Here is a 57,671-nt window from a genome sequence, read left to right on the forward strand (position 1 = left end):
TAATTAGCACGTCTTTCGTCTTCTTGGCAGTTATTTTATTGTTTGCCGAAAATTTAGAAGCTATTGCTACCCTCAAAGAAGTAGTTCCTTACTTAATTGTCAAGGAGCACGATACCGCCAGTTCGATTTTATCTACTATTTTTAGTGGCATTCTCTCTTTGACGGTATTTAGTTTTACGATGGTAATGGTAGTTCTGAATCAAGCTTCTTCCAATTTTTCGCCAAGATTACTACCAGGGCTCGTCTCCGACAAAAAACACCAAATCATTTTAGGGTTTTATATTGGCACCTTGTTGTATAGTATTATTGTGTTAATGTCTTTGGGCACCTACGGTTCTTCGACCAATGCCATTGGATTTTCGGTGATGATGTCGGCTGTTTTTGGGGTAACTTGTGTCGTTTTATTCGTCTATTTCATCCATAGTATTTCTCAGTCCATACAGATTCACAACATTATCAATCAGATTTACTATGCTAGCAATCGTCTCCTAGAACAAGAAATTGAAGAACAACAAGAAGCTCCTAACGCAATTCAAAATGTTTCTGGTGATTATACGATTATCAAATGTGACCGCACAGGATATTACCATTCTTTTGATGGTACTTTGCTGCCCGATTCCTTTAAGAAACGCTCGACTACTATTGAAATCTTGCCTTATGCCGATCAACATATTTGGATGGGTACTCCAATTATTCGAATCAAAGGAACAATTTCAGAAGAAGATGAAAAAGCAATTTGTTTGTGTCTTTATATACTAGGCAATCAGCACGAGGACGATAGCAGCACTGGGGGCATGATAAAGCTTTCCGAGGTTGCGGTCAAAGCGCTTTCTCCTGGTATTAATGATCCTGGAACAGCGATTAATGCGATTTCTAAACTAGGTCAATTGCTGCACCGTGCTCTACAAATTAAGCCTACGACTCAACTTGAAATTCCAGAGAGCAATATCAAGACCATTCACAATAAAATTGCTCCTGACGAAATGATGCGCATTATTGTACAACCTATTCGTCAATATGGAAAAGGAGATGCGAGTGTAGCACATACTCTAATGCGTACTTTAATCTATATCTGCCAAAGCGAGGCTATTCTACCCGATTACAAATGGGCGATCCAAGCGGAAATTGATGCCTTGGCTTATGATGTAAAACAGACCATTAGTAATAAAAACGATGCTAAGAAGATATTAAGTTTGTTAGAGTCCGTTTAAGTTAAAGTATTCTTCTTTTTTTGTCTTAATTCGCCTACTAATACGACGAATACCAACGCGTATTCTAGCCCAATTACCCAAGAGTTTTCAGCGAATATTTCATGTTGATAACTGATATATGTCAAGCCGATCAAGGCTGTCCATATCAATACATACATTCTATAAGAACTTAATACAGCCAACATTACCAAAGGCGTAATGTACCACGGATGAACGGTTGTTGCCAAAAAGAAATGCACAGAATAGATAATCAAAAAGGCTGTCCAAAATGTTTGAATTGACGCTCGGATATTTTTTCTCAAAGAAATATATAGAATCAAGATCAAATCTATAATTGGTAATAGTTTACGCAGGAGAACATACAAATCCATCTTCAAAAAATCCTCCAAAGGAGAAAATCCCATGAAATATTCATGATAATCCCACAGCCACCAATATTCGTTAATTAACCAATATCTTGTTAGATAATAAATGCTTGCATTAAACTCAAAATGACCAAAATACAACCCCATACTCTCTTTTATCTTCTGTATCATTTCTAAATCAAAAAAGAGCACTAATAAGGCTAGATTTACGATCCCAACAAGCATACAATAATACACCCCTCTTTTGAACCACAATCGATGCAAAATAAGGGGCATAAACATCAATGGTAGCAATTTAGCTCCTACCGCCATTGAAAATGCCAAGGCAGATTTTGCATACCCCTTTTTTGCAAAAAGATACAGCGCTAGAGTCATAAAGAAAATCAAAATACTTTCGGTGTGTAAATTGCCAGATAATTCAAGAATTATCAATGGATTAAAAGCATAAAAGAAAGCCAAGTAGAGTGGCTTATTCAAGCATTTTAGCAACCGAACCAGCAATATTATCGTGCCTATTTCTAAACATAAAACCAAGGCATGAAAGACAACAATACTAGCGAGTACATTATCTGTAAAAAAATAGGTTGCTGCTGTAAAGAAAAATTGTGTTATAGGCGGATAGACAGAATAAAACTTAGGAGAATTAAGTTGTGCATACAATTGCTCTAAATGTGCCTCTGCATACAGCTCTGTTCCTAATAATTCTACTGGTGTAAACTCATAAGGATTAACGCCAAAACTCAACAATCTACCATCCCACAAATAACGCCAAAAGTCGTCTGAAAGCTCGGGAATCGCACCTAAGAATACTGCTCTTAAAAGAATTGCTCCCAATAAAAACATCTTCCATTTGGATGAGTCGAACTTCTTTTCTGCATAGTAACACCAATAGAAATACAACGCAAATAAAAAGGCATATAAAATCGCAAACAGCTCAAAGGAAGTTCTTGGAACTGCATAACCTAATAACACGTAGGCAATGATAGAGCCTATTAATAATAGATAATTTGTCTTCATAAAAAATGGTTTACACAAGGGTTCAAGTCTACCATTTTTTTAATACAACAATTAGTGAAAATATTTGTCTGCTAAAAGCAACTAGCTAGGCACTCTTGGGGCAAAGTACATTTCAAAAAAAGCATGCACACAAGCAGAAGACAGGTCATTTTTAGACGCATTCGTCAAAAATACAATTCCAATATCTTCTGTTGGGCAAAATCCCATTTCGGGACGATAACCTCGCACAAAACCACCATGATAAACAATTTTATGCTTCTTATAATTAAAAATACGCCACCCCATTCCATAGTATGCATCTGTCAAACCAGGTGACCATGTTTCATAATATTTAGAATCTTCGTTGATTGGAATATGAGGTTTAAAAATTTCCCCTAATACAGATTCAGGAATAATATCTGGATGGTGTCCAAGCATTGCTTGAAGCCAAATTGCCATGTCCGAAATACTTGCATTGACGCCCGCTGCTGGTCCCACATTGTACCACTTCTTGCGGATGTTCACACTACTCCAGCCCTTTCTATTACTAAAAACATGAGGAATTGCCTTGTTTTCATTGCTCATCATTGCCTTATAACTAGAAGAAGCGTCTGTCATCTCTAAAGGATTAAAAATCATAGAATCTAACAAACGACCATAACTTAAGTCTGTAGTTGCTTTTCCAATTTCGCTAATCGCACTAAAAATAGCATTTTGATACGCAAATACTTTGGCAGGTTTTTCTTCTATTTTGGCATTCCTTAATCCTCGCAAGATACTACCACAAGACCAATCCTTATAAATCAAACTAGCTCCAGAATATTCTTTTAGACCAGTAGTATGGCTGAGTGTATGTCGAATCGTTAGCGCCTCTGTTTGAGCTGTGCTACGCAATTTAAACGTAGGCAAATGAGTCGTCAATTTATCGTTCCAATCAATATATCCTTGATCGACCAACAAGCCTGCCAACACAGCTGCAAAGCCTTTGGAAATAGATGCTAAACGAAAAGTAGTATGTTCATCAATTAACTCCTCTTCGCCTTTTTCTCGGACACCATGCGTACGCATCAACACTACTTCTCCATCTTTTACAATCGCATACGCCAATCCTGGTAAATCCAATTGTTCAAACTTATTGGTAATAAATGTATCGTATTGCTCTAGAAAGTCTCTCATGCGAACTTCCTCTGGGTCGGGTTTATTGATCAATCGAGCTGTCTGTCCTTCCTTTTTCAATCGTAATTCTTCTTCCGCTGTCGCTTGATTATTATTACAATTGCTAAATATGAGAAATAAGCTGATCAAAAAAATCCACTTCAAAACTAGCTTCACCACTATATCTTTTTTTTTATTTAAGTAATAGTTCGTTGCTTTTTTACTTTTTTAGCTCGCTGCGCTCGTGAGCTCGCAAGCTTAGTTACCCAAAAGATAAAAAAGCACATTTATATTTATATTAGTTTACTTCGTGAGCGCTGCGCTTTTAGTTAGCTTCGCTGCTACTGCGTGGTTTCAACGAACTATTGATTTAAGAACACTAACCTGTTTATTGCTTTTTTTACAAATAGCATTCTGACTGTCTTTTAATTAATAACGCTACTTACGTATGTATATGATTTTCATCATCGTTTAATTTTTCACCACAATAAGGACAATATACAAAAGCCTTTCCAAAGTGCTGACTACAATCTTTATGACGATTGGTTTCTATGGTTTCATTGGTCGCCCAACTACTATCGTCACTTTTTTTGGTATTGACTTTCTGAAATTGCGCTTGTGGCAAATTCCCTTTGGGAACATAATTGTCTATTTCTTCCTCTTTGATGGTGCCATCTTCTAGCTTTTCGATAAAAGCGGAACTCAAAATACCTGCTGGCAACGCAACCAAACCAATTCCTAACAAGGCAATCAATCCCGATAGAAACTTTCCTAAAGGTGTAATCGGAAATACATCTCCGTAACCGACGGTCGTTAAGGTAGCAATTGCCCACCAAAAAGAAGCGACAATATTAGGAAACAATTCTGGTTGTTCTTGCCCTTCTACATACCACATTAAGGTAGAAGATACTAATAATAATACGAATGTTACAAACAAAGTAATCCCTAAATCGTGTCGTTTTTCTGTAAAGACTTCTGCAACGACTGTAATCGAATTGGTAAAAGAGTTCATTTTGAAAATTCTCAACAATCGAGTAATCTTCAAAATCCGAATGAATCGAAAATCATTTTGAGCAAACTCTCTCAAACCAAAGAAAGAAGCAAAATGGAAGAAGATTGGAGCGATTGCTATTAAATCTACAATTCCTGAACCAGAGGTGATAAATCGCCAGGCAGCCGTAGGCCAAGATACCGCATCTTTATATTTGTAATCTGCTGTAGAAACACGCAAAATGTATTCTATGGTAAAAATACCTAAAGTAATATTTTCAAACAAATTAAAATAGTAACCATATTGCTCTCTTAAATTATCAAACGACTCCAATACAATGGCCACAATGCTTAATAGAATGAGCCCAGTAATAAACAATTCAAATGATTGGCTTCCAAAACTTTGCTCTTCTTCATTATCTATAAAGTGGTAAATATGTTCTCTTAGTCCTCGTTTTGTTGGCATAGGATCGGCGCTTTGTTGGTTATGACGAACGAACAAGTTACAAAGCTTCACACAAAAAACAAAAGGCTACTCACTTATTTTAGGATTAAAGATGCGATGGGCAAACCTCACTTTTGTTGGGCAAGATTTTTGAACTAATCGGAAAACATTTGTTAAGCAATTGATTAGTGCATACTTTGATAGTGCCATTACTTGCTCAAATCTTGTTCTTAAGTAATCGTTCAAAAAAATAATCCCATTTTTTGTTCTTATTTTTTCTGACCTCTTACTTAGAATCTTCATAAGATTTCTTTATATGCTTTTGGGTTGCCTGAAAACGATATTTTTTTTAGATTTATCAAATGCTTTTCTCATTATTACAATTATGAACCACACAATGACTCCCCCTTCTTGCCCTTTTAGAACAAGTGTTCCTTAAGTTTAGTACCTACCTCTAACAGTATATACCGACAGTTAATGCTCTTACTAAGCTAAAGTGTCATACAATAAACCATTCTACACCATACTCGAATCGATTCACAAACAATGCATTCATTTTTTACATTTATTTTTCTATTTTTTTGTCTTTCTACCCATGCCCAATTCATTGTGGAAGGTAGCATTATAGATGCCGAAACCAAAGAAGCTTTACCCTTTGTTAATATTACATTTAACCACAATATTCAACTAGGCACAACTTCTGATATTGACGGTCAATTTAAGTTAGAACATCACGAAATCATTACTAGTGCACAACTCAGCTATGTTGGTTATCAAAATAAAAATATTGCCCTAAAAATATCTGAGACACCGTTCTTGCTTGAAATGGAAAGAACAGATGTTGCTTTAGAAGAAATTGTTGTCATAGCAGGAGAAAATCCAGCGTACCGCATTATAAGAAAAGCGGCTAAAAATAGAAACGTACATGACCCTAAAAAAGTGCCCACCTATACCTATGATAGTTATAATAAAATGCGCGTTTTTGACCAACACAATCACCCTAGAAAGGTAGCTCCCAAAGACTCTGTTGATCATAATTCGATTGATTTCTATTATACTATGATGGAAATTATTTCGAAGGTTCAATACATTGCTCCTGACAAAATCCAAGAAACAATTATTGCCAGCAAACTTTCAGGCTTTAAAGACCCTACCTTTGTTACAGCGATTGCTGAAATACAGCCTACTAGTTTTCACAAAGATAATTTCTTGATTTTAGACAAAGAATACCTTAATCCGATTAGCAGTGGCTGTATCAAAAAGTACGAATACCGTTTAGAAGATACGCTTTATCAAGAGCAAGATACGGTGTATATGATTCGCTTTTTTCCTAGAAAAAATAAAACCTTTGATGCTTTAAAAGGCGTTTTGTACATCAACACCAATGGGTATGCCATACAAAATGTATTGGCGGAACCTGCTCAGAAGCAAAAAATACATCTCAAAATTGAACAGCAATATACTTTAATTGATCATCAGAAGTGGTTTCCTTCTCAATTAAACTTTGAAGTTGAGCTTGCCCCTAGAAAAGTAGATACCTTTACTATTCAAGGAAAAAGGTATATTACCAATGTCAACTTACATCCTCATCTTCATCCCAAAGATTTTGGATTAAACAAAGTTACGATCAATGATGATGCGCACAACAAAGACAGTACCTTTTGGATTGAAAATAGAACGCATCAACTCACTGTCAAAGAAGCAAAAACGTACCAAGTCTTAGACAAAATTGGACGACAACTTCCCTTAGATTTGCTAATGGCATCCATCAATGAATTAGAAGATGAGCGCATTCAGTTGGATTGGCTATCGGTCAATTACACGCAAATTTTAGAATTTAATTTGCACGAACAGTTTCGCTTAGGGCTCGGATTGTACAGCAGTTACAAATGGAATCCTTATTTTTCTGTAGGCGGTTATTTTGCCTACGGTTTTAAAGATAAAGAGTGGAAATACGGTGGAAGTATTACGTTTCGACCTGCTCCCAAAAAAGACTTTGGCTTTCAAATTAGCTATGTAAACGACATTTTGGAACCTGCTGCAATCATTCAAAATACCCATTCTCTATCCAAAAAAGTATTGCCTAGTCAAAGCTTTACTCGCAGAAACGTTTTAGACCAAATGGACCGTACCTATGAATTTGAAATATCTGGCTATTTCCGTTCTTTTCGTTATTTACGAACACGCATATTGGGCAATTGGAGTTATAAAATACCTTTGTATGACTACCGTTTTGTTGCTGATAATGAAATCCTACAAAAATTCAAATTTGCGCGGATAGGTATTCAATTTCGCTTTGCTTACAAGGAAGATTTTGTAAAAATGGGCAGCAGTAATATGAGTTTACGCAATCGTTATCCCGTCGTTTATTTGAGCTACACCAAAGGTTTAAAAGGCATTATGGATGGAGGTTTTGATTACCACAAAATTGTTGGAGGTTTAGAAAGCAGCTTTTTTGTGAAAGGATTGGGAAGAACCTCTTGGTTTGCGCAAGCAGGTTGGGTTGGTGGCGAAACACCCTATTCTATTTTATTTAATGGTCGAGGGAGTTACGACCGTTGGCGTATGTTTCTAATCAAAAACACCTTTCAAACCATGCGCCCCAATGAATTTTTGGTCAATTCATTTGCCTACCTATTTATAGAACATAATTTTGGAAGTTTGCTCTTCAACACCCCTACGTTTAAACCTGAAGTAAAGCTATATCAAGCCATTGGTTTTGGCTGGCTTGATCACCCAGAACATCACGAGGGAATTGCTGTCCAAGATTTGAGAAAAGGCTATTTTGAAAGTGGCATTATGTTAGCTAATTTAATACGGTTGCCGATGTTTAACTTTGGCTATTTCGGGCTTGGCGTAGGCGCTTTTGTTCGTTATGGTTCTTATCATTTGCCCCAAAACTTATTGGATAACTTTGCCTTTAAAATTGACATGACAGCTACTTTTTAAGGAGCTTTGCTTTGTTAAGCACTAAAATCGACTTATGCTCTTACAACAACTAAAATAACCAGATTATGAGATTCTTCTTTTTACTATCAATACTTTCTATTTTTTTGGGTGCTTGTGGTACGAATATTATGACCTTAAGTGTAACAGAACCCGCCCCCGTTACCATTCCAGCAGATGTACGAAAAGCAGCTATCATTGCTCGGACGAAAGTAACCAAGGACAATGATGTGTTAAACAAAATCGATCAAGTACTCTCCATTGAAGGCAAGGTCTTAGATAGTTTGGGCGCACAAGCCTGTTTAGTGGGACTTTACGACGATTTGATACAAAACCAACGCTTCGATTCTGTTGTACTCCTAGATAGTTTCGAATTAGAAAATCCAAATTTGAGGCAAGCAGCAGCCCCCTTGAATTGGAATAAAGTAGCAGCAATTTGTCAAGCTCAACAAGTTGATTTACTTTTTTGTTTTAGAACATTACGACACAGACACAAAGATTGCCTATAGTACGGCTCCTGTTACCATTACGACTCCCATTGGGCTAGAAGTCCCTGGCTTAGAGCATCAAGCTCAAGTTACTACCTTTATCAATACTACTTGGCGAATTTACGATCCACTTACTAAAACCATTTATGACGAGTTTCCAGGAACGAGACGTTTTGTTTCAGTTGGTAAAGGCATTAATCCTACCGTTGCCATTCAAGCCATCAAAAACCGAAAAAACTTGGTAGAACAAAACAGCCGTGAAATTGGCAGTCTGTATGCTAGACGATTACTTCCTTATCGAATTCGAGTCTCTAGAGATTACTTTGTAGGTGGAAGTCCCAATTTTAAAATTGCCAAACGTAGAGCACAAACGGGCAATTGGGATGGCGCCGCAGAACTTTGGCTACAAGAGTCTAAAAGCGATAAACGAATTCCTGCTGGCAGAGGTGCTTATAATATGGCTATTAGTAATGAAATCAATGGCAATCTAGAAGAAGCTATTCGCTGGGCACAGAAAGCCTATGAAGACTACAATATTCGTGAAGCTTTGGATTATGTTAAGATTCTACACAATCGCCAAGCAAAACGCCGCTTGTTGGAAGTGCAAGACAGGCAATAATAATTAACTTTTTTACTAAAAAACAGGAGCGATGCCCATTGAGGTATCGCTCCTGTTCATTAAATAATTTATTATTAGCCAATAGACGTATGTGCTCTAAACGACCGTAGACATAATGCCTCCACCTATGGCAGCAGCAGCAGACATTAATATAGTGGCAACAAGCCACCATGATGCGGATACCGCTGCTTGACGCAAATGCTCTGCATGAATCACTAATTTGCGCTCTGTGTTATTTACGGTGCTTGTTATTTTATCATTTACCTTGTTCAATTTCAATGTCAAATCGTTTTTAGCACTTTCTACCATATCAGCTAAATTATTGATATCCTTTTTATCAATCCATGGTGTGTTCGTTAATAAAGCCACCAATGTATTTCTATCAAAAGTATTTAAACGATGTTTTAAGATATCCAAACTATCATTAGGATTATTCAATACATTTTTGACATCTGCTTTCAGTAAATGATATTGCAATTCAGGCGCATCCGTTGTATCTATAAATGCTCGAACCTTATTTTCAAAAGATGCCAATAGATTCTCAATTTCTGGATCTTCATTCGTAATTCCCAAACGCTCTCTAGTGGTAACGATACTTGATTCAATCCGAGTAGCATATTCTTCAATCTTGCTGCGCTCCAAAGATGTATTTTCATCCAGTAGATTGATAATATCTTTTCGTTTCCATGTCCCCATTTTATCAAACAAGCGATTTATTTTTCCTTGTGGATTATTCATAAAATCGCTCCACAATTCTTGTATTCTCTCTGGACTCATGTCCCTATCCGTATTCGTTCGGATTTTATGTTTGATTTCATCAATTTTTTGATCAACATTCTCTTCGTCTACAGGTGATAATTCAAGCACATTGAGCAAACTCTCTTGCCAATCATTTCCATCATTATAGGCATCTTTAATTTCTGCCAATAAGCGTTTTAATTCGTCTACTTTCTTCTGCCCTTCTTCTGTATCGGTATTTCCAGCAGTTTGTATAGCTCCATTAATAATTGTCTGAACCGCCATCCATTTTGCAGCACTAGATTTTGAATTGGCATCTTTTCCCACACTAGCAGCGATTTTTTTCAAATCTTTCTTTAGTGTTTTATAACTCGGCATATTTTTATTTTGCTGATCAACAAAGTTTTTAATGCTATTCATCACCCCCTTCATATCAAACTCACTAGAAAATTCCTTTCTCGCTTTCTCGATTGTTCTATCTACCAATTTTTGAGCTTTTTTTTCTGGTGATGTACTAAACATAGAAGCTATTTTGCTCCCAGATGCTTTTATTCCAGCTATAGCCGTGCCGATCAAGCCACCTAATGCAGTCCCAACCATTTTGCTTTCCAAGTAAAATAGGAGCATAAAAAAAGTAGCCCAAATTACCAACGATAAACTAATGCTTGTTACACTACTTGCCATAGGCACCAATTTTAAAGCAAAAAACGTTGCTCCAAGTAAGGATAAAGCAACCGTCAACATATTCCAAACACCAATTCCAGATGTCACTTTCACGCCCATAGGAATAGATTTCTCTAATCGGTCGTCGTCATCATCCTCTTCAGTATCTCCAAGATGATCGTACTTATATTCTGCATAACTTTTTTTTAGATTTCCAACAGTAGTCACCCCTGCTGCAACAGAAAGAACCGTTAAAAAAAATTGAAAACCAAGTGCCAATAATACTCCTGACAAGATGACCATTAAATACCTTGGATAGCCTGTTTGTACAGGTACAGTCACGTCAACATCTTGTGCCCATACCGTTTGTGTCAATAAGATGATAATAAATAACAGATTAAATAGTTTTTTCATTTTTTATATTGATTTTTGATTAGCTAATATTTTTAATATCAACAAATTAAACACAAAATAATGTGCTTTAAATTTAAATGTGTGTTATAATAACTAAAACACATATTCATCAAAAATGTTTAAAAAATGTTAAAATATTTTGTTTTCTAAAATTTTATACTTATCACAACCAATGTGCTTTAAATTGTTTCCATTTTGATTTATCAACCCCCTTTAAATTTCCTATTTTTCCTTCCTTAGCAGTAGCTTTTAAGATACCATTCTGCCATTCAAAAATAATCCAATCTGCATTTTTCAAAAGCCACCCATAGGTTAGTATTAATCCTTTTTCATGCACTTCGACTACCACTTTTCCTTTTGCCCGATACCCCTTTTCCCCTTTACTTTTTATCTTTAAATAACTACCTTGACTAGTCCAAGCATTCTCATCATTATTCCAAATCAATGTCATTGAGTCTAAGCTGTAATTAAAAGTATCATGTATAACAAAGGTTCCCGTCAGATCTTCGATATAAGCATCGGATTCTATCGTCAGTACGGAGTCGTGCAAGTGCAAAAAAGCATTTCCTATTCTAATAGGCGTTATGTGAATCAAATGTAGTAAGCCGTGATTCAAATCGTATCTTCCTTTAGAAGCATAAAAAGGAAAGCTGAGCTTGCTCCCTTCCCTTTTAATAACAACTTTCCCTCCTTCTTGTTCTGGCTCTAAGTAAAGTAAATTGCTTTGCCAATCCCAATCAAGTTCCTTGCAATTTGCGACATAGCCATTATAAGGAAAAGCAACAATCGTATTTTTATCTTGGCAAACAAACCTTGCCTTTTCTCTTTCAAAATCCAATTCCATCCGAATACGCTCGCATTCAATACCAAATTGATCCACCCCTTTTATTTTTAGTAACAAATCGACCGAATTAGACGTCAATCTGCTTGCTCCTATCTTATAATCTCCATCAGGATTCGATACAATGACCGCTTGTTCCCAATCCAAGGTTCCTTTGCCTACAGTCTCTTTGGCTCCTATTTGCAACTGCCCATCTAACTTATAAATTTGATTGTTATAATAAAAATGAAATGGAAAGCCCTCTGTAAAAAGAGAGTTTAAATACATACAATTCTCATAAGGCTTCCACAACATTCGAAGATGTGTTGCCTTTATTTTAGGACAAATCATGGTCTTCCTTACGATCAAACTATCTACCTGTTTTGCAATAACTTGTTCAGGCTGAAAATTAAAAACATCACAACCCAATGTAGCGTTTAGATAAGTCAACCGACCATTCCCCTCTAAGCCTTTGTTAGAAAGTTTAATTTGTCCTGAAAACATTCCTTTTCCGCCAATATTTCCCTTCCAATAAATTGGAATTCTCTTACCTATAATCGTTGTATCAAAGCCTAAAGATAAATCGGATAATTGTATTGTTAAATGATTATTTAAAACAGGTAAAATTTTGGATGAGTAAAATTTTCCTTTAAAAATAAAATCTTTTAAATTAAGGTCATTCAGTTGTTTTAAATAAAAAGGCTCCAACTCAAAATAAAAATTCTTGCGAGGATAAATTACGTTTTGATTGTTTGTAGTAGGTTCATAATATGCTTTCGTTTTAGAAGTTAGCACCAAAACAGGGGCATCAACAGTTGTTGTCTGCTCTTTAGGTTGATGGTAAAAAGAATCCATCAACAAATAACCACTCCCTTCTTCTATTGCAGTTGGAATGTACTCTAATTTATGGGTAGGTTTTCCTTTTTCATCCAAAGCCCTTTTTAGGGTAATAACAGGCGGCTCTATCCTCCATTCATTTTGAATTCTAGCTCGCTTGTAAATCGCCAACTGTAAACGATTTATTTTCGGCAAATTGACTTGATAACCTTGATAATTAAACTGGATATTACGACCACTAAAACAGGTCTTACCAACATAAAGCTGCCCGTCAAACTTAAGATTTCGATAAGGTAATAAAGACAGATTACCCCTTGGCACTGCTACTACTTGCTGAGGCATACTCAAAATGACATTTTTCACATTAGGAACAAGCAACTCTTGCGTTTCCATATTTAAAACGACACGCCCTTCTTCGGTACAAAATTTCAAATGATCATAATCTGATATTGACTCTTGATTTATTGCTGCCACATAATGAAATAATTTTTGTTGCAACTGTACCTGTTTCGTTGATTCCTCATAAATTAAAAACCCATCCTTGACCATTCTCCAATAAAGTGGCAGTACTACATTTTCTTCCAATACAGTATTGGAAAACAATTGCTTCAGGTCTTGCACATTGATGCCTGCAAATTTAAAAACTAAGGGATAACCTTTTTGGAAAACTCTAAAATCTTCTTGTTCTCTTATTATTTTAAATGTTGGATTTTTCTCGGCTTTTTTTACCTCATCTTCATCCATCAAAACAACTCCTTCTAAGCGTTTGTCTAATAGTAAAGCAAGTTCTTGTACATCAAACCAAACCTTTTCTTTTTTCATTTTTTGAGCATACAAAGCCATTTTCACTAAAGGATTGGTCGTTCCCAACCCTTGATAAGCTTCCATTAAAGCTGCATTAAAATAATTAAAAGATGTAATGCATATAGCACTTTTTTCATTCACCAAATACAGTTTCTTTCGTTTTATTTGCCACTCTATAATTGGAACTTCTAGCTCTACTTGGTGTAGTGTACTGATGTAATAAGGTGGGTAATTTCCTGTTGCAGGAATTTCTGTTCTAAGAGTATAGTTTTCCCTACTGTATTGAAAAAACACATTTGAATGAACAATAGAGTCTATCTGTCCTTCGGAGTGATGCAAATAGAGTGTAATTTTTCCTTCTTCCGCTCGAATGTATTGATCTTGAACATCAAATTTCTGACTTCTACAAACTGCTAGCACATTTCCCCTCCCATCTTTCAGCACAACTTCCCATAAAAGATTAGAAGGCTGTTCGTTTCTTATCAGCTCATAATGAACCATTGTATCCAACTGCTGTGCAGTTGCCATTCCCCCGACAGCAAGCCAATACACAAAACACCATAAAAACGGAAACTTCTTCATAGACTTGTATTTAATCCCTCTCGCTCAAAATTAAAGCCATAAGGTATTATCAATATACAAATTTACGTTTAAAGTTATCAGGTTATACGCCTCTACTATTTATGAAAAGAACAACCACACATCCCCTATTAATTCCCAACACTAGACACTGATGGAGAACTAATTAATTCGCTGTAAAAATCCAACAAACGTTTTCCTATCGACAAATTATCATAATACTCATGAATAAAATCAGAAGCAGCGGTTCCAATTGCTTGAATCATGTTAGGTTGTTGGCTACAAATTATAATTTCATTGACAAAATCTGCAACCGTGTTAGCAATCAAAACTTGCTCCCCGTGTTTGGCATGAATTCCTTCAAGTCCTAAATCGGTACTTAACACCACCTTTCCCAAAGCCATTCCTTCCAAAATTTTCACACGCATTCCACTTCCTGAAAAAAGTGGCACCAACATCACATCATGAGAGTTGATAAAATCGGCAGCATCAGGAACTTCGCCATGGATAACCACATTTTTCCATTCTTTTGCTAACAAATTTTCTGGTGTATTTCTACCAGCAATATGAAAAACAGCTTGTGGAGCTTTTTCCAATACCTTAGGCCAGACTTTCTCCAAAATCCATTCAATTCCTTCCGTATTGGGCATCCAATCCAATGAGCCTATAAAACAAAATGTAGGTACTTTGTGTTCGGTTGCTTCTATTGTATAATCTTTTAATTCCAAGCCAATTGGCGCGACATGAGCAGGAATAGTGCAACCTAATTGTTTAAAAAAGTTTAAATCCCTCTCGGTGATGGCAACCATCATATCATACTTATTTAGATACTCTAACTCAAAGTTTTCTAAACGCCGAGTCAATAAGCTTAGATACATTTTCTTTGCTCCCAACGAAGTGTTTTCTGTAATCCGCTTCCAAATTTCATGCTCTACATTGTGTGAACGCATGACAATTTTCGCTTTAGAATAACTGCGAATCAAGTCTACATATGGCGCCAAGTAAAGTGTTTCTAGTTGAATTATATCATACTCTTTGGCTTTTAGCAATTCAATTAATTTTAACTGAAATTTGGGAGAAACAAATCTAGAGATATGGTAAGATTGACTACTAAACAAATTTAGAAAAGCATCCTTTGCCTTTACTCGATTATCGACATCTACCAAATGAATGGATTCGTAGTGATTAAAATCTTTCGGCAAGGTACTTTTGTCAAAAAAATGCTTGGTTGTGTTCATACTCAATAAGGTTATTTCACAATCCAATTGATGCAGTGCTTGTGCCAAATAAGTGACCGCAATAGCTTCTCCATCCTTCAAGGGAAAAGGAAATTTTTTACACAACTGAAGTATTCTCATCTTTTTCTGTTTTCTCAATAACGATTAAAAGCCCAGCAAATTGGTTTCACTCTATCGAGTAAATACATAATGACGTTCACTTGACAATGCTTCATTAAACTGGTAGTCTTCCATGTCAAATCCTTTCATTTCTTCGGGCTTTTCTAGGCGATTTTTAACGACATAATTACACATCATGCCTCTTGCTTTTTTAGCATAAAAAGCAACCACCTTATATTTTCCATTTTTGTTTTCTTTAAAATCTACTGTCCACAAATTTCCTTCCAAAGCTTCTTTTTTCACAGACTTAAAATATTCGTTGGAAGCTAGGTTAATAATGTCTTTGGCACCAGACGCATTTATTTGCTGGGTAATTCTATCTCCCCAAAATTCATACAAGTTATTTTTGCGTCTGATTTTCAATTTTGTTCCCATCTCTAAGCGGTAAGCTTGCATCAAATCCAATGGACGCAAAAAACCATATAAACCCGACAAAATACCAATGTGCTCCTGAGCAAAATCTAAATCGGCTTCGTTAAACTCTTCTACCGACAATCCTTGATAGACATCGCCTTTAAAAGCCAAAATTGCCTGTTTGGCATTGGAACGATCAAATGGCAATGAAAAATCTTGATAACGCGTAACATTCAAGTCTGCTATCTTTTCACTTACTCCCATCAAGTCCTGTACTTTTTTAGAGTTGAGCTTTTTCAATTTGTCCACTAGCGTTTGACTTTGCTCCAAGAGTTGTGGTTGAGTATGTTTTTCAATATTAGTTGCATCGAAATCCAATGTTTTGGCTGGAGATATTAATAGTAACATAAGTTTATTCTATGAATATTTGTTTTAATAGGCAACGAATTGCCTTTGATTCAAAAGCTGTGTCACAGAATAGTAGCAGCGCAGCTAACTATTGAGAACACAACAGTACAAAATTAATACTAAAAAGAGAAATGAAGTAATAAATAACCCATGTTGTCTAAAAACAATTTTAAAATCATTTATTTTAGGGTAGATTGCATTTATTTTTTAATTTTGGGTTCTTCTTCATATCATAAATAGAAATCAGTACCTACAAAAAATCTAAATTTTAACTAATTTAATACACTGTCGATTTTTTGGGGTTACTTACTACCATTTTAATCTTTATGTACAAAAATAAAAAAGTTGTTGTTGTTTTGCCTGCTTATAATGCTGCTGAAACACTTGAAATGACCTACAATGAAATTCCTTTTGATTTAGTTGACGAGGTTATTCTATGTGATGATGCTAGTAAAGATCATACCGCAGAGGTAGGAAAACAATTAGGTATCCAACATATTATTATCCACAAAAATAACAAAGGGTATGGTGGCAATCAAAAATCACTGTACAATAAAGCGTTAGAAATTGGGGCAGACATTGTTATCATGTTGCACCCTGATTATCAATATACTCCTAAACTAATTCCGTCAATGGTCAATATTATTGGCGAAGACTTATATCCTGTTGTTTTAGGTTCTAGAATTTTAGGGAAAGGTGCTTTAAAAGGAGGTATGCCTCTTTATAAATATATTGCCAATCGCTTTTTGACCTTCTCTCAAAATCTTTTAATTCGCTACAAATTATCAGAATACCATACTGGATACCGTTCTTTCAGCAAAGAAGTGTTAGAGACAATTAACTTCAATGCCAACGACGACGATTTTGTATTTGATAATGAAATGCTTTCTCAGATTATTTATGCAGGTTTTGATATTGGTGAAGTGACTTGTCCAACCAAGTATTTTGACGAAGCATCATCAATCAATTTGCAACGTTCTATCAAATATGGTTTGGGGGTATTAGGGGTCTCCTTCAAACACTTTTTTAATAAATTAGGAATTCTCAAATCACCGATTTACAAGCGCTTAAAGTAACAACATTTTCTATTTCAGAAGTGCATAGTATTGGTCGTTAGAAATCAAATCTATCTTTCGGCTAATGACAAACCTATGTCTATATTTTATGCATAAAAGGCATCTCAATAGGGATTTTATCCTACGTTCACCTATAACATTACTCCGTTAAAAAATCGTATTACTATAACTAGTAGTTCGTTGATTTTTTACTTTTTTACCAAAAAGATAAAAAAGCACATTTATATTAGTTTGATAATCAAAATTTTAACACAAAATACGATAAAATCATAACTTATTAATTATCAAACTAATAAAGTTTTTCAACGAACTATTGTATAACATAACAACGACTATTAGTTTAACAAAAATAGGAGCCACTGAAAACAAACAGTGACTCCTATTTTTTTGTTTTTATATCCGTTGGGATTTACTTGGACTAAGCCAGATCAATTGCATCGCAAAGATAAACATCTTGTACAGCGTTGATAATTTCAACTCCTTCTTGAACTGGTTTTTGGAATGCTTTTCTTCCTAATATCAATCCCATTCCTCCAGCACGTTTGTTGATAACTGCTGTTTCAACAGCATCTTGCAAATCGTTTCCTCCTGAAGCACCTCCTGAGTTGATCAACCCAATACGCCCCATATATCCATTCGCTACTTGGTAGCGACACAGATCAATTGGATGATCAGTAGATAATTCGCTATACATTTTATCGTGTGTCTTTCCAAAACCAATATTGGTAAATCCACCATTATTAACAGGCAATTTTTGCTTCACAATATCCGCTTGAATAGTTGCTCCAATGTGATTTGCTTGTCCTGTCAAGTCTGTTGCCGCATGATAATCTACACCATCTTTTTTAAAGGCATTATTACGAGTATAACACCATAAAATAGTTGCCATTCCCAATTCGTGTGCGTAATCAAAAGCTTCTGCTACTTCTATAATTTGACGGTTAGATGTTTCTGCGCCAAAATAAATTGTTGCACCAACAGCCACAGCTCCCATATCCCAAGCATTTTTGATACTACCAAACATAATTTGATCGTATTTGTTAGGATAAGTCATCAATTCATTGTGATTAATCTTAACGACAAAAGGAATTTTGTGTGCGTACTTACGAGCGACAGAAGCTAATACGCCATAACTACTAGCCACAGCATTACACCCCGCTTCCATTGCCAATTTAACAATATTCTCTGAGTCAAAATATCTAGGATTGGGCGCAAAAGAAGCTCCTGCGGTATGTTCTAATCCTTGATCTACTGGCAAAATAGACACATAACCTGTTCCGCTCAATCGACCATTGTTATACAAAGCATCTAAGCTTCTAAGTGTTTGAATATTACGGTTAGATCCGCTCCATACGTCATCAATAAAATTGGGACTTGGTGTGTACAATGTACTCTTATCAAATGTTTTACATTCGTGCTCCAAGTGAAGCTTGGATTTCTCTTCTCCCAATATGCCAGTAATCTTATCCAAGGACATAATTTGCTATTTTTTTTGTTCTTATGATCTAAAAACAAGTACCTACGCAACGGTTATTTATCAATAATAAAATTTAGGTTTGTTGTTATTTTAGCTATTTTAAGATAACCACACTCCTATCTTATAATGAAAAATCGTCTTGTAAAAGAAAAAATAAGTTATTGATTTAGACCAGTATATTTATAATTATAGATTTCGCCGTAAAAATAGTATTTTTTGAGACACTAGGCATAAAATTTTACAATTATATTAGCAGACCTTTAATTACTTTACAAACTCACTCGTCTGATCCTCCAATTCATAAAAAATATTGTCCGCACGATTTCATGTTTTTTAATCAACCCACCAGACAACTTGACCTTTTGAATTTAAATATCCCTGTTTACCTTCTTGTTCTATTTTGGCTAAGCCATGCAAAAAGGGTTCTGCTTTGGTGTATTGAAAATCAGCAACAACAGTCCCTTTTTTATCTATATATCCCCAAGCTCCTTGTTTGCAAACGGCAACAAAACCCTCCGAAAAATTAGGGGCACCACATACATCATAAACAAGTGGAATCACCAAAACACCTTGCCGATTAATAAACCCAATTTTACCATCTTTGTGTACTTGAGCCAAGCCATCTGAAAACACTCCTAATAAATCATAGTCATCTTGTAATAATGATTGTCCATTTTTATCAATCAAATCCCATTCATTATCAACGAACACACGAGCTACTCCCTCTACAAAAGGCTCTACTTTGTCATACTGATAATCGATCACTTCTTTACCTTCTTTATTAATATAACCCCACTTTTTGTTCATTTGCACCCCAGCTAGCCCCTCAGAAAAAGGACTTGTACTATGGTAAATCATTTGAATTTTTAACTTTCCATCCACATTCATATATCCCCCTTGTTCGTTTCTTGCTACAGCAATTAGACCTTCAGAAAAGACTCCTACTCGATCGCAAAAAGCAGGCATCACCATTTTGCCTTCTTGATTCACTAGCCCAATTTTGCTATGCTTACCTACTCCTGCCAAAGGACCAGTATATCCTTGTACAAAGTCGTATTCCAGAGGTACAACAACAACTCCTTTTTTATTAATGAACCCCCATTTTCCATTTTTTTGCACATAGGCCATACCATTAGACAAAAAATGCCACCCGTATTCATAGATTAGAGGAATAACAACCTTTCCTTTCATATTAATATACCCATACTTCCCTCCTTTTTTCACCAATGCCAGCCCATCGTAAAAAGGAAACGCCTTGTCGTATTCAATAGGAATAACAACCGTTCCATCTTCGCTTATATACCCCCATTTATCATCCAATTGTACCACAGCCAAGGTGTTCTGAAAGTCAAATACCTTGTCATAAATTGCAGGCACTTTCCAAGTCCCCTCTGTATCTAAAAAACCCCATTTATTAGCTACTTTTATTTTTCGTAAATTAAAGTTTATATCAACCTCCGCTATTTGTGCCGATAAGGTGTTTGCAATTAAGCAAAATAGGAATAAAAAACGCATTGGAATATAATTTTCGGTAAGGGTTACCTTGGTAAAAAATGATTTTAACAAGGTGCAAAAAAACAAAAACAACGCCACAAAATGAACATTTTAGCCTTTTCCTTGTTGTATTTATAGTTTTAAGCATTCTAAAACAGAATAAATTATTCAATCTTCTTAGTAATAGTAGTTCGTTGATTTTTTACTTTTTTACCAAAAAAATAAAAAAGCACATTTATATTAGTTTGATAATCAAAATTTTAACAGAAAACACAGTAAATCTACAACTTGCTGATTATCAAACTAATAAAGTTTTTCAACGAACTATTGTAGTAAGTTATTTGTAACTTATACCCAGAAGACTCAATCAAGGTTTTGCGTTGATTAATATTAAAATTATTAAGAGAAATAAAGTAATGTTCTAAATAGAATTTCAACCAACAAGAGCTCGTTTTGTTGATATATTAATTTGATTAATAAACCATTGTTACAAGATATTATAAAAGTCTACAACTTTCAAAAATTCAAAATTAGGCATGCCCAGTTGTAGGTAATTAATTATAAAATTTGCTTCCAGTAGTAACACCTATTTCAAAATAGGTTTGGCGAAGCATACCACAATTTAATCATTCCAACTTTTGGTAGCCTCGCTTCTAGATGTTGGTAACCATAAAACAAAAAATCATGCATTTACATAAATATTTCACAGGAGTAGTCATTGGGCTATTATTATTTTTAGGAATAGAACAAAGTCAAGCACAAATATTTAGACCGGGTTTAAAAGTAGGTTTGACAACATCTAACTTAGTAACAGAAGGGATTCCAACAACAGGCTTGACAACCGGTTTTATCGCAGAACACAAATTGACAAACTGGTTTTTGATCCGACACGAATACAATTTGTTATGGCATGGAACCGACAAGCACGCTTGGGAACGTGATGACATTGATTACTTCGCATTTGGCTTACCAGTAATGGTCGAATTTATGCCAATTCAAAATCTTTATTTGGGCACAGGTATGGAACTAGATTTCTTAACCCATACAAGAGGTGCTGCTATGCCCAACAACCGATTTAATTTAGGACTATTGGCTCATATAGAATATCGCATTGCGAATCAACTAGGCTTAGGACTACGTTATGTCCACAACTTAGGAAACTTTAGCGATATTAGACAGATTGGTGAGGTTGCTTACGACCCTAATGAGCCAAGCCTTGCTTTTCCAGGGTCTTCTTTTCAAGCAACCCTTTCATACCATTTTTGTCGATAATTAAATCACATCTAAAAAAGTCATTCTAATTCCTTAGGATGGCTTTTTTTTTATCAACTTCTATTTTAGCCCTTTGGAATATTGCAACTTGTTTTGGGCAATAAAACACCATCCACGCTATAAATATGGTCTAAGCGAACAATAGTTTCACTTTTCAACAGCATAAATTCCTCCCCATTTTTGGTGTAAACATCTTTTATGATGTCCTTGCAAGTTTCTTTTTCTCCATCTTTTGTATAATAAACAATTTCTACTTGCTTTCTAAACGTCGCTTTTTCTAGTAAAACATCGTGAAAAGAACAGTTAATTGGTTCGTATTTTTTTTTATAATCTGACATATTGATACTTTATTAATTTATTGCATGAGTGCTGCGCAGTTGATAATCAACAAATTGAAAACTCATTGCGTTTTGCGTTAAAATTTTGATTATCAACTGCGCAGCACTCACAGCTGATTTGTTGTGTCTACTTTCTAATAACAACTCTTTCTGCTCTTTGTTGTAAATAAAATTATGGACTCCTTTGGTATACACTTTAGCACCTTTGTTAGCAATTCGGAGATGATTGGGACTAACTACTTTTTCTAAATAAAATTCTTCCGACCAAACATCTCCTCGTTCAGTATAGTTTGCACATACACACAAGTTATTTGATTTCAAATCAATATCTAGCCTTACTACTCGATCAAATAATTTCATAAAAATTTATAGGCAAAATAGAATTCTTTTTACACTATTCTTCATCAAAAAATCTCGTTTTAACCCACTACCACGAAGTAACACCACAGGTAAAACTTCAATTCTTTTCTTTGAACAGCACTAAAAACAATTGCATTTTTAGTGATACTTTTTTTCTGTCCACTTACTTAAGTTTTATTTTTTACCATTAAATACAAGCACTTTGGCATAAAAAATGTTTTATTAGAATTAAAGCGACTCAATAAAAAACGATTTTGTTCGTTTGATTAAAAAGAAAGATTCCAAACAACTAAATATTAATAGGGCAACTAAGCATTTTTTGAAGATACTAATGATTTCATGAAAATAGTTGCGCTTCATATCTACATCCCAACTTTATGGCATAGTTTTTACATTTTTTATACAACCACACTTCTAGACAACAGGATTCCACCTAACGAGGGATACTGTCTTAAGTCAGTTATTTATAAGCCTAGAATATTTTTACAATTAGACTCTTTCTAAAAGTAGGTAATATTCTCCAAAACGAAGTATTATGGGTATTCAAAAATTGTTTGTAAGCGTTGCTGTATGTGCTTTATTATTGATAGGAACAAACCAAAGTCAAGCACAGTTTTTTAAAATGGGGATTAAAGGTGGACTGACCACTTCCAATTTATTCACACAAGGTACTCCTACCATGGGTATGACAGGAGGTTTGATGGGCGAATTTAAATTCGTCAACTGGCTGCGTTTACGAACAGAAGCCAATGTTTTGTGGCACGGAACCGACAAGCATTTTTGGGAGCAAGATGACGTTGATTATTTTGCAGTTGGATTGCCCGCTATGTTAGAATTTATGCCTGTTAAAAACTTTTTTATTGGTGCGGGTGCTGAACTAGATTACCTAGTCCATGCACAAGGTGCGGATATGCCCAACAATCGATTCAACTTTGGCTTGGTAGGTCATATTGAGTATCGTTTTTTCAGCAAATTGGGCTTAGGAATTCGCTATGTACACAATCTTGGCAACTTTAATAAAATTGGACAAATTGGCGATTCTGTTAGCAATCCAAACCAACCTACAGCTGCTTTTCCTAGCTCTTCTGTACAAGTATCTTTATCTTATCTTTTTTAATAGAAATTAGCATTCCTTCAAACCAAATAGGAGCCATTTTCATCTCAAGAACAGGAATTAAATAGACGACTAAAAGAATCTTTTCTTAAAACAACGTTGTGGGTAAGGCTTTTTTTAGGAACCATTATTTAAACAGTAAGTAAGTAGACTAATTCTGTTCTTAGTTGTTTATACATAGTAAGTAAGTTTTGTAAATGCTTAGCACTTGTTGCTAAGCATTTTTTATTTAAATTTAGAAATGAAACGCTGCTATAGCCTTACTTTTACACGTTTAAATTAGACTATAATGCCATTAGGGTTAATTAGGCACTCAAAGCTATCTTATTGATTGCTTGAATAGTACATTTAGTGCTTAATTGTAAACTGTTTGACCAAATTAATAACATGTCCATTTTGTTCCAAACTAAGACGATAAGCATACACTCCACTTGCCCAATCTGTGCAGACAATATTTTTTTGAAAAAGACCAGCGTCTTGCTCCCCCAACGACAGCGTTTTTAAACACTGCCCTGTCGAATTATAAATACTAATTTGAACCATCGTAGGACGACTTAACTCGTATTGAATGGTCGTGCTTGTAGTTGCAGGATTAGGAAAATTGGCATATAATTCTGCCCCAAAATCAGCCAAAGTATTATAACTAGTAAAACAGCTGTTGGCAGGCAAATATGGGCAATAGGTTCTGTATGGCAAGCTACAATCTAAGACAAAAGGATTTGCCTTTCCTTCTTGATAATGTGCTATAATCTGTGTGCGTTCCCACTCTAAACTGTCAACAGGATCATCCAAGTGCCATTGGCAAATAGTAGGCAACTGCTTTGCAAAAAAAGTAGGATCAGCGGCATCTGCTTCCGCTTTGTACATCGTATAAAAGTAAAAAATTGCACGGGCAGCATTGCCCTTATGCGCTTCCTTGGGTTCGAAAACTTCGGCATTAAAATCTAATTCACTATACCATGTTGCTTCTTTGGTTGGATAACTTTCTGTCACTGCGTTGTAGAACCAAGCAGTTGTTTTTTCATCTGCTATTTCTGCATAGGGAAAATTATTTCGAGCAGAATTAACAGCTGCACGAACAGGAAATAAATGATGCAAATCGCTACGAGCATTTCCTTGACCCGCTCCTTTACTTTGAGGATACGTATGTTCTGTATTAATTCCGTTAGCACTACCTCCATTATACAAATTGGTAGAAGGATCTACTTGAGTATTCAAATGCAAGGCATGCCCTGTGTATACACAACGTACACTATCCTCCAATGCATATACCTTAGCAAAAAGTGTATCTCTCGCATCATCATAATCTAAAACAAAACTAGGTTTATACAAATCCACTAATTCATCTAGTAATTCTTGACCATTTTGGTTTAATAATAGTTGTTGCTGATCGTATTGGGCTTGTACAATTGGAGCGATAAAAATTAATAAAAAACATAATTTTTGTCGCATAAAATCTAATTTTACAATAAAGCCATTATTAAAACTGTTTTGGCTATATGATTGGACAAGATTGTTACTGAATTAGTGGCAGTTATATTAAAACTTCAACAATATTAATTTAGCATCTATACATACAATATCCAAGCGTCCTATCAATGTTAGCACAGTCGATTAAAGGCGTTCTTAGGTGGAATAAAATAATTAATTAAGGCATTTTAAAAATACTCTTTTTTATTGCTTTTTTCAAATTTATGGTAGGTTTGGTCTAAAAGTTTTTATTTTTTCTGTTAAATAATGAACCTTATCATGTTTTTTACTTAAAGTTTTATTATATTAATAAGCAGACACTTACATATTATTTTAAAATATCATTTTATTATAAGCGTTTCCCAAACACCTTTTAAATGACTACACATTTACATGCTACAATTTACATTTGCATATATTTATTTATCATAACACTAAGTAGTTGTGAGACTTCTTCTGCCCCATCCCAGAATGAGCACTCGCTGGTGCCTACTACTCCTAAGCCCCCTCTTGCAACACCCAATTTGATCGTCATTGATAGTCTTGGGCACTTAGACAGTATTACCAATAAACACAGCAATGCTTACAAACGTATTCAATTTAGGTCTTTAGACAGCTTACTGATTGATGCCAATTATTACTATAGCAGCGACAGTGCTCCCAACATCTTACTTTGTCATCAAGCAAGGTGGAACAAATATGAATACGACTCTATAGCTGTTGTCTTACAACATAATGGTTACAATTGTTTGGCTATTGACCAACGTTCTGGTGGCACGATGGACGTAGATGGGATTCATCCCATTAATGCAACTCATCAAAGAGCAATGGCAGCAGGTTTGCCTACCGAGTATCTTGATGCTGAACAAGATATCGTTGCAGCTATTGATTATTTTTATAAACAAGCCAAACATCCAATTATTATTTGGGGTTCTTCTTATTCTTCTACACTAGCACTCTATAATGGATTGAACAATAATAAAGTTTTTGCTGTTGTGTCATTCAGTCCTGGTAATTACTTTAGCAGTCAGAAAGGATCTCTAATTCCATTAATCACAACAAGTGCACAACCTTTTTTTATTACTTCTTCAAAAAAAGAAGCAGAAGGAATTAAAAATTTAATTCAAAAGACAAAACAAAACAACCAACAAATACAATTTATACCTAAAGGAGATGGTTATCATGGTTCTAGAGTTTTATGGGCTAGCAAAGAAGGTCACGAAGAATATTGGGCGGCTATTTTTAGTTTCTTAGAAAGCCTAAATTAGGCTTCTCAAAGTTCAAATAAATCTTTTTTTTTGTTAATTTTATCAATATGGCTTTGATCCCCACATCAATTAAAGCCATCGTTCAATCCATATCAACTATCTTCTTAAAATTATATTCTTTTTAGTATGTTTGCTTGAATTTAGATTCCCTATGAAATATTTTAACTATACCATACTCTTATTGCTCATTTTAAGCGCTTGCAAAGATCCAAGCAAGGAGAAGATTACTTTTGAAGATATCAAAGACTCTAGTCATCGAGCTGCTCCTACCAAAATAGAAGAGAACATTACTTTTTTTGATACTCAAAACAAAATAATTTCAACCGATAAATTCAATCAGTTGCTAGCAGAAGGGCTTTATCTTTCAGAACAAAAACAGAAGATAGATGGTTCTGAAGAAGTGCATTTAGTTTCTATAAAAGAACACGCCAAGAAACTCGAAGCTCAGCCTTTACCTGATTTTGAATTGTCTAATCTAAGAGGGGATCGATATACCAAACAAAGCCTTGCTGGCAAAGTTACTATCTTAAGTTTTTGGTTTACTGCTTCTCATATCTGCACCAAAGATATTCAAGACTTAAACGCTTTGGCTAAAAAATATGCTAATAATAAGAACTGCATTTGGATTGCTCCTGCATTGGATAGTCCTGCCAATTTATCCCGTTTCTTAAGAGGCAAGAGTTGGAATTTTGACTTTGCTGCTGATCAAGAATTATTGGCTTTAAAATTTGGTATTATTACCTATCCAACTCATCTTATTATCGACAAACAAGGCAATATTTCCAAAGCTGTTATTCGCCATCCAAAAACGAATGAAGTAGTAGAACAAACCATTCAAAACCTACTCAGTTGAGCCAATTATTGACAGACTTATTGCTCTCTCAAATCGTCATCCATACAACATACTTGAACAAGTCATCTTATTATCCATATCGTAATTTTTGTAGTGCTGATTTCAACAAACAGCACTATTTTTTTTTGATACACACAACCATATCCACACAAAGTGCATCTCTATTTTTAAGTACGCAACCAATATTTAATAAAACAAAAATAATTTATTGATTTGCCCAAGTAAGTTGATACTCATAATATTTAATGAGTAGAGCAACGCTATTTCGGATATTTCAAAAACAGTTAGTCATAAAATTATCACTTGAGCTGGTTGCTCTTTATTGTCAACAAATACCTCGTTGTTGATTACCTCTTAAACCAACAAACAAAACAAATCATGCAAAAAATAATTTTATTAGTAACAACCACCTTGTTGTTTAATATTGCTGCAAGCTACGCAGGAGGATTCATTATTGTTATGCCTGATAAGCACAGTAACCCCAACGCTATTATTCCTGGTCAACCCAATCCTGCTTTATTTCCCCTAGAATCTAGATCCACACAAGTTAATACGTCTATCAGTGGTCAAACAGCAACAACTACGATAAAGCAAGTTTTTTTCAATCCAACCAATCGCCAATTAGAAGGTTACTTCTTGTTCCCTGTTCCTAAAGATGTTGTTATTTCCAAATTTACAATGGATATTAATGGCGTTAAGCATGAAGCAGAGTTATTGGACGCAACCAAAGCTCGAAAAATTTACGAAGAAATTGTCCGTCGTTCCAAAGACCCTGCTTTATTGGAGTATTATGGAAAAGGGATGTTCAGAGTGCGTATTTTTCCAATTCTAGCTAAAAAAGAACAAAAGATACAACTAACATACACAGAAACCCTTTCTAAAAATAATGGTACCATCGAGTATAGTTTTCCTATGAATACCGAAAAATATTCTGCCAAACCTATCCAGCAAATTAGTTTTAAAATTGATATTGATGGAAAAGAAAAAATTAAAACAGTTTACTGTCCCACACATCCTGTCGAAATCATCCGCAAAGGAGCAGAAAAAGCAACCGTTGGTTTTGAAGCAAGCAATGTAAAATCAGATCGAGATTTCAAATTATACTTTAATTTAGACAACAGTAAACTAGGGCTTTCTTTGCTCAACTACAAAATGCCCAACGAAGATGGCTATTTCTTTCTCAACCTAAGCCCTGGCTTTGGGAATGAACATGAAATCGTTGCCAAAGATATTGTTTTTGTCATGGATAAATCTGGCTCTATGGCCAGTGACAAACTAGATCAAGCAAAAAAAGCTTTGCGTTTTTGCGTAGAGAATCTAAATAAAAACGACCGTTTTGAAATTATCCCTTTCTCTACAGAAGCTACCTCTTTATTTGGAAAAGTCGAACAGTTGAATACATCCAACAAACAGAAAGCCATTGACTTTATAGACGACATTAACCCTATTGGAGGAACAAACATTGAAGAGGCACTAGATTTGGCACTTTCTGCACAAGAAACCAATAGCAAAAGACCTTTCTTTGTCGTCTTTATGACAGATGGAAAACCTACCATTGGTGAAACGGAAGAAGATCCATTATTAAAGAAAGTAGCGGCAATGAACAAGAAAAATGTACGTATTTTTACTTTTGGAATTGGCACAAATCTCAATACTCATTTACTAGATAAAATTACAGCAAGCACCAACGCTTATCGAACTTATGTCTTGCCTGATGAAGATATTGAACTTAAAGTCTCTGACTTTTATAGCAAGGCTTCCTCTCCTGTGCTTACTGATATAAGCATAGAGTTTGATAAAAATGTGCGCATATCGGATGTTTACGACAAAAAATTGCCTGACTTATTTAAAGGTGGTTCGATCAGCTTAATGGGACGCTATAAAGGATCTGGAAAATCAACGATTACCGTAAGTGGTAATATCAATGGTGCTCGCAAAACATTTCAATATTCTGTTGATTTGTCCAACGAAAATACCGAGCTGGATTTTATTCCCAATCTCTGGGCTTCTAGGGCAGTAGGATATCTCTTGGATCAAATTCGTTTGCATGGTGAGAACGAAGAATTGGTCAAAGAAGTAACTCGCTTAGCAAAAAAGCATGGAATTATCACGCCTTATACTTCCTATCTTATTTTAGAAGATGAAGCAGTTGCTTCTAGAAATCAAGCAATTCAAGAACAGGATTTGATTTTAAGACCTCGTGCTTTAGATGCCCCACAACTGTCCGATGATATAGATTTTGAAGAAGAAGTAGAAACTATTGCTGGTTTTGGTGCTAATGCCAAAAAGAAAGATGGAAAGTCCTCTGTCCGTGCTAGTAAAGAAAGTCAAACCATGAACAAAGCTTCTAACTTAGCTGAAATTAAACAAGGTGTCGAACGATTGGCTTACAAAGATAGTTCTGGCAAGCATCGCAACCTATCTGAGGGAATTGTCAACATACAAGGACGTGCGATGTACAATAACAACAACGAATGGTTGGACGCTAATATCTCTCTCAATCAGAATAAAAATATTAAAACCAATCGAATTAAATTTAATTCTGAAGCTTATTTCAAACTAATGGAAAATCAAGAAGCCGTTGCGTTTTTAGCACTAGGCAAAAATGTACGCTTTATGATGAATAATGAGGTATACGAAATTCATGAATAAAAAAACTTAATCAATTGCTCTGTCTCGTGGTGGAGGCAGATTAAATGGTGTGTGACCAAAGTAGCGTGGTGGCTGCTTTGGTCCTTTTTTATAACAAAAAAGCACAACCACTCTAACAACGGCTGTGCTCTTATCTTTTTAGGTCTAATTGAAGGCTTAAATATCTTCGACTTTACGAACAAACATTGGTCCTGAATTTAAAAAATTTCCCATAGCGTCAACTCGATTAATAATAGGCGCAAAACCAACGTAACGAATGCTCAATGACTTTGTTTTATCGTTCCATACCCAGTCCTGTAACAACCGCAAATTTTTAATATCGCTGCCATTCATCTTAGATTTTACCACTTGATTGGTTTCTTTAAAAGTCTTAGGATCAAAGGTAATAATAGTATCAATAGACGCTCCTAAATGCTTTGTCTCTTCAGCCTTTAAGTATTCTGTGCCATCAGCATCAAAAGTATAGCCCAATTTAGTGGTTGCAGCATTTTCTCTAAACCCTTTCATCATCATTTCAATAACCACACTAATATCTTGTTCTTGCTTTATCATTTTAACTGTAGATAAATCAAAGTTTCGATACATACGTTTTGCCCAAGTAACCGTTGAGGATGATAAATCTGGTGCTGCTGTCAATGCTTCTGGCTTCATCCAAAAAAGAGGTTTTAAATCTGCTGGACTAGCAGGAGTATTGGAAGTTTTTTCGTATGCCAATGGAGCGATAGCCAAGGCAATGGATTTAAAAGTCATCTCTTTTTGGCTATAATAAATTACTTGACGCAGTCTAAATGCTCTGACTGTTTCTGGGTCTAATGCGTTTACTACTACTTGCTGTTGCTCTTTCATCGTCTTCGGATCAAATGTAAAAATAGTATCGACTCGACCAATCAAACGCTCTACTTCTTTTGAAGCATATTTGTCCTTTAAAGTGGCATCTTTGTAAAATGTCATTTCACGACGATTTTTGAGCACCTTTTCAAATAAATCATGGTCGTCATTGTGAGAAGCATTCAAATCCGTTACTTGATACTTCAATATTTTGAAACTGTTTCGACTCTTAAAGCCTAAATTCTCCATCAGTAATCTTTCGGGATCTTCCTTATCATAATCCCATCGGTTGTAGTTGAGCGCATAATCTACTTCAGCTTCTCCCAACCAAATAATATCCGCATTTTGTTCCAATTCGCTCAAAGTGGGAATTGCTTCTTTTTTAGGCTTTTTAGTTTCTAGATTCGTTGTTGTAACATGATCTGTAGAGCCTGTTTCGGTAGACGTACAGCTTGTCATCAACAATGCAGACAAACTCATTGTCTGTATTAAATAAGTCATTTTCACAGTGAGGTTGATTTTGTAAGAGAGTATTCTCTTCTTAGTTTAAACTATTTATTTATATAATATATAATACACCAAGGAGAATAGGTTACAGAAATATTGTACTAGAAAATGCTAAAATTTTATTGCATGGGAACTTTTCTTAAAAAGATGCCGTTAAGGGGGTTATAATGATAACCTAGTGTATTTTCTCAAAAATCACTACATCCACTTTTTTGCCGTTATGAAAGTCTAAAACTAGATACTTACTCTTTTTTATAAGCCTTTGACAAATTGCTTACTATTTGTACAACATGAATGCCCATTCATGTACATAGGCTATTGATAACGCAAAAAATAATAACATGATAACTACAGATATAGATTTTGATAGAGTAAAAGCTCTATTAGCAAGCCCCCTTGAGCAAAATCAACGGGTTAGTTTAGCCTTACTCAATAGTATTAAAATACCCCAAGATGAAACATTAGCAGAATTGATGACCAATAGCAATGATAAGTTATTGTGGTGCATCGAGTTTGATCTAACAGAAAAAGTAACAATCATCAAACTCGAACAGGGATTTAGCCGCCGTAATATTTCTTTAGCTCCTTTTGTAAATCTCGAAAAGCTATACTTTAATCAACAAAATTGGAACAGAGGACAAATTCCGTTTGCTACTTTGAAGGGAATTAAAACCGTTAGTCTTACAGGGCATCAATTGCATGAGTTTCCTAAAAATATTCGAGTACTAAACCAATTAGAAACGCTCTATCTAGGAAAAAATAGATTCATAAAAATTCCTGCGGAAATCGGTCAATTAAAGATGTTGAGAGTGCTCATTCTTTCTAGAAATAGATTAAAAAGCCTTCCAACGCACCTTTTCAGATTAAGCCATTTAAACAATTTAAATCTTAGTAACAATCATTTGACAACAATACCTAGAGATATTGGTTTGTTGCAGAATTTAGAGATATTAAATGTAGCATCTAATAAACTAAGGGATTTACCAACGAGTATTGGCGAACTTCGTCAGTTAAAAATTCTAAACCTAAATGGCAATCACTTGGAAACCTTGCCCAATCAAATTCGTAATTTGACGCAATTGGAAACACTCCATCTAAGAGGAAACCCTATTGCTAAAAATAAAGGACTCCTCAATCACTTACAAAGATTGCTGCCCAACACAAGCCTACTTTTTAACAAAAAATAAGCACACACAACAATAATAACAATTTATAAAAATAAATATTTCAAAAAATCGACATTTGCGTGAACTATTTTAGTCACTTTGCTGTTATAGTGTTCGTACGATTGTTCTAAAGAAGGCTTCCAAAGTCTTCTTTTTTTATGCCCTTTTTTATGGTTGGTTTGACCAAAGACAAAACAACTCCTCATTCGTTCACCCATCTACCAGACCCCAGACACTCCTTCTATTAGTTAGTACAATTACTTTTTATAAAAAAAAGTCAACTTACTATTTTCACTATCTAGTACTACGTTTTTAAGACCTCTTTTTTGGAGCGTTTTTACCAATTTGCTGACGACTACTTCCAACTTATTATTTCTATTATCCTGAACTATTACAATTGAATTCATATTCAATTGTCCAGTATTTTCTTTCGAAGGCAAATCAATAGAGCCAGTTAGAACTTTATTATTTAATAGAACATTGTACGCATCTAATTCAATAATATGCTCCTCAAACGGTAATTCAAGATTTGCAGCAGCAATTTTCAGCCCTGAAAACTCCGTAAGAAGAGGCGAGTACTCATAAATAGTTGTTCCTTTTTTTCGAATGGAGTCTACCAGACATTGAGTGTATAATTTGTAATTTAGATTAGGTTTCCCTCCTTTTTGATTGGTCACAATATCTGCTTCAATTATATCCATAAGAATGCCTGTTCCTGTGATTTCAGAAGTTGGCATACAGATTTCATAGGAGTAAGCATTCAGCCCTTTAATACTTGAATAATGTAGGTTTGAAACTTCACAAAGTATTGTACTACCAATAGGCACATTAGAACTATCAAGCTTGGGTCTATTTTCCACAGAGTTCCATTCTCGAATCATATCTGGCGAGAGCTTGATGCTAACATAATTTGCCCTTATATCAGCTTCTACCGTGGGATTGATAATATGCCGTTGAATCGAAGCATACGAAATGTTCCCTAACCAACGACCAAATAAATAACGCAACCGTTTTTCAATTTTATCATCAGCCTTTCTTAATTTTTTCCCATATAGAACAAAATGCTCCAAGGCAATTTTTGTAAGGTCAACGTTTTGTTTACGAAACTGGAGTAAGTATTGTCGAATGCTATCTTGGTAGGTCTTTGCTTTGAATTCTGAAAGCTGGATTTTATTTCTTTTTATTACTTTACGAATGAACTTCTTCATAGATAACTCTTTGCCTTTACCTTTCCACTGTAGTGGACCTGTTTCTATAGCTATTTTAAGAAACTTCATGTCATCTATACGAGCACGAGCTTTTAGAATTCGGTAATAAGACTCTGGAGAATAATCAAAACTGGTAAAGTCAAACTCTGGTAAGTATGTTTTTATATCGTGTCGATACGATACTTCTAGAGGTAATAGATAAAAGATTTTATCCTTTGTGCAAGGTAGCAAGTCAATAGTGTAATATTTTGAAGGATGTTTTAGACGAATCTTATCGTATGAAACTGCCTTGAGTTCGTAATTAGACACTATTCGGTTATCGCCTCCTATTAAATCTCTATAAAAAATAAATTCGTATAGTTCCTTTCCATTTTCTAACTCCCAACCCAAAACATTATTGAATTCGTCAAAGCTTATAAAATCTTTTAGCAAATTAGAGAATTTTGCCTCTATATCGTCTCCAATACAAACGCATTTGCTTGTGTCATTTTGCGCAAACACAACCTGACTGCTCATCAACAGGAAAAACAACAATGATTTTATTGAATTCATCTTTAGGCATTTATATTTTGATGGTAGTTTATTGATTCCTATAAGAATACACAATTAAGTAATCGTTCATAAAAATTTATAGGCAAAATAGAATTCTTTTTGCACTGTTCTTCATCAAAAAATCTCGTTTTAGCCCGCTAAAACTTCAATTCTTTTCTTTGAACAGCACTAAAAACAATTACATTTTTAACTATACTTTTTTCTGTCCACTTACTTAAAAGAAGATAAGTAGTATCTTATTAAAAAATGAAGATACGTTTTGTTATTTTAGGAATCCAACAACCTACCTTCCCTCTATAATTTTTATAATCTAATCCAAACCTTAATTCCATATCTTTTTCTTCTATGGGCTTGACAACAAGCTCCCAAAGGACTGCCCCCAAAAGGGCATACAACAAGATAGGAATTGAACTAAAAATAATGCTTATAGCAACAACTTGCCCGACTCCTGCTATTGCCATAGGATTTCTCACATATTTATAAGGACCTGCTACAACTAACTTTTGAGTTTGATCCAATGGCAAAGGTGTTCCCTCTCCTTTTTTGACCATAAAATACGCACTGCAAATCCCCAACATACTACATATCAAAAAGAACGAGAGTCCTATCAATTTATTGGTTTCTTTTACGAAAGGTATTCCTTCAGATGATTCCATGATCAATATTGGAAACAGCATTAAAGTTATTAGCCAAATGCTAATCATTTGAACTATTGTTTTCAGCCAATTCTTAGTAAAACTCTTTGTATTTGACTCTCTAAACATTAATTTTTCAAATACCAAGAAACAATTATAACATAAGCCTAGTATCATAATAGTTGTTCCTAAAAAGCCTCCCTGTGTCAATATAGAAGCATTAATACAATACAATGTTGCAAATGCAAAGCCGCCCAAAATAACAAATTCTATTTCTTGCTTGCCCCAATACGCTCTTGCTATAGATAGTATGGCAATAATTAAGATATCTGGCAATAAAAATGAATTAAATGCTATGCTATGTATTCCTGGAAATTGAAAAGCGTCGTAGAAATTTTGATTGGTTAACAATCCTATCCACCAAAAAGAAATTAATGCTGCTTGTAATAAATATGCTGTTCCTTTCATGAATAATATTTTTGTAAGACTTTTCTTTTAGCTCTCTTTTTTTTGCTCTAGTAATTCTTTTGCCGCTCTTTTAGCAGCTTCAACAAGGCTCGGATTGGCAATTATTTCGAGTAGTTCGTCTGTAGATTTATTTTTAAATCTTTTTTTGAAAAACTCCATATTAGAGGAGGGCTTAACAAGTTTGGACTCTAGGCTTCTTTTTTCCTCCAAATAATCTAAGAAAATCTTTTCATTGGTCAACACATAAGAACCCAAAAAGATAAGTACGCTAATAATATCTACTGTGATAAAAACAATCAGGTCAAAAAGTAGAAAATCTACTCGATTTAAACTGGCAGCAATTGCTATAAGACCCAAAAAAATAATCCCTTTTCTTCGATCAAAATAAAGCAAAAAACCATTTATTAGCAAAAGACTAGCGCCTATAAATGCATTCAACCAATCTGTCTCGCCAAAAATAAGCGTTATAAATAAACCAATAACAAGCATAACAAATGTAAAGACACTACCTTCCTTATTAGGATTCATTTCACCATCGTCATCCAAGACTAAATTATTCATTGCAATTGGGTTAAAAGAGTCATTAAAAATAATAACAACGCTGCTAACGATTGTAAAAAATAAAAAGCGCAATACTCAACAAAGAGCACTGCGCCAAGTAATTACAGGTTGTTATATCTATATAGTCATAAAAACACTCCATTTAGTGTTCTTACAACCTTCTATTTTACCTTAATTAGTTTTGAGATTTGAACTTTTTCAAAGCCTCATTCAAACGAGGAACAACCTCGAATAAATCGCCAACAACACCATAATCTGCCGCCTTGAAGAAAGGAGCCTCAGGATCTTTGTTGATTACAACAATCACTTTAGATTGATTGACACCCGCCAAATGTTGGATAGCACCAGAAATACCTACTGCAATGTACAACGTTGGACGAATCGCAACACCTGTTTGACCAACGTGCTCGTGGTGAGGACGCCAGTGTACATCTGCTACAGGACGAGAACAAGCTGTTGTTGCGCCCAAGATATCAGCCATTTCTTCAATCATACCCCAGTTTTCAGGACCTTTCATACCACGACCAGCAGAAACTACTAATTCAGCCTCTGGCAATGGCACAATACCTTCTACAGTAGATTGTTCTTTCACTTTTACACGTGCCGCAGGAGCGTCAATAGCCAATGTTTCTACTGCTACATCGCTTCCACTTGCCTCTGGACGGAAAGTATTCGGAGCAATAGTCAATACTTTGTTAGTTGACTTGATTTCGTAAGTAGCAAAACCTTTACCAGAGAATACTCCTTTTTGAACAGAGAAGTTTCCAGCAGTAGGTACGCTAATAACAGCAGATGCCATCCCTGCTTCCATGCGAACTGCCACACGACCAGCCAACGATTTACCAGAAGAAGAATGTGCAAAAACAACACAATCTGCACCTAGTTGCTCAGCAGCTTTGCTGATAATAGCAGCATATACTTGAGAATCAAAATCATCTGAAGCAGCAACATTGTATACTTTTGATGCGCCATATTGTCCCAACTTGTCAGCACCTTCAGCTGTTCCGATTGTCAAAGCGATACATTCTGTACCCAACGCTTGTGCCGCCAAATTGCCATAAGTTACTGCCTCTAAAGCAGCTTTTTTGATAGAGCCCGTTAAGCTCTCTGCAAATACTAAAACAGCCATATTATTAAATCACTTTTGCTTCGTTATGTAATAAATTCACTAACTCCTCCATGTTCTCTGGATCAATTAGTTTCACCCCAGTTTTCTCTGCTGGGTAGTCGTATTTAACTACAGTAGCCAAATCAGCCGCTTCAACAGCTGGGATTACTGTAATTGGCTTACGCTTTGCCATCATAATGCCACGCATGTTTGGAATACGTTGCTCTGCCATACCTTTAGCACAACTCAATACAAAAGGAGCTTCTACTTCAACCGTTTCTTCTCCTCCTTCTATATCACGATTAATAGTTGCAGTTGTTCCTGCCACATCCATCTTGGTACCATAAGAGATAAATGGCATATCCAAAAGCTCTGCTACCATAGCTCCTACTTCAGAACCATTGTAGTCGATGGTTTCTTTACCTAACAAAACCATATCAAAACCTTCTGCTTTTGCATACTCAGCTATTTGCTTAGCTGTAAATAGAGCACTACTTGCTTCTGCGTCTACACGTACAGCACTATCTGCACCAATTGCCAATCCTTTACGAATAACTGTTTCATTGGCTTTTGGTCCTACGTGAAACAAGGTCACAGAACCACCTACTTGCTCTTTCAACTCCAAAGCACGTACCAATGCATACCACTCATCGTATGGGTTCATTATAAACTGAACACCATTTGTATCAAATTCTGTATCACCATTGGTGAACTTGATCTTAGTAGTTGTATCTGGCGTCTGGCTTACACAAACTAATAATTTCATAAAATTGTATTTATTTTTAAAACTTTCAATATTTTTTGAAACAACGCCAAATATAGATAAGTCTAAGTGATTTTTATAATGAATTTGCACTTTATTTCAACAATTCCACTTCAGTACTCTAAAATTCAGTAGTAAGATCAATTTTTAATACTTATTTGTGTTGATTCTCACCCTTACAACAACAATTTGAGTGGATGGTTGAGGCTTTTTTTATCTAAATTGATAGTTTAATATTCAAATTTGAAGTTGTATATTCGGAATACTTTAGGATCTTTGATTCCCAACTTAATTAAGAATGCTTACCAAAATCTACGAATTATGTTCCTTCAAAAACGTTTCTTTTTTTATGCATTATGTGCTATTCTAAGTTTACAAAGTTGTGCAGAGCGCGTTGGATGTATTGATCCCAAAGCCGTTAACTATGATTCTAATGCGCAGTTAGCTAGCAATGATTGTGTTTACCCTACCTTGGCCATCGAATTTGATTTTAAAATGGGCAATCTTCCTTTTGAAATCAATCGAATTTATACCATAAATGGTCATAAAACTGCCTTTAAGGAGCTTCAATTCTATATTTCTCAAATCAAATTAGTACGATCTGATCAAACGTCTATAGAGGTTAATAATTTATATCCACTGGTAAAAAAGACGAATACTCACATCCCCATAGGAACTGCTTTTTTAGAAACGTATGAACAACTTCAGTTCAACGTAGGAGTTGATCCCGCTGCCAATGCTCTGATAACAAACTACTTGACAGATGCTTCCCATCCTCTTGCCTTACAGTCTCCTGATACCATGCATCTAAGTTTAAACGAAGGTTATATTTTTCTAAAAATGGTTGGGAAAGTAGATCGAAATGGGGATGGTATTCCCAATGAAAATGAATCTTTTGACTTTCGAATCGGTAGCAATACTTTATTACAAAGCATTGATTTACCTATCCAAAAAACGTTAACAGAATCAGCAGAAGTCATAGCACTAGAAATAGATGTAGCAACGTTATTTGATAGTGTCAATTTGCAGATAGAGAAAAAAACACATACTTCAGATAACTTTGCTTTAGCTCAAAAAATAGCCCATAATGTTCCTCAAGCGATAACCGTTCAATATTAAAACATAGGAGTTATCCATGAAGTAACAACATAACTGATTACTATATCACAATAGTTCGTTGAAAAACTTTATTAGTTTGATAATTAATAAGTTATGATTTTATCGCATTTTGTGTTAAAATTTTGATTATCAAACTAATATAAATGTGCTTTTTTATCTTTTTGGTAAAAAAGTAAAAAATCAACGAACTACTAATATCAATTACTAGTCTTTTTTAGATTGGACGTATTCCTCAACCAGATCTTGCAGAATATCCAATGGCACCTTTCCATTTGTCAATAAAACTTCGTGAAATTCTCGTATATCAAATTGATCTCCTAACGCTGTCTCTGCATATTTCCTCAATTCCAAAATAGTAATCATTCCTACTTTGTAAGTTACCGCTTGCCCAGGCAAAACAACATGTCGTTCCACCATTTTTTCACAAGTAGATACCTGATTAGGAGTATTCTCTTTATAATAATCAATCGCTTGATTTCTTGTCCATTTTTTGTGATGAATCCCTACATCTACTACCAATCGGCAAGCCCTCCACAACTCCCAAACCAATCGACCAAAATCCGAGTAAGCATCTTGATAGGCTCCCATTTCTTTGGGTAAGTATTCTGCATACATGCCCCACCCCTCAATATATGCGGTATAAGAATCCTCTAAACGACGAAATTGTGGCAAATCAGATAAAGACTCCTCTATAGAAATTTGCAAATGATGTCCAGGTATAGCTTCATGGTAGACACTAACATCCATTTCATATTTAGGCAAATCCCCCATATCTCTAGTATTTACGTAACAAACTCCAGGTGCATTACTTCCCAATACAGAGGTCTTATAAAAAGTTGTAAATGTCGACTCTCTAAAGGATTCTATAGACCGAACAACAACATCTTTGTTTGGCTTAGAAATAAACCAAGTATCCAATTGCACAATCATTGAATCAATAATTTTTCTTACATTTTTTAAGTAGTCATTTCTTCCTTTGTCTGTATTAGGGTAATAAAATTGGGGATCACTACGTAAAAAGCTGAAAAACGCTTGCAAATCGCCTTTGTAATTTAGTTTTTTGATAATCGCCCGCATCTCTTCATGAATTCGAGCGACTTCTTCTATCCCTAAGTTATAAATCTCATCTGCCGTTAAAGAAGTTGTGGTTTGCTCTCTTAACTTGAAGGCATAATACAGTTCTCCTGCCTCCCATTGCCAAACACCTATACCATCACTTGCCTTGGTTTCCAAAACTTTTAAATGGTGATATAATTTTTGATAAGAAATAATAAACTTTTGATTAAAAGCATCCAACAAACGCTGTTTTAGAGTTGTCTTTTGCTCATTTTTTAAATCAAGTAAAGCTATTTTTTGCTCAAATTTTTTAATAATTAAATTGGGCGCATCAGGTGTCGTCTTGATAATCTCGTTAATAGAAGCCAATACCGTAGGAAACAAAAACTTGGGTAAAATAATGCCCTTTTTTTCACGTATAATCAAACCCGCTATTAATTCATCAATCTTCTTTGGAACATTTCCAACCCTACTAATATACGCTTCAGCATCTCTTAAGTCATTAATTTCATGCTGATTAATTAACAAAGCAGGAATCCTTAGATGCACACCATTCATTGCATTAATAGGATAATTATGATAACGATAACGATAGGCTTCTATTTCTGTTTTGAGTTTATCTTTTAACAACCTCGCACTCAACAAAGTTGCCTCGTCCAAGCAAGCTTCTCTTAGAATACTATCTTCTAAATAACTGAGTATAGCTTGGTTGTAAGAATGCTCAATTTTAAGATGTTCTGTACTCAAGGATGTCCACTGGTTGTTACTATCTTTTCTGCCCAACCTACTTTGCCATTCGGGATCTCGAAGTATTCGTTCTTCAAAGTAACGTTCAAATAACAAATTAGCCTTAGTTGTTCCTGCTTCTATTTCTGCGGTAGTACAATCCCTAGTTAACTCAAATGAATCTGGAGTTTGCTCCTTAAAGAGATACAGATAGCTTACATAAAACAATACCGCCAACAATACCGCAATAACAAACTTAACTTTTATATTAAAATATCCTTCCATTTTAGATCCCAATAGACTATCAAGTGTCAATCTCTTAGACAGAGTGTAGCACTCAACAAACATCAAAAATTCAATTCTATCTTTCTTATTCTACCTTGACATTTACCAATAGTGGTTTGCTAATTTTTTAGCAGATTACTATTAGAATAATACTCCGTTGCTTTTTTAGTTTCCCTACGAACCCGCAGGCTCACGAAGTAAAAACATAAAAAATCATCTTGTATTAGCTTGATTATCACCCTTTTAACACAAAAGCCAACAAAAGTACATCTTACTAATAATCAACTGCGAAGCACTCATGCAATAAACTAATACGATTTTTCAACGGAGTAATGGTTAGAATAAATCCGTCATCTTATTACAAAATTAATAAATAATGCTAATTTTGCGCTAATATGAATATACTAACTGAAACGAGGCATTTATTACTAAAAGAAATTCGTTTGGAATTTCGCCAAAAATATGCGATTAGCGGCATTTTATTGTATGTTATATCGACTGTTTTTGTCGTTTACATCACATTAGGGCAAGAAGTAGGTGGAGCAGTTTGGGCTGCTTTATTTTGGATTATTGTACTATTTGCCTCTGTCAATGCTATTGCAAAAAGTTTTGTTCAAGAAAGTCCACGTCGGCAACTCTATTATTATGCTCTATCCAATCCTGCTTCTGTTATTTTGTCCAAAATGCTCTACAACGGATTGTTACTTTTAGTTATTTCCTTTCTTGCTTTTGCTGTTTTTTCAGTCGTGGTTGGTAACCCTGTTAAGTATCCAAGTTTATTTTATCAAACTCTTGCACTTGGAGCAATTGGTTTTTCCATTACCTTTACATTCATTTCGGCTATTTCTGCCAAAGCCAATCAGAGTGCCACACTCATGGCTATACTAAGCTTTCCTGTCATTATACCGATGTTAATGACCTTAATGCGCCTAACAAAAATAGCGATAGGTTTGATGACCGATACGGCGTATTATCAAGATATGCTCATTTTGCTTTGCATTGATGTTATCTTAGGTGCCTTGGCATTTATTTTGTTTCCTTATTTGTGGCGGGACTAACTTGTATATTCTGAAATATACTTTCTTATTGATCTAATACAGCAAATTATGAATACCTAATTTGCGCTCTTCTCTTTAGCTTTTCATGTTTTGGGCAAATCGCTCTCTTTCCTTACATTCTTAAAAACGAGCTACTTACTAATCCTTTAACGCTTGTTATTTATCTTCTATAATTTGCAAATTTCACCATTATTGTATAACTTCATACATATTCGCTGGTTGGCTATATCTCATCTTAACATATAGCAGATTGTTTGGTCTCAAAATATTATCCCCAAAAAAACACTTATGCAAACACTATTCAACTTTAGTCCTTTTATATTACTATTATTAGCGGTAGCATGTAATACATCTAATAATTCTAATCCTATAAATATTACCGTTTCAGAAACTAGTATTGAAAAAATGGGATTAGCTGACAATTCTATTATCATGCAAGTGGAAGTTACGAACGGAACGAACCAAGCAGCGACCATCCATTGGGATCGTATTGAGCAACAAACCGTTCTAGGATGGACGTACGAGTTAAATGGGAGCACCTCCAATTCAGGCACTTTAAATATTCCTGCGAATACATCTATTGGTGTCACTTTGACTGTCATACCTAATGGAAACATCGGTGTTGGCATGGGAAGTATAGAGTTTTACGACCCCATGCATCAACAACTCACCTCAAAAACAGTTCATTACAAATCAACAGCACTCAAGGAATATTTTAGATTGAACTTAGCCAATCCTTCCAATGCTACGAGCTATATCAGCAACTCTACTCCAACAGAGTCATACATTCATCATGTTTGGGTTATCAATGATAATACAACTCCTATCGCAGTTCACTGGAAAAGAACAGAAGAAAGTCGCATACCTTCTAACTGGGTACTGGCAGCGAAAACACATGAAATTTGTTATACTCCCCCCATTTTATCCGACGTATTCACCTCTATCCCGCCAATGGATTCCGTGCCTTTTAAGTTAATTTTTGGTCACCATAACCAGACAGGCTATGGAGAAGCAACACCCATTTTTTGGGTCAACACAGATAGTTCAAATAGTGTTAAATCTCAACTATTTACTTACAAGGTTTTGCCTTAACTTTAATCTATGTTTAGATTATGATTCATTGATAATCTACCGTTTTTTTCGTCGCATTATTTCAGAAGCAACTACTGTTGCAGCGCAAGCAACGTTCAAAGATTCAACATCATTCGCCATGGGAATAAACAAGTGCTTGTTGGTTAATGCTTCTGTCTGTGGAGACACACCATCCGTTTCATTCCCCAACACAAAAATACCCTTGGTCTCTAATGATTCTTTATAAATATTTGTTCCTTTTTCTCCCGACAAACCATAAATAGAATAACCAAAACTTTTTGCTTTTTTCAACACAGGTGTCAAGCGTTCGCATTTTAGAATACGACTCTTAAATACGACCCCTGCGGAGGCTTTGATGACCAATGAATTGAGCTTTGCACAACCCTTTCTTGGCAATATGATGCCATCTACACCTAAAGCCGTACAAGAACGAATAATCATGCCTACATTGCCTGGAGTTGTAATGCCATCTAAAGCAATGAGTGTCAAATCTGCTCCTTGGTGTGCTTCCAAGAACTGAATCGCATCGTCCATTTGTGGCGTATGAACATCTGCTGCAACTCCTTGATCCTGTTTGGGATGCTTAGACATTCTAGAAACTTGATCTGCTTCCAAACGCAAAACTTCAATTCCTCTTCGCTCACAAGCTGCTATAATTTTTTTGATAATATCAGCTTTTGCTTTTCTAGCAATAAAAACCTTAGCGATATCTAAGGCCTCATTCTCTAGAATTTCTAAGACAGGCTTGCGCCCATAAATGGTCAAAAATTGATCTCTTGGATGTTTCATGATTTTTATACTAACACAATCTAATTGGAGGAACAAAGAACTGTTAATAAAAATGAACTTTGCCAACTAAAAACGAGAAAAAAAGCTGCCCCAATTACTTAGAGCAGCTTTTCTATTTATTACGGTATTATTGAAAGAATTCAACAGTATGCTTTTATTTCTAAAAGCTCATTCTTTCCGAAAAGTGAATCTTAACAGATTATTTCACCATCGTTTTTTTCTTTCTAGTTTTGTACTCTTCCATGATTTTTTCAGAAGTAGAGTCAGAAGCAACAGAAGAAGTATTCTCAAATTGTTGAGTTTCGCCCAAAGCTACTTTACCAATGTATCTATTTCTAGGTACGTGGTTAACGTTTTTGTGGCAAATGATTTGATAAGCAGAAGAACCACCAATAGCTGCAATTCTAGTAGACCAACCCAAGAATACTTGATACATTCTAAATTGCATTCTTCCGTATTTCTCGATTACTTGGTCTTTGTTGCTCATCCAGTTGTCATACCATGCAGCAATTGTTTTGCTGTAGTGGATACCAACATTCTCCACAGATTGGATTTCAAATCCTGCTTTTTCGATTCTTCTAAGATCCCAACTTACAGGCATACTTGCATCTGCACCTGGGAAAATATATTCATTCATGAACAATCCCCAAACAATTGTTTCTTGGTCTGGTCCACGCAACAAAGATTTTCTTTCTCTCAAAGCAGCAATTTGCAAGTAGAAAATACCATCGTCTTCCAACAAATCATAAATTTGCTCCATAAATTTTTGGAAGTACTTGATACCTACGTGCTCAGCCATTTCCAAACAAGTAATTTTATCATATTTTCTTCTAGGGATGTCTCTATAGTCCATCAAAAGGATTCTAGATTGATCTTCCATACCATTTTCTTTGATCAATTTTGTTCCCCATTCAGCTTGTTGAGGTGTAATCGTTACACCCGTTGTATCCATATTGTAGTTCTTAGCCATGTGAGCAACCAATGTTCCCCATCCACAACCAATATCTAAAAGGCTTTCACCTTCTTTTAATTGCATTTTTTGTGCAATCAAGTCCAGCTTGTTATCTTGAGCTTGCTCTAGTGTTTCGTCTTCAGTTTTGTAGTATCCAGAAGTATAAACCATACGTGGCCCTAAGAACCATCTGAAAATATCGTTTTGATCATCATAGTGGCTCAAAATAGTCTCTTCGTCCATTTTTTGTGAATGGCTCATGATTTCTGGTAGAAACTCTGTAACAAAGAATTTGTAGTGGTGACCTACAAAGTTAAAATCACACAATTCTTTAATGTTATCGATGAATTCCATGAAATCACCTTTCATATCTATATCACCTTTTAGATAATCTTCTATCCAGTGTCCAGCCTCTACTTTATTGCCAGAGTATCTCTTCTTTAATTTTCTGTTTCTTACTTCAACAAAATCTGAAATTCTCATTATTAATAATGATTTTTTAGTGAATAAAAATTAGGAGTTTTGATTGTAATTATTCTAATGATGCAAGAAAATCAAGTTCCCCCTATTTTAGATTTAAAGTTTGTATATTGGGAGTGTGTAAATCAAAAGTACGATTCATCTTACCACACCCAAACAACGACTAATAATCAAAGGGTTAGCAAACACTAGTACCTTTATAATTATTGTCATGACTTATCTCATCAATTAAATTTAGTCGGTATTGGGTATCGTCTAGTCTAATTTTGCACAAATTTATGTCAATAAATCTTATTATTGTAATAATTCCTAAATTTTATTCGCTCTTAGTGCTTGATAAGCAGATAAACAAACTACACATTCAATTAATTTATGTCACTACTTGCTGCACAAAATAGTATAAAAAAAAGCTATGAATTCATCTCTAACCGAGTTGTTTACCATGCTCTTATTTGGTTCTGTTATATGCTAGCACTGTTATTTTTAGATAGTGGAGAAGAAAGCTTCCTTACCATTCTTAGGAATACAGTTATCCATGTTTTTTTTCTAATGCTTATTGTCTATACGAATTACCTCTATTTGATTCCTAATTACCTATCCAAAAAGCGGTTTATCTCGTACCTTTTGCTCTTGCTTTTTACAGCAGCTGTCGTCATGCCCATTGAGATGGTTTTTCTATATTGGAATATTGCTGAGAAAGAAAATATTGAAGCACAGCTTGAGTTGCTAAAAAAACAATACGGTCACTTTATATTCCTATTTTTAACCTTAATCATTAGTACCATTCTAAAAATCACCAAAGAATGGTTGTTGCAACAAGCGGTACAAAAAGACTTAGAAAACAAAAACTTGCAGTCAGAGTTAAGTTTTTTAAAATCTCAAATCAACCCACACTTTCTTTTTAATACGCTCAATAGCCTCTATGCACTAACGTTAAAAAAATCAGACAAAGCGCCAGAAATAGTGCTTCGCCTGTCTGAAATGATGCGGTACATGCTTTATAAAAGTAATGAAAAAAAAGTACCTTTAGAGCAAGAGATTAATTACATTCAGAATTACTTAACCTTAGAACGAACTCGTTACGGAGACAAAGCTAGAATCGAATTTGAATGTGCAGGAGATTCTCCAAGCAACTACAGCATTGCCCCCCTCTTGTTTATTACTTTTTTCGAGAACAGTTTTAAACATGGTTTGAGTCAAAGTATTACCGAAGGATTTGTAGAATGCTTAATTTACATAGAAGACAATACGGTTGATTTCACCATTCAAAATAGTAAAACGAAAGAAAAAGACGAACGCTATTTTCAAGGAGGCATTGGCTTGGTTAATGTCAAGCGACGATTAGAACTAATTTACCCTGACAAATACATTTTGGATATACACGAAACAGATGACATTTATTTGGTCAATCTAAAAATTGATTTAAATTAATCTCTTAATTTCTTAGATAATCCATTGCTTTTATACCCCAATACCAATTTTCTATAAACCATAAAAAACTTTTAAAATGAATGTTATAATTGTTGATGATGAGCCATTAGCACAAGAAGTTATAGAGACTTATATCAGTAAGTTTCCTGCCCTAAATTTGATTGCCAAATGCAGCAATGCTGTAGAAGCTTTCGATGTTTTGAATAGCAATAATATTGACTTGATGTTTTTAGACATACAGATGCCTCAAATATCGGGCATTGATTTCTTAAAAACACTTCCCAACCCTCCACAAGTAATTTTCACAACGGCCTATTCAGAATACGCTATGGATGGTTACGAATTAAATGTTGTTGATTACTTACTCAAACCAATTTCTCTAGATCGCTTTGCAAAAGCTGTTAATAAGGCGGTGGCCAAAGAACAGCAAATTCAAGAAAATGAGCCTAATTTACCAACCAATACAGAACCCGCAGACTATATTTTTGTCAAAGCAGATAAAAAGCTTATAAAAATTCGATTTGACCAAATCAATTACATTGAAGGTCTAAAAGATTATGTTATCTTACATACTCCAAATGGTCGTGTAGTTACTTTACAAACTATGAAAAGTTTAGAAATTAAACTTCCTTCGGATATTTTTATGCGTGTCCATCGATCATTCATTGTTAATTTGGCAAATATTTCTGTTATTGAAGGAAATACGGTTCAAATTGAGAAAAAAATTATTCCTATTGGAAAAAACTACAAAGATGTTTTGTTGAATATTATCAACAAAAATAGATTATAAAGCCATCGTCACCCCGATCTATTTGCCCCAAGAACTTTTTCATCATCTTTTTCTTGAACGTCCTAATCAAACGTTTGAGATTAAATCAAAGAATCAATGGAGCAAAATCAGAAGTTATATTTATTTCAACTTATCAAATCATTGTCTGTATCAGAAAAGGGATATGTCAAAAAATTCTGTGCAAAAAATGGTGCCAACCCCTCTTATTTAAAATTGTTTGATGCTATAGACTTACAAACAACATACAATGAGGAAAGTATTAAAAAGAAGTTCAAAAATCAAAAGTTTGTCAAACAACTATCTGTTGCTAAAAATTATCTGATCAAATCAATTCTAAGAAGTCTTAGAGCTTACCATTCTGAATCTACCAACAACATTCAGGTGCATGAGTTACTCTTAGAAATAGAAATCCTCTATAACAAACGCTTGATAGGTCTTTGCCAAAAATTGATCAAAAAAACTAGACGAATTATTGAAGAAGCTCAACTCTATCACCATGCCGAAGAATTGGCTTTTTGGGATTTTCGGTTGGCGTTATTACTACCCTCTAGCCATCAAATTGATGCTCATATGGAAGCCAATAAGGCTTTTGCCAATAAAGGATTGCAAGCAACAAGTGTCTTATCTGAATATAGACACCTTGCCTATGATGTATTTAAATTTGGTATCAAAGAAGGATACTCTAGAGAGGAAAAAGCCAAGACAATGGCGCAGGAGTTTAGCGAGCACCACCTGCTAAAAAATTTGCCTGATTCCAACAATGCCAAAGCAGTAGCTCGATACCACAATATTTGGAATAAAATCCATGAAATAAATACAGATTTTGAACAAGGTTATGAATCTAGCAAGGGATTTGTAAAAGTGATCCAAGAAAACCCGAAGGTCTTTGAGGACTACCTAATGTCTACTGTTGTTCCAGCACATTATAATTTATTGGGTTGTTGTATTTTGCTGAATAAGGAAGCCACTTTTTATCCCAATTTGCAATATTTAAAAGACATTCCTAAAACGTATAAGTCAAAGAATGAAACTATTCACCGTCTTACACACTACTATGCGGTTTCTTTGGAGTTACAGTTTTATACTCAAAATGCCTATTTTGACAAAACACCTGCTTTGCTCCCCGAAGCCGTCAAGATTGTTGAAGAAGGAAATTTGATTGCTTTTGGTTTAATTCTTTTTCATATCGAACTGTGTTACAGTATTGCTTACGCCTATTTTGCACTGGGAGATTATGAAGCATCCGAAACATGGGTTAACAGAACATTGGAACATCAAAAAGACAATCTACGAGAAGACATCATGTGCATGGCACACCTACTTCATTTGGTTAACCATGCAGAAATGGGAAGCATCCAATACTTAGATTATAAATTGCGTTCGACTTACAACTTCATCAAACGAATGGAAAAAATTCACAAGTTCGAGAAAGTAACCTTACAGTTTTTAAAAAAACTTATTAATGTCAAAAACAGTACAGAATTTATTACCTTGATAAAAGTTTATAAAGAAAAGTTTGAAGCTATAGAGCACCTGCCTTTTGAACGCATAATTATCAAGAACTTTGATATTATTAGTTGGATGGAAAGCAAACTTCAACATAAAAAATTCCTTACGGTAGCAGCTTCGAGGCGTTCTAAAAATTCAATGTAACAATCCCTCCCCTTCGGATTTATACCAAATATCATGAAAGAAATTGACCATAAAAAAGCGTTTAAGGCTTGGATAGAAACACCAAATGCTATCCTTCCCAAAGTAGCGATTCAAAGCCTTGACTTAAAAGACTTTGAAGCATTAATGATGCAAAAATCATATCCCGACACCCTGTTTTTAGGTTGCCAATTATCCGATGCTGTTGCAGGGCATATTGTTCAAACTGGTGGTACGGTTATACCAAGTTCCAAAGAAGTTTTGTTTAAATCTCACTTAGCGCATCTTTATACCTGTGAAGAATTGTTTGAAGGGTTTGATCCTAATGATAAAATGGGGTATCACAAAACATTGGATTATAAAATTTATGAACAATATGTAGAGCAAGGTAAAGATTTTCCAAAATCTATTCATGTCAGTCTAATGCGTCGTCTGCACGACCACAGTATCACAGAAGCCTTAATGGAAGCCATTGCTGGTCAAAAAGTCGTTGCTATTATGGGAGGACATGGAATTGAAAGAAGTTCTCCTTTTTACCAAAAAGTAGCTCGTATTTCTTGGGAATTAACACAAAAAGGTTTTCTGCTTGTTAGTGGTGGTGGTCCTGGTATTATGGAGGCAACTCATGTAGGGGCTTATTTTGCAACTAGAAGCCTTGACGAAATGAACGACGGTATACAAATGATGTCCGTTAGACCTTCCAATGCCATACCAGGCAAGGAATACAGCGACTGGGATTGGTTGCATCGAGCCATGAAAGTTATAAAAGCCTACCCACTTACAAGTGATTGGATGAAGGCAAAAAGTATGAGTATCGGAATTCCTACATGGCTCTATGGCCATGAACCTCCTGCTCCTTTTGCCACACATATCGCAAAATATTTTGCCAACTCTGTACGTGAAGATGGTTTGTTGGCAATCGCCAAACACGGTGTTATTTTTGCTCCAGGAAGTGCAGGAACTACACAAGAAATTTTTCAGGACGCTTGCCAAAATCATTATGCTGCTTACAATACAGACTCTCGTGTCAAACGCTTTGTTTCTCCTATGATTTTGTTTGGCATTGAGCATTGGACTAAAGTGCGACCTGTTTGGAATTTAATGCAAACCGTTACGCAAAATCAACGCTATCAAGAGCTTCTCAGTCTCACGGATGATGCTGATGAGATTATTAATAAAATTGTAGCATATAATCCTGCCGAATACCAATATCCTTCTTCAATCTAAGCAAAGAAACTACACAACAATAGTTCGTTGAAAAACTTTATTAATTTGATAATCAGCAAGTTATACTTTTACTACATTTTGTGTTAAAATTTTAATTATCAACTGCGCAGCACTCATGAAGTACCACGAAGTAGCAGCGCAGCTAAACTAATATAAATGTGCTTTTTTATCTTTTTGGTAAAAAAGTAAACAACTAAGCGATAGCGATCTCACGAGCGCAGCGAGCTAATCAACGAACTACTAACACAAAGTAATGCCCTCAAAATAACAAGTCTTGCTAAGCCCTATTTACGTAAATAATTTCAGGGTGTTGACCATCCTCATCCCTTTTGTTTCTACCAAATAACCCAATCACATAGTCTTGTGCTTCTGGATCTTCGACTTCAGACGGATGGACATAAGTGTACATGCCGTAACCATGTCCTGCAATCACCCAACCTTCGGTTTTATTGAGTGTGATGGTGTTAAAGTCACCTGCGGGAGAGCCAACGTGTACAGGACCAAACTCTTTCATTTTTTGCATGGCAAGTGCTTCAATAGTTTCTCCTTTTTCCAAGTTTTCGATAATAATATACGTTCCATTCTTAAACAGTACCCAATCCTTAAAATGTGGATTGATGGCTAATTTAACATGTTCTATCAAAGCTTCTTTAGTAAGGTTGTTATTTTTCATATCTGACTTTTTCATCAGCAACAATCTATTAGAACATTTGGTTCAATAGAAGCAACTAAAAGGCAACTCTTAGTTGCTTCTCTCATAAATATCAGTCTTAAATCACTTTACTGGCAAACAACTATTTTGGTATAAAAACATTGGTTATCCATTTGTATTTTTAAGCTATAAATACCTGCTGCTTGTTCTTGAAGGTTGATTAAATCATACTTGCCATTCAGCCTCTGTTCTTTTACCTTTCTACCAACAGCATCAAATACTTCAACCATACCAAACTCTTGCAATTCTCCTTTCAAATCTATATAAAAAACGCCTTTATTGGGATTCGGATAGATTTTGTAACCAGTACTTTGCAAACAATAAACCGTACTAATCTTGCTATAACTCGCCTCGTTATTTGCCGCTATAACTTTTAGACGATAATAATTTTGTCCATTTATAGGATTCAAATCCTTGAAATTATAGATTTCAGCTTCATTGATGCCAATTACTTGTCCTATAACCTCCCAATCTATACCATTAGAACTGCGTTGAATTTCAAAAAATCGACTATTTTTTTCTACTTTGATTTTCCAGTGCAACAAAATAGTTTGATTAGAAATAGATTGTGCTTCGAAATCCAAAAAATGATTATCTAGAATAATAGGTTCGTAATAACAATTGATATAATCCTCCATTGCATCTGTAGTAGATTCATAGCATAAGGTAGAATAGCCATTGGCATCCTCCGCTGCTATTTGAGCATTTGTCAATCCCATTATACCTAAATAATACTTATAGAGTTCTGATCGTAAAACTACTTTCTGTGTAAAAGCTGCGGAGGAACTGCTCCTACATTCTAACCCTCCATTAATAATATTGTTGGTATGGGCAAAACCTTTTGTATACATTTTATTAGCCGAATAGTCTCCAACGTCTGCCCTCCATAAATCATGCATTACTTGATGAGCAGAGGGTTTGGGACATTGAGGCATCATCCAAAACCAAATAGCAGATTTAAAAGCTAATACCCCATCTTGCTGGATAGAATCGGGATTATTCAATAAAATGGTGGCATCATTGAATAAAAATTTACTAAATTGACCATAATTATAATTCCACGACAATTGAATAGGTCCTCGACCATAATACCCCACCAAAGGATTCGGTGGGTAGTCCGCATGAGCTTGCGAGTATGCTCCTGCCCCGTTCGTACTATTGTAGCCTAGTTCATGTACAAAATATAGTCCCCAATCTGCATAATCTCCCGACGCACCACCACCAACAGGCAATTGCCAACCTCCAGTAGTTTCTTTAGATATGTTTGCCAAAAAAGCCCCCAATTCTCTTTTGTTATCTAAACTAGATGTCCTATTGATAAAATCTTCAAAATCGACATTGATAATATTCTCAGGGCTTGGGTTCGTATGCCACCACGGGTCAACATTGGAGTAAATATAGGTGAACTGTGTTGATTTCTTTGTAATGGTTATTAATTGCCCCCAAACACCTGGCTTAATTCTGATTTCTACTAAATAGTCTGACATTTCTAAAGCCGCCTGCATCAAGTTATTGTACGAATAAAAGTCTGCTGTGTACCCTTGAGGATGTACACCAAATGTCCCTGCTCGTTTGGGGAATAAGGCATCCCACTGCGTTTGAGTTAGTAAACTACTCAAGTTACTATTTTGGGAATATGACTTGAATATACATAACACCAATCCTATTGCTAGAACTATTCTAAATCTTGAGTTTTTTTTGTTCATGATTTTCTTCTTTATTCTTTTATAATCTTAATTGATCTTCCCCTATACAATTCTCCAAATCATTGCTTTAGAAAAGGAATTACTTGTTCATTTTTATGAGAATTCAGTACCTTCAAAAAAATAGTACGTTAGTCCCTTTTAAGAGAAAAAAATAAAAAAAATACTTCTTCTTATTTTAGTTAAATAAGATTTACTGTTTGAACTTTGTCTAACCGTTGCCATAATTTATATTATTTCTATTTTTAAAAATCACTAATACAAGACAAATGTACCCTAGAAATAGAAATCAAGCAAAAAAAAACACAATCAACTGGTTAACAAGCACATTCAATTGGTCAATCGACTACCTATTTGTTCAATTCGGCAAAAAGATAGTCTTTTGCATATCACTTAAATAGGTGTAGAGCGATTTTTTCTGAAATAGGAAGGGGTTAGCCCCGTAATCTTTTTGAAATTGGCATTAAAGGTAGATATAGAAGCAAAGCCTACCTCTTTAGCAATTCCTTCTATGCTGTAATGGTCAAAATCCGATGAAGCTAACATTTTCTTAGATTCCAAAACACGAAGTTCATTAATCCATTGACTAAAAGTTTTTTGATAATGAGAGTTGATAGCATCTGAAAGATAGGTTCTATTGGTGTTTATTTTTTTGGCTAACTTTTCTAATGTTAGACCTCTATCTTTATGTATTTCGTTTTTATCAATTACTTCTTCAAGCGTCTCTATTATTTGAGAATAATCCATTGTCTTCGAAATTATCCGCTTTGAATGAACAGGCTCTTTTTCTATCTGTATTGATTTCAGTTGCTCTTTTAGCAAAAATTTATTTTTCTCTCTAAGCAAAACCAATTGTCTAGACAAAATTAGGCACCCTATAACTAGTAAAATGCAAAAGAAGAAGAGTACCTTCTTTTTTTCTGCTTCTAATTTTAATAATTTGGCATTCATTTCTTTTTCCAACTCCTCTCGCTGAATCTTATGAAAGAGATCCATTTCTACAATTTTTTCAGATACGATATTGGTATTATAATGATTGCGGATACTATCTGCTAATTTAAGGTGTATATAAGCACTATCCAGTTGCTTGTTTTTGTAATAAAGATCACTCAACGCATATTGAAACCGAAACACATCCAACTTAAAGCCATTTTGCGCTGCTTTAATTAAACCTTGATAGTAGAATTTTTTAGCGAGCTCAAACGAATCCTGTTTCAAATAAATATCTGCAATATTTCCATACGTTCTTAATTCTGCAAAATTGTCTTTATTTTTTTTTATTATCCCCAAAGCATCTAATAGATAACTTTTTGCTACTTCATTTTTTCCCAAATAGCTATTCGTTAGTGCCATATTCAATTTTAGATACAGCGAATTTCTATTCTGCCCCAATAGCTGTTCATACACCTTAGCTCTTTCAAAAGTTATTTTAGCCGCTTGGTGTTTTAAAGAGGCATTCAAACCAACCCCTATTCTAATAATTTTATCTTGAATAATTTCTTTAGGTACATTACTCGAATCAATAATCAAATCCAAACTCTTTCGATATTGCTTGGTAGCAAATTCGGGATGCATAGAGCGCAAAGCGATGCTTCCCATAGTACAAAAGTATTCAGATTGAACAATAGCAGGATATAAATCTAATTTAGAATTTATAGCAACTAATAGATCCAATGCTCTGTCATGATTTCCTAACTTATCAATAGCTCTTGCATAAGCAATCGTATTAATTATCTTTAAATTTTCTTGTTCTATCTCATTGTTAAGCTGCTGATAGATAGAATCTACTTCATAAAGCTTTTGCCCCGTTTTGTACAATTGAGTGTACAGATAAACATCTAAAATTTCATTTTTTGAAGCAGCCTCAAAAAGGCTTATTTTTTTTATTGAATCTTGCCCTTTCAAAGCAACCACACATAATAAAGTAAAAGTAATTATTAGATTAATTATATTCATAATGCATTATTTAAGAGCCTTTATTCTGTAAATCTATACCTTCTATTAAGGAAAAATGTTGGTATAATAGGCTATTCCAAAGCCCCGAAAAGGAATTCAAAAACTTAAAGCGACATCTAAATATTGCTCTTTATCAATAGATAAAGATGAAGTGTAAAATCATAAAAAAGAGCTAAGAGTAAAATTATTACTCTTAGCTCCTATCTATTTATAAGACGTTGATAATGTCTCTATATCCTATTGCTCAGCAGTATCTGGTTTGACTGCTTCTAATGTAGTATTTTTTACTTTACCAGAACACAGTACTTCTGCTTCAACTCGGCGATTCATTTCGCCACCATTTTTATATTGAATCAATGGTTGCGCCCCTCCATGATGAATTGTAATGATACGATTGGCATCAATTCCTTTGCTCATTATAGTGCGCTTTACCGTAAATACACGCTTTTGAGAAAGTTCTAAATTTTTGAAAGCATTTCCAAAAATATCTGTGTGACCATGTAATACAATTTTTGCTTTGGGATGAAAAGTCAAATAATCAACAATCATGTTAATTGTTTTCATCGCTTTTATACGTCCCACAAATTCAGCTTTATTATCATGAAAATAGATATTGGAAAGAATCACACGCTCATTGCAAGCTAAATCTTCTATAGAAGCCATTTTTTTAGGCATATAATCAATCGGTTCTAGCGATTTTGCCAAAGGATTTTCAACTACTTGTTCCGTTTTATTTTTTTTGTCAAAAGTAGATTCTTCGGCTAACGTTGTTGCATTATTAATATCTGGATAATTAACCTTTTCTTGTTGACTGTAAAAACGTTGGATAACTGCTTCCATTTGCGTTTCTGTCCCTAAAATTTTGCTATCCTTGGTCTTTAGAAGAATATCATTGCAATTGAATCGTTGTGTCCCATCTTCATCCAAATCACCTCCTATCAAATGCACTGTTCGTACAGAACGAGGCATCATTTCAAAGTGCACTTCACAAGTAATTACATCTCCCTTTTGAGCATTTACTTTTTGGCTTTCGTTAGCTGCCAGCTCTACAACTTTCGCCTCGTCGTTTAATCGAATATTTTTAACTGTTGCAGCTCTAGTAATTGTATAAGCTGAAGAGGTTTCTGAACGTGTCGAAGTTGTTAATTTCCAAGATTGGTCTTTGCCCGCACCATAAAAGCCGACTATGTCATTGTCCGCATTGGCTACATATCGAAAAAAAACCACCATATTGTTTTCAGTGTAATCTATTTTGGAGATGAGAAAATCATCTGATAAAGTTCGGTATTTAGGCAGATAGTCGGTATAATCTGCTTCTGATGTTTGAGGAGCGGCATTTGCTTGGGACAGGCTACATAACAACAAGCCTAAAAAGCAAAAAACTGTTGCAAATCTGCTATGATTTCTCATTTTAATTACAAAGTTTTAAAACTATAAGGGGAAGTAATAATATCTTTAATGCTCTTTTCTATGTCCAAGATACACTTTTTTTTAAAAACTTGTTAATACTTTGACAATTAGTTAAAACATACTTAAATTTTATATCCTTAAAAATCAAGGTTTTTTGCCCCATTATATTGTTTAGTTAGTCAGGTATAGAGGTGATTTATATGACATATAACATTTTGTTATAGCAAAAAGTTTTCATTTAGTTGACACAACAGGTTTTGGAACTTAAGATACAAACTTATTTCGGCGATTTAGCTCGTATAAAATTAACTTTTGTAGACACATTTCTCAATATGTGGACTATTGGGGTAGCGTTTTGAGCTTATCTCCGATTGCAACTATAAATAATAAAAAACTTTGTTATATGTCATATTTACCCTCATGAACTCAGCACATAAACCAATAACAATCAATTAAAAACCAACCCATTGACAACTAAATTTCAAAAAGCATATTAAGAAACAAATAAACCTAGCACTAGTGGTTATTATTAAATTTATCATTTATTAACATTTGTTTAAGTTCAAAGTTTTTCCTAATTTTATCCGTCCGCTTTCAATATCTCACCATCCCCTCACCAATACTAACCATATTCCTACTTTCAATATCTATCCTTTTTTTTCCTAACGAAGGAGAAAGGGGAATTTTTTAATCAAAAAAAAGAAGATGGCAACAGTACAGGCGAAGATGGCAACTTTTTTCTTGCGAAAGTTAAAAAGTCGTGCGTTTAAATTAATGGACAATCACACCGTTTTCAGGGCAGAAAAAGAAAAAATTTTCAGCCGTGTTCCTTGTCCTAAATCAGTCAAAGTCAAATACTTCAATATAGAGGGAGTAGAAGCCGCACGATTTATTCCAAGAAAATCAAAATATGCCCATAAAATCGTTTTGTATTTACACGGAGGTGGATATACTTCTGGTTCTATCAAAAGTCATGCTGGTTTAATTGGCAAAATCGCTTCTGAGACAGGTATTCCACACATTGCCATCAATTATCGTTTAGCTCCTGAACACACCTATCCAGCAGCATTGAATGATGCCATAAAAGCTTACTTATGGTTGATAGAAAAGGAGCATTTTAATCCCAAAGACATTATCTTGATGGGAGACTCAGCAGGTGGTGGTCTAACATTGTCAACATTGCTAAAAATAAAAAAAATGGGTTTAGAAAATCCTCTAGCTGCTGTTGTTATATCTCCTTGGACTGACTTAACTGTTTCTGGCGATTCTGCCCTTTCTAACCCAGAAAAAGATCCTATTTTAGACGTTGCCAAAGCAAGAGAATGGGGACAATGGTATGCAGGAAATACGCCTTTAGAGCACCCTTTTGTCTCTCCTTTATTTGGTGATTTGTCTGATTTGCCTCCCATATTAATACAGGTAGGGACAGAGGAAATTTTATTAAGTGATGCAGTGCGTTTTGCCGCATTTGCTGCCATGAAAGATTCCGATGTGACCTTAATGATAGAAGACGGGATGTCTCATGTATGGCATTTTTTCTGGCAATATATTCCTGAAGCTAAAACTGCAATTCAAAATATTGCTCAGTATTTAGATAAAAAAATCACACAACAGGAACCCATCAACGAATGGCAAATGATGCGCACAGAAAGTTCTAATTCTATAGGTCGTAGAACAGCAACTGTTGCCAAACTTTCTTATGAGGCTTTTAAATTGGGCAAAAATGTTTTGAGAAAGAAAATTTCTAACTAATCCGACCAAATTAGCCATACCGCTAACTATTTGCGTGATATATCAAAAATATAGCCGAATGACCATAATTATTTGATCATTCGG

The 57,671-nt window shown here is 34.9% G+C and carries 44 protein-coding genes (1 of these 44 running past the window's edge); 19 read left to right on the forward strand and 25 right to left on the reverse strand.

Features of this window, described 5'->3' with window-relative positions; translation table 11 throughout:
• On the forward strand, positions 1–1,211 hold the 3' portion of the coding sequence (locus CG11_RS21660; RefSeq protein ID WP_052598936.1) for a DUF2254 domain-containing protein. It extends 73 nt beyond the left edge of the window; only the last 1,211 of its 1,284 coding nucleotides appear in the window; its start codon lies off the left edge, out of view; the stop codon is at positions 1,209–1,211.
• Here CG11_RS21660 and CG11_RS21665 read toward each other — a convergent pair.
• From CG11_RS21665 to CG11_RS21675, 3 genes are all read right to left on the reverse strand, one after another.
• Complete coding sequence (locus CG11_RS21665) at positions 1,208–2,593, reverse strand: hypothetical protein (protein WP_052598937.1); 1,386 nt, start codon at positions 2,591–2,593, stop codon at positions 1,208–1,210. The two genes, CG11_RS21660 and CG11_RS21665, sit on opposite strands and share 4 nt — an antisense overlap.
• Positions 2,594–2,674: 81 nt before the next feature.
• Positions 2,675–3,877, reverse strand: coding sequence for a serine hydrolase (locus tag CG11_RS21670; protein ID WP_156039851.1), 1,203 nt, complete (start codon positions 3,875–3,877; stop codon positions 2,675–2,677).
• Between the two features lie 292 nt (positions 3,878–4,169).
• The gene (locus CG11_RS21675; RefSeq protein WP_052598939.1) at positions 4,170–5,183 is read right to left on the reverse strand and encodes an ion transporter; all 1,014 of its coding nucleotides are present in this window, start codon (positions 5,181–5,183) and stop codon (positions 4,170–4,172) included.
• A gap of 525 nt (positions 5,184–5,708) precedes the next feature.
• Here CG11_RS21675 and CG11_RS21680 point away from each other — a divergent pair.
• The 3 genes from CG11_RS21680 (at position 5,709) to CG11_RS29780 (ending at position 9,215) form a co-directional block, all read left to right on the forward strand.
• Entirely contained in the window at positions 5,709–8,111 is a 2,403-nt protein-coding gene (locus CG11_RS21680; protein ID WP_052598940.1) for a DUF5686 and carboxypeptidase-like regulatory domain-containing protein, read from the forward strand.
• Between the two features lie 65 nt (positions 8,112–8,176).
• Positions 8,177–8,617: a DUF6340 family protein gene (locus tag CG11_RS29775; RefSeq protein WP_052598941.1), complete on the forward strand. Its 441-nt coding sequence runs from the start codon at positions 8,177–8,179 to the stop codon at positions 8,615–8,617.
• Complete coding sequence (locus tag CG11_RS29780) at positions 8,562–9,215, forward strand: DUF6340 family protein (RefSeq protein WP_052598942.1); 654 nt, start codon at positions 8,562–8,564, stop codon at positions 9,213–9,215. Before CG11_RS29775 ends, CG11_RS29780 begins: the two co-directional genes overlap by 56 nt.
• Positions 9,216–9,311: 96 nt before the next feature.
• On the opposite strand, the gene CG11_RS21695 is transcribed toward CG11_RS29780, so the two are convergent.
• The 4 genes from CG11_RS21695 to yaaA form a co-directional block, all read right to left on the reverse strand.
• A complete protein-coding gene (locus tag CG11_RS21695; RefSeq protein ID WP_052598943.1) occupies positions 9,312–11,030 on the reverse strand; it encodes a hypothetical protein in 1,719 nt (572 codons plus the stop codon).
• A gap of 163 nt (positions 11,031–11,193) precedes the next feature.
• Positions 11,194–14,073: a hypothetical protein gene (locus CG11_RS21700; protein ID WP_052598944.1), complete on the reverse strand. Its 2,880-nt coding sequence runs from the start codon at positions 14,071–14,073 to the stop codon at positions 11,194–11,196.
• Positions 14,074–14,201: 128 nt separating this feature from the next.
• A complete protein-coding gene (locus CG11_RS21705; RefSeq protein WP_052598945.1) occupies positions 14,202–15,428 on the reverse strand; it encodes a glycosyltransferase family 4 protein in 1,227 nt (408 codons plus the stop codon).
• Between the two features lie 51 nt (positions 15,429–15,479).
• Positions 15,480–16,229, reverse strand: coding sequence for a peroxide stress protein YaaA (gene yaaA / locus CG11_RS21710; RefSeq protein ID WP_052598946.1), 750 nt, complete (start codon positions 16,227–16,229; stop codon positions 15,480–15,482).
• Between the two features lie 326 nt (positions 16,230–16,555).
• Here yaaA and CG11_RS21715 point away from each other — a divergent pair, with 326 nt between their 5' ends.
• The gene (locus tag CG11_RS21715; protein ID WP_052599052.1) at positions 16,556–17,305 is read left to right on the forward strand and encodes a glycosyltransferase family 2 protein; all 750 of its coding nucleotides are present in this window, start codon (positions 16,556–16,558) and stop codon (positions 17,303–17,305) included.
• A 418-nt stretch (positions 17,306–17,723) separates the two neighbouring features.
• On the opposite strand, the gene CG11_RS21720 is transcribed toward CG11_RS21715, so the two are convergent.
• Positions 17,724–18,782 (reverse strand): class I fructose-bisphosphate aldolase, encoded by a 1,059-nt coding sequence (locus tag CG11_RS21720; protein WP_052598947.1) that lies wholly within the window; start codon positions 18,780–18,782, stop codon positions 17,724–17,726.
• Positions 18,783–19,115: 333 nt separating this feature from the next.
• Positions 19,116–20,297, reverse strand: a complete 1,182-nt coding sequence (locus CG11_RS21725; RefSeq protein ID WP_052598948.1) for a WG repeat-containing protein — start codon at positions 20,295–20,297, stop codon at positions 19,116–19,118.
• 663 nt (positions 20,298–20,960) lie between these two features.
• Between CG11_RS21725 and CG11_RS21735 the strand changes: the two genes are divergently transcribed.
• Positions 20,961–21,548 (forward strand): outer membrane beta-barrel protein, encoded by a 588-nt coding sequence (locus CG11_RS21735; RefSeq protein ID WP_197043905.1) that lies wholly within the window; start codon positions 20,961–20,963, stop codon positions 21,546–21,548.
• Between the two features lie 65 nt (positions 21,549–21,613).
• Here CG11_RS21735 and CG11_RS21740 read toward each other — a convergent pair whose 3' ends face one another.
• Positions 21,614–21,886 carry a hypothetical protein gene (locus CG11_RS21740; RefSeq protein ID WP_052598951.1) on the reverse strand — a complete coding sequence of 91 codons (273 nt, stop codon included), beginning with the start codon at positions 21,884–21,886 and terminating at the stop codon, positions 21,614–21,616.
• A gap of 12 nt (positions 21,887–21,898) precedes the next feature.
• The gene (locus CG11_RS21745) at positions 21,899–22,246 is read right to left on the reverse strand and encodes a hypothetical protein (protein WP_052598952.1); all 348 of its coding nucleotides are present in this window, start codon (positions 22,244–22,246) and stop codon (positions 21,899–21,901) included.
• A gap of 535 nt (positions 22,247–22,781) precedes the next feature.
• Here CG11_RS21745 and CG11_RS21750 point away from each other — a divergent pair.
• Complete coding sequence (locus tag CG11_RS21750; RefSeq protein ID WP_052598953.1) at positions 22,782–23,363, forward strand: outer membrane beta-barrel protein; 582 nt, start codon at positions 22,782–22,784, stop codon at positions 23,361–23,363.
• Between the two features lie 345 nt (positions 23,364–23,708).
• Here the strand turns inward: CG11_RS21750 and CG11_RS21755 are convergent, their stop codons facing one another.
• The gene (locus tag CG11_RS21755; RefSeq protein ID WP_052598954.1) at positions 23,709–24,812 is read right to left on the reverse strand and encodes an endonuclease; all 1,104 of its coding nucleotides are present in this window, start codon (positions 24,810–24,812) and stop codon (positions 23,709–23,711) included.
• Positions 24,813–25,207: 395 nt separating this feature from the next.
• On the opposite strand from CG11_RS21755, the gene CG11_RS21760 reads away from it, so the two are divergent.
• The 3 genes from CG11_RS21760 to CG11_RS21770 all read left to right on the forward strand — a co-directional run bounded on the left by CG11_RS21760 (position 25,208) and on the right by CG11_RS21770 (position 29,603).
• A complete protein-coding gene (locus CG11_RS21760) occupies positions 25,208–26,098 on the forward strand; it encodes an alpha/beta hydrolase (RefSeq protein ID WP_052598955.1) in 891 nt (296 codons plus the stop codon).
• Positions 26,099–26,249: 151 nt separating this feature from the next.
• Positions 26,250–26,951, forward strand: coding sequence for a peroxiredoxin (locus CG11_RS21765; RefSeq protein WP_052598956.1), 702 nt, complete (start codon positions 26,250–26,252; stop codon positions 26,949–26,951).
• 378 nt (positions 26,952–27,329) lie between these two features.
• Positions 27,330–29,603 carry a VIT domain-containing protein gene (locus CG11_RS21770; RefSeq protein WP_052598957.1) on the forward strand — a complete coding sequence of 758 codons (2,274 nt, stop codon included), beginning with the start codon at positions 27,330–27,332 and terminating at the stop codon, positions 29,601–29,603.
• Between the two features lie 156 nt (positions 29,604–29,759).
• Here CG11_RS21770 and CG11_RS21775 read toward each other — a convergent pair whose 3' ends face one another.
• Complete coding sequence (locus CG11_RS21775) at positions 29,760–30,932, reverse strand: hypothetical protein (protein ID WP_156039852.1); 1,173 nt, start codon at positions 30,930–30,932, stop codon at positions 29,760–29,762.
• A 347-nt stretch (positions 30,933–31,279) separates the two neighbouring features.
• Here CG11_RS21775 and CG11_RS29275 point away from each other — a divergent pair, with 347 nt between their 5' ends.
• Entirely contained in the window at positions 31,280–32,125 is an 846-nt protein-coding gene (locus tag CG11_RS29275) for a leucine-rich repeat domain-containing protein (RefSeq protein ID WP_052598959.1), read from the forward strand.
• A 236-nt stretch (positions 32,126–32,361) separates the two neighbouring features.
• Here the strand turns inward: CG11_RS29275 and CG11_RS21785 are convergent, their stop codons facing one another.
• From CG11_RS21785 to CG11_RS21805, 5 genes are all read right to left on the reverse strand, one after another.
• On the reverse strand, positions 32,362–33,864 hold the full coding sequence (locus tag CG11_RS21785) for a hypothetical protein (protein ID WP_156039853.1): 1,503 nt from the start codon (positions 33,862–33,864) through the stop codon (positions 32,362–32,364).
• A 239-nt stretch (positions 33,865–34,103) separates the two neighbouring features.
• Positions 34,104–34,967: an isoprenylcysteine carboxylmethyltransferase family protein gene (locus CG11_RS21790; RefSeq protein ID WP_052598961.1), complete on the reverse strand. Its 864-nt coding sequence runs from the start codon at positions 34,965–34,967 to the stop codon at positions 34,104–34,106.
• Positions 34,968–34,994: 27 nt separating this feature from the next.
• Entirely contained in the window at positions 34,995–35,528 is a 534-nt protein-coding gene (locus CG11_RS21795; RefSeq protein ID WP_052598962.1) for a hypothetical protein, read from the reverse strand.
• A gap of 175 nt (positions 35,529–35,703) precedes the next feature.
• A complete protein-coding gene (locus tag CG11_RS21800; RefSeq protein ID WP_052598963.1) occupies positions 35,704–36,657 on the reverse strand; it encodes an electron transfer flavoprotein subunit alpha/FixB family protein in 954 nt (317 codons plus the stop codon).
• A 4-nt stretch (positions 36,658–36,661) separates the two neighbouring features.
• Positions 36,662–37,402: an electron transfer flavoprotein subunit beta/FixA family protein gene (locus CG11_RS21805; RefSeq protein WP_052599053.1), complete on the reverse strand. Its 741-nt coding sequence runs from the start codon at positions 37,400–37,402 to the stop codon at positions 36,662–36,664.
• Between the two features lie 318 nt (positions 37,403–37,720).
• Between CG11_RS21805 and CG11_RS21810 the strand changes: the two genes are divergently transcribed.
• The gene (locus CG11_RS21810; RefSeq protein WP_052598964.1) at positions 37,721–38,518 is read left to right on the forward strand and encodes an MbnP family protein; all 798 of its coding nucleotides are present in this window, start codon (positions 37,721–37,723) and stop codon (positions 38,516–38,518) included.
• Between the two features lie 204 nt (positions 38,519–38,722).
• Here CG11_RS21810 and CG11_RS21815 read toward each other — a convergent pair whose 3' ends face one another.
• The gene (locus tag CG11_RS21815) at positions 38,723–40,585 is read right to left on the reverse strand and encodes a DUF885 family protein (RefSeq protein WP_052598965.1); all 1,863 of its coding nucleotides are present in this window, start codon (positions 40,583–40,585) and stop codon (positions 38,723–38,725) included.
• A 395-nt stretch (positions 40,586–40,980) separates the two neighbouring features.
• Here CG11_RS21815 and CG11_RS21820 point away from each other — a divergent pair, with 395 nt between their 5' ends.
• Both CG11_RS21820 and CG11_RS21825 read left to right on the forward strand, forming a co-directional pair.
• Positions 40,981–41,643: a heme exporter protein CcmB gene (locus tag CG11_RS21820; RefSeq protein WP_052598966.1), complete on the forward strand. Its 663-nt coding sequence runs from the start codon at positions 40,981–40,983 to the stop codon at positions 41,641–41,643.
• Positions 41,644–41,931: 288 nt separating this feature from the next.
• Complete coding sequence (locus tag CG11_RS21825; RefSeq protein ID WP_052598967.1) at positions 41,932–42,735, forward strand: hypothetical protein; 804 nt, start codon at positions 41,932–41,934, stop codon at positions 42,733–42,735.
• 36 nt (positions 42,736–42,771) lie between these two features.
• On the opposite strand, the gene CG11_RS21830 is transcribed toward CG11_RS21825, so the two are convergent.
• Together CG11_RS21830 and CG11_RS21835 are read right to left on the reverse strand one after the other, a co-directional pair.
• On the reverse strand, positions 42,772–43,524 hold the full coding sequence (locus CG11_RS21830; protein WP_052598968.1) for an RNA methyltransferase: 753 nt from the start codon (positions 43,522–43,524) through the stop codon (positions 42,772–42,774).
• A 199-nt stretch (positions 43,525–43,723) separates the two neighbouring features.
• Positions 43,724–44,959, reverse strand: a complete 1,236-nt coding sequence (locus CG11_RS21835) for a cyclopropane-fatty-acyl-phospholipid synthase family protein (RefSeq protein ID WP_063833170.1) — start codon at positions 44,957–44,959, stop codon at positions 43,724–43,726.
• Positions 44,960–45,328: 369 nt separating this feature from the next.
• Between CG11_RS21835 and CG11_RS21840 the strand changes: the two genes are divergently transcribed.
• The 4 genes from CG11_RS21840 to CG11_RS21855 all read left to right on the forward strand — a co-directional run bounded on the left by CG11_RS21840 (position 45,329) and on the right by CG11_RS21855 (position 50,054).
• The gene (locus CG11_RS21840) at positions 45,329–46,387 is read left to right on the forward strand and encodes a sensor histidine kinase (RefSeq protein WP_052598969.1); all 1,059 of its coding nucleotides are present in this window, start codon (positions 45,329–45,331) and stop codon (positions 46,385–46,387) included.
• A gap of 76 nt (positions 46,388–46,463) precedes the next feature.
• Positions 46,464–47,177, forward strand: coding sequence for a LytTR family DNA-binding domain-containing protein (locus CG11_RS21845; protein WP_052598970.1), 714 nt, complete (start codon positions 46,464–46,466; stop codon positions 47,175–47,177).
• A 96-nt stretch (positions 47,178–47,273) separates the two neighbouring features.
• Entirely contained in the window at positions 47,274–48,830 is a 1,557-nt protein-coding gene (locus CG11_RS21850; RefSeq protein WP_052598971.1) for a hypothetical protein, read from the forward strand.
• 33 nt (positions 48,831–48,863) lie between these two features.
• Positions 48,864–50,054 (forward strand): LOG family protein, encoded by a 1,191-nt coding sequence (locus CG11_RS21855; RefSeq protein ID WP_052598972.1) that lies wholly within the window; start codon positions 48,864–48,866, stop codon positions 50,052–50,054.
• A 277-nt stretch (positions 50,055–50,331) separates the two neighbouring features.
• On the opposite strand, the gene CG11_RS21860 is transcribed toward CG11_RS21855, so the two are convergent.
• The 4 genes from CG11_RS21860 to CG11_RS21875 form a co-directional block, all read right to left on the reverse strand.
• A complete protein-coding gene (locus CG11_RS21860) occupies positions 50,332–50,727 on the reverse strand; it encodes a hypothetical protein (RefSeq protein ID WP_197043906.1) in 396 nt (131 codons plus the stop codon).
• A gap of 107 nt (positions 50,728–50,834) precedes the next feature.
• Complete coding sequence (locus CG11_RS21865; protein WP_197043907.1) at positions 50,835–52,385, reverse strand: glycoside hydrolase family 19 protein; 1,551 nt, start codon at positions 52,383–52,385, stop codon at positions 50,835–50,837.
• Positions 52,386–52,862: 477 nt separating this feature from the next.
• A complete protein-coding gene (locus CG11_RS21870) occupies positions 52,863–54,425 on the reverse strand; it encodes an AraC family transcriptional regulator (protein ID WP_052598974.1) in 1,563 nt (520 codons plus the stop codon).
• A gap of 237 nt (positions 54,426–54,662) precedes the next feature.
• Positions 54,663–55,835: an OmpA family protein gene (locus CG11_RS21875; RefSeq protein ID WP_052598975.1), complete on the reverse strand. Its 1,173-nt coding sequence runs from the start codon at positions 55,833–55,835 to the stop codon at positions 54,663–54,665.
• A gap of 705 nt (positions 55,836–56,540) precedes the next feature.
• Between CG11_RS21875 and CG11_RS21880 the strand changes: the two genes are divergently transcribed.
• A complete protein-coding gene (locus CG11_RS21880) occupies positions 56,541–57,587 on the forward strand; it encodes an alpha/beta hydrolase (RefSeq protein WP_052598976.1) in 1,047 nt (348 codons plus the stop codon).
• The last annotated feature ends 84 nt before the right edge of the window (positions 57,588–57,671 follow it).

It is taken from the genome of Aureispira sp. CCB-QB1 (assembly GCF_000724545.1).
GTDB lineage: Bacteria > Bacteroidota > Bacteroidia > Chitinophagales > Saprospiraceae > Aureispira.

What these genes read in the sequence shown, in the direction of transcription:
- CG11_RS21665 (WP_052598937.1), bottom strand. Translation starts at nt 2,593, where the DNA reads ATGAAGACAAATTATCTATTATTAATAGGCTCTATCATTGCCTACGTG.
- CG11_RS21675 (WP_052598939.1), bottom strand. Translation starts at nt 5,183, where the DNA reads ATGCCAACAAAACGAGGACTAAGAGAACATATTTACCACTTTATAGAT.
- CG11_RS21680 (WP_052598940.1), top strand. Translation starts at nt 5,709, where the DNA reads ATGCATTCATTTTTTACATTTATTTTTCTATTTTTTTGTCTTTCTACC.
- CG11_RS29775 (WP_052598941.1), top strand. Translation starts at nt 8,177, where the DNA reads ATGAGATTCTTCTTTTTACTATCAATACTTTCTATTTTTTTGGGTGCT.
- CG11_RS21695 (WP_052598943.1), bottom strand. Translation starts at nt 11,030, where the DNA reads ATGAAAAAACTATTTAATCTGTTATTTATTATCATCTTATTGACACAA.
- CG11_RS21700 (WP_052598944.1), bottom strand. Translation starts at nt 14,073, where the DNA reads ATGAAGAAGTTTCCGTTTTTATGGTGTTTTGTGTATTGGCTTGCTGTC.
- CG11_RS21705 (WP_052598945.1), bottom strand. Translation starts at nt 15,428, where the DNA reads ATGAGAATACTTCAGTTGTGTAAAAAATTTCCTTTTCCCTTGAAGGAT.
- yaaA (WP_052598946.1), bottom strand. Translation starts at nt 16,229, where the DNA reads ATGTTACTATTAATATCTCCAGCCAAAACATTGGATTTCGATGCAACT.
- CG11_RS21715 (WP_052599052.1), top strand. Translation starts at nt 16,556, where the DNA reads ATGTACAAAAATAAAAAAGTTGTTGTTGTTTTGCCTGCTTATAATGCT.
- CG11_RS21720 (WP_052598947.1), bottom strand. Translation starts at nt 18,782, where the DNA reads ATGTCCTTGGATAAGATTACTGGCATATTGGGAGAAGAGAAATCCAAG.
- CG11_RS21725 (WP_052598948.1), bottom strand. Translation starts at nt 20,297, where the DNA reads ATGCGTTTTTTATTCCTATTTTGCTTAATTGCAAACACCTTATCGGCA.
- CG11_RS21735 (WP_197043905.1), top strand. Translation starts at nt 20,961, where the DNA reads ATGCATTTACATAAATATTTCACAGGAGTAGTCATTGGGCTATTATTA.
- CG11_RS21740 (WP_052598951.1), bottom strand. Translation starts at nt 21,886, where the DNA reads ATGTCAGATTATAAAAAAAAATACGAACCAATTAACTGTTCTTTTCAC.
- CG11_RS21745 (WP_052598952.1), bottom strand. Translation starts at nt 22,246, where the DNA reads ATGAAATTATTTGATCGAGTAGTAAGGCTAGATATTGATTTGAAATCA.
- CG11_RS21750 (WP_052598953.1), top strand. Translation starts at nt 22,782, where the DNA reads ATGGGTATTCAAAAATTGTTTGTAAGCGTTGCTGTATGTGCTTTATTA.
- CG11_RS21755 (WP_052598954.1), bottom strand. Translation starts at nt 24,812, where the DNA reads ATGCGACAAAAATTATGTTTTTTATTAATTTTTATCGCTCCAATTGTA.
- CG11_RS21760 (WP_052598955.1), top strand. Translation starts at nt 25,208, where the DNA reads ATGACTACACATTTACATGCTACAATTTACATTTGCATATATTTATTT.
- CG11_RS21765 (WP_052598956.1), top strand. Translation starts at nt 26,250, where the DNA reads ATGAAATATTTTAACTATACCATACTCTTATTGCTCATTTTAAGCGCT.
- CG11_RS21770 (WP_052598957.1), top strand. Translation starts at nt 27,330, where the DNA reads ATGCAAAAAATAATTTTATTAGTAACAACCACCTTGTTGTTTAATATT.
- CG11_RS21775 (WP_156039852.1), bottom strand. Translation starts at nt 30,932, where the DNA reads ATGACTTATTTAATACAGACAATGAGTTTGTCTGCATTGTTGATGACA.
- CG11_RS29275 (WP_052598959.1), top strand. Translation starts at nt 31,280, where the DNA reads ATGATAACTACAGATATAGATTTTGATAGAGTAAAAGCTCTATTAGCA.
- CG11_RS21785 (WP_156039853.1), bottom strand. Translation starts at nt 33,864, where the DNA reads ATGAATTCAATAAAATCATTGTTGTTTTTCCTGTTGATGAGCAGTCAG.
- CG11_RS21790 (WP_052598961.1), bottom strand. Translation starts at nt 34,967, where the DNA reads ATGAAAGGAACAGCATATTTATTACAAGCAGCATTAATTTCTTTTTGG.
- CG11_RS21795 (WP_052598962.1), bottom strand. Translation starts at nt 35,528, where the DNA reads ATGAATAATTTAGTCTTGGATGACGATGGTGAAATGAATCCTAATAAG.
- CG11_RS21800 (WP_052598963.1), bottom strand. Translation starts at nt 36,657, where the DNA reads ATGGCTGTTTTAGTATTTGCAGAGAGCTTAACGGGCTCTATCAAAAAA.
- CG11_RS21805 (WP_052599053.1), bottom strand. Translation starts at nt 37,402, where the DNA reads ATGAAATTATTAGTTTGTGTAAGCCAGACGCCAGATACAACTACTAAG.
- CG11_RS21810 (WP_052598964.1), top strand. Translation starts at nt 37,721, where the DNA reads ATGTTCCTTCAAAAACGTTTCTTTTTTTATGCATTATGTGCTATTCTA.
- CG11_RS21815 (WP_052598965.1), bottom strand. Translation starts at nt 40,585, where the DNA reads ATGGAAGGATATTTTAATATAAAAGTTAAGTTTGTTATTGCGGTATTG.
- CG11_RS21820 (WP_052598966.1), top strand. Translation starts at nt 40,981, where the DNA reads ATGAATATACTAACTGAAACGAGGCATTTATTACTAAAAGAAATTCGT.
- CG11_RS21825 (WP_052598967.1), top strand. Translation starts at nt 41,932, where the DNA reads ATGCAAACACTATTCAACTTTAGTCCTTTTATATTACTATTATTAGCG.
- CG11_RS21830 (WP_052598968.1), bottom strand. Translation starts at nt 43,524, where the DNA reads ATGAAACATCCAAGAGATCAATTTTTGACCATTTATGGGCGCAAGCCT.
- CG11_RS21835 (WP_063833170.1), bottom strand. Translation starts at nt 44,959, where the DNA reads ATGAGAATTTCAGATTTTGTTGAAGTAAGAAACAGAAAATTAAAGAAG.
- CG11_RS21840 (WP_052598969.1), top strand. Translation starts at nt 45,329, where the DNA reads ATGTCACTACTTGCTGCACAAAATAGTATAAAAAAAAGCTATGAATTC.
- CG11_RS21845 (WP_052598970.1), top strand. Translation starts at nt 46,464, where the DNA reads ATGAATGTTATAATTGTTGATGATGAGCCATTAGCACAAGAAGTTATA.
- CG11_RS21850 (WP_052598971.1), top strand. Translation starts at nt 47,274, where the DNA reads ATGGAGCAAAATCAGAAGTTATATTTATTTCAACTTATCAAATCATTG.
- CG11_RS21855 (WP_052598972.1), top strand. Translation starts at nt 48,864, where the DNA reads ATGAAAGAAATTGACCATAAAAAAGCGTTTAAGGCTTGGATAGAAACA.
- CG11_RS21860 (WP_197043906.1), bottom strand. Translation starts at nt 50,727, where the DNA reads ATGAAAAATAACAACCTTACTAAAGAAGCTTTGATAGAACATGTTAAA.
- CG11_RS21870 (WP_052598974.1), bottom strand. Translation starts at nt 54,425, where the DNA reads ATGAATATAATTAATCTAATAATTACTTTTACTTTATTATGTGTGGTT.
- CG11_RS21875 (WP_052598975.1), bottom strand. Translation starts at nt 55,835, where the DNA reads ATGAGAAATCATAGCAGATTTGCAACAGTTTTTTGCTTTTTAGGCTTG.
- CG11_RS21880 (WP_052598976.1), top strand. Translation starts at nt 56,541, where the DNA reads ATGGCAACAGTACAGGCGAAGATGGCAACTTTTTTCTTGCGAAAGTTA.